This window comes from Simiaoa sp., from assembly GCF_051972595.1.
GTDB lineage: Bacteria > Bacillota > Clostridia > Lachnospirales > Lachnospiraceae > Acetatifactor > Acetatifactor hominis.
Genome location: NZ_JBOKRY010000024.1, coordinates 1 through 44,852, shown reverse-complemented (window position 1 = coordinate 44,852; position 44,852 = coordinate 1). Strand labels below are relative to the sequence as shown.

Sequence of the window (44,852 nt, the reverse complement as noted above, 5' to 3'; positions counted from 1 at the left end):
GGTCTGCGTCCGTAAGCGAATCGTGCTAAAGCACGCGCGGGTCTGCGGTTCTTAGTCCCAATGCGGGCTACGGGGATTCGATAGCATTTCTTAATTAACTCTCAATTTAGTATAGAAAAGAGGGACCGGTATGAGTGATGCAATACCTGTGAACAGAATAAAGGGCGTGGGAGAGAAGACAGCAGCACTGTTCGGTAAGATCAATGTCTTTACCGTGGAGGATCTGATCGGGCATTATCCCAGAGATTATGAAACTTACGATGCTCCGGTATCCATCCGGGAGGCATCCCCCGGCAGTGTCCAGGCTATCTATGGTCAGATTACCGCCATCCCCAACGTGAAGAAAGTCCGCAATCTCTCCATCCTTAACGCCATTCTGAAAGATGGCAGCAATGATTCCATCCAGCTTACCTTCTTCAATATGCCTTTTTTAAAAAAGGTATTAAAGCCAGGCGGTTTTTACCTCTTCCGCGGTCTCGTACAGCAGCGCGGTACGCATAAGATCATGGAGCAGCCCCGGATGTTCACATGGGATGAATATAAGCAGAAATCCGGACGGCTCCTGCCAAGATACGCCCTGACCAAAGGCCTGACCAATCAAACGGTGCAGAAATCTGTGGCACAGGCGCTGGAATACTATCCACCGGAAAAAGAATATCTGCCACAGATGATATTGCAGAAATATCCCATGCTTTCCCATAGGGAAGCAGTCTACGCCCTGCATTTTCCGGAGAACAGAGATGAGCTGTTGGCTGCCAGAAACCGTATGGTATTTGAAGAATTTTTTTCTTTTTTGCTGGTTCTTCGTAAGAATAAGGAGCTTGCTGCGAAGACAGAGAATCATTTCCCCATGTATGAGACTGCCGATACCGTAAGATTTTTAGAACAGCTGCCGTTCCCTCTGACCAAAGCTCAAAAAAAAGTCTGGGGAGAGCTCAGGGAGGATATGGGAAGTCCTTATGCCATGAACCGTCTGATTCAGGGAGATGTAGGCTCCGGTAAGACGATCCTGGCGGTACTGGCACTTCTCATGTGCGCGGCTAACGGCTATCAGGGAGCAATGATGGCCCCTACGGAGGTATTGGCTGTACAGCATTTTGAGACCATTTCAGGCTATGTAAAAAAATATGGCATTGCTTTTCGTCCGGTGCTTCTGACAGGCTCTATGACGGCGAAGGAGAAGCGGGAGGCTTATGCGAAAATTGCTTCCGGAGAAGCTAACCTGATCATTGGAACCCATGCCCTGATCCAGGAAAAGGTGGAATATTCTTCCCTGGCACTGGTAGTGACGGATGAACAGCACCGCTTCGGGGTGAGACAGCGGGAAACATTAGCTGCCAAAGGGTGTGAGCCTCACGTGTTAGTTATGAGTGCAACGCCGATTCCCAGGACGCTGGCCATTATCCTATATGGGGATCTGAAGGTCTCCGTCATTGATGAACTTCCTGCTAACCGTCTGCCCATCAAGAACTGTGTAGTAGGCACATCTTATCGCCCCAAAGCCTATGAATTTATTGCAAAAGAGGTGTCAGCGGGAAGACAGGCCTATGTCATCTGTCCCATGGTGGAAGAGGGCGAATCGGAAGACCTGGAGAATGTAGTAGATTATACGGAGAAACTCCGGGCAGCTCTGCCACCTTCCGTTCAAGTGGCTTATCTCCATGGGAAAATGCGCCCGGCGGACAAAAACCGTATCATGGAAGAATTTGCTGATAAGAAGATCGATGTTCTGGTTTCCACCACGGTTATTGAAGTCGGTATCAATGTTCCCAATGCCACGGTGATGATGGTGGAGAATGCAGAGCGCTTCGGGCTGGCACAGCTGCACCAGCTGCGTGGGCGTGTGGGACGCGGGGAATTCCAAAGCTATTGCATTTTTATCAGCACATCAGAAGCCAAAGAGACCATGGAACGTTTGCAGATCCTGAACCATTCCAACGACGGTTTCCATATTGCTTCCGAGGATCTGAAGCTGCGAGGTCCGGGAGATATCTTCGGTATCCGGCAGAGCGGTGAATTTGCATTTGTGCTGGGTGATATATATACAGATGCAAATATTTTAAAAGAAGCTTCCGATGCCGTGGAACAGTTGCTTGTATCCGATCCGGACCTGACAGATGACGACAGCCAAGCATTGGTGAACTATTTCAAAGAACATACCGCAGTAAATGTTGTTGACTTTCGGACCATCTGACAGTAAAATTACTTTTAGGTTCAAAGCTTTATGCTTAGGATCAGATAATTTATGTTAATTTATGCAAAGGGAAGGTTTAGATACCAGAATGTCAAAAATCGCAATCGTAACCGACAGTAACAGCGGCATTACACAGACAGAAGGAGCCCGTCGCGGAATCCATGTTCTGCCCATGCCTTTTATGATCGATGAAGTCACATACTATGAAGATATTGACCTGACACAGGAGCAGTTCTATGAAAAGTTAAAATCAGGTGCGAATATTGCCACCAGCCAGCCGTCTCCTGACAGTGTCACCAGCCTGTGGGACAAGCTTTTACAGGAATATGACGAGATCGTACACATACCTATGAGCAGCGGTCTGTCCGGTTCCTGTCAGAGTGCCATGGCCTTTGCGGCAGATTATGATGGCAGAGTTCAGGTCGTGAACAACCAGAGAATCTCCGTAACCCAGCGTCAGTCTGCACTGGATGCCCTGCAGCTTGCGGCAGCCGGTAAAGACGCGGCCCAGATCAAAGAATTCCTGGAAAATGATAAATTCAACAGCAGTATCTATATTATGCTGGACACCCTGTATTATCTGAAAAAAGGCGGACGGATCACTCCGGCGGCCGCAGCCATCGGTACCATGCTTCGCCTGAAACCGGTGCTGACCATTCAGGGTGAAAAGCTGGATGCCTTTGCAAAGGCAAGAACCACCTCACAGGGCAAAACCATGATGATCAATGCTATTAAGAAGGACATCAACGAGCGTTTCGGCGGCATGACAGAGGATAAGCACATCTGGCTGCAGATCGCTTATACCCACGACAGAGCCGCAGCAGAGCAGTTTCGCACCGAGGTAGAAGCGGAATTCCCCGGCTACGATATTCATATCGATCCACTGTCCTTAAGTGTTGCCTGCCACATCGGTCCCGGTGCCCTGGCACTGGCCTGCTGTAAGAAGATCACGGTATAATTTAAGAATTTCAAAGCATAAAAATTTCCAATGCGAAAGAAGCTCCTGCTAAGCCATAAAGGTGCCGGGAGCTTCTCTGTCACTGTGACAAAAAGGTACTTCTTATCTTTTTCAGATATTTTTTTCCAACAGGGAGTTCCTCTTTGCCATTGAGAACTACCCAGTTGTCCGTGAGACAGGTTACCTTTTTCATATTGATGATTATAGTTCTATGGCATTGCTGAAAATACGCAGGTAAATGAGAAAGGACTTCCCGTAGACTAATCATCTGGCGAAATTTTTCTTTTTCCGTAATAATCTCGATAGAGTGATTGCTGCTGGAAATATATAAAATTTCTTTGTAAGGTATCTTATACATTTCAGATCTGGTTCTTACCATATAATTTTGATCGCTGAGTTCTTCTGCTATCATCTCCAAATCCCGGTCTAATTTTACAGGGTCAATGGGCTTTAGAAGATAGTCCAACGCCCGGACAGAATACCCTTCAAAAACATACTCTTGAAATCCGGTCAGAAAAATGATATGTCCCTTGTAGTTATGTGCCCGGAGTTTTTTTGCAATATCGACACCATTTTCTTCTTTTAACGAGATATCCAGAAAATATACATCGGTTGCAAGGTAACTGCTGGTGAAAAAAATATGATGAGATGAGGGATACCATTTCACCGCAACTTCCAGATGATGGGCATGAAACCAGTTTCTTATTTTTTCTGTTAAATCCTGTGCAAAGCGTTCTTCATCCTCAATAATGGTAACATGTATGTTCATAGGTTATTCCTTTCTACCTCTAAAGAAACAGGAAGTGCTATTGTTATAGTAAACTTATCAGCAGAAGGTGTTACCTGATAAAATCCCCCACAAGCTTCCGTTACCCTGGCAACCTGACGCAATCCGTAACCATGTTCTTTCCCGTCTTTGGTTGACAGCAAATTACCTTTTTTATTATACCTGTAATTAGCGGCACTGGAATTGCTCAAAGTGATCAGCAGCATATCGCCCTTGGGCTTTATGTCCAGATGGATCCAGGGAACGGCAGGGCAGGACTGGCAGGCCTCGATGGCATTGTCCAAAATATTGGTAAACAGCGTCGAAGTATCCAGTGGAGACAGGGGAAATGCTGTGGGGAGGTACACCGAATTTTCAAAGCGTATTCCTTTGTGCTCCATGGTGTAATATTTCAACGACAACACTGCGTCCAGAATCGGATTGCCCGAGGAAAAGACCGGTTTGATCATATCGGAACTGCTTAAAAGCTCATTCACATATAGTAACGACTCGTCATACTGTTTTTGTTGCAGCATGGTGGAAAGTACCTGCAACTGGTTCTTATAATCATGTTTCCAGCCCCGGATAAAAGCGGAAGATTCTTTCAGATTAATCAGTTCCTGTTCCTCAATCTGATATAGATTATTACGCTGCTGTAACTCATTATTTTTGCTGTAATAGATTCCAAGAAGTTCTACGATCATCAATAGCAGCAGGAGAACTCCAAGAAAAATATAGTTGACCGTTGCAAGAGAGATTCTGGACAGCACGATCTCATTGCGTTCGAAATAAAACACATATTTCAAAAGAATATCAGAGGCAAAAACTCCCAGTCCGCAAGTCAAAAAAATTACACCTTCAAAATATCCCGGGAATTTCAAATCCTGCGGGAAGAATTGAATGACTGCCCAGATTAGGAGGCAATAGGTGAGTATGTATATGACCAGAGCCTGACTGCGAATGGCAGAATTGACCGTAAGTGCCTCCGAAGTATCCTGAAACAGAATTCCCAGTACAGAGAAAGTTACACTGTCCGAAACAACTGCCAGCAAAGCGGGAATACCACCGATCAACAATCTGGCTCCCCGGGAGCCTTCCGCAAACACCATAGTATATAAAATCTGGCAGATCAGACCGGATACGCAGGTAATGGTGGGGGCAATATTCATAAGATTCAGCAATGTGATCAGGACAAAGAGAAGCATCAATCCGATGCCCCTGCAGATCCAGTGGAACCGCCGGAGTGTGAACGTTCTGGAAATAAAAAAATAGAATAATAAAACGGTTATCACGTTGACAAGCAATTCTCCAATATTCATAACTTTTCTCCATTTTAGTTATATAGTATTTCCTCTGAATGTAATTATAAGATGCATTATTTAAAAGGTCAAAAATCATTTGTGCTCAAAAATAAGACTTTCTCATTTAAATTCATTCAAGCATACGAAAGCAATTATATTCTCCATTCTGATTATAGGCATCAACAATTATATAACAATAAAAAGTATATGCTAAAAAAATTCGCGCTTGTAAAATAGCTGTTCACGCCGATTATATTGAAAAAGAAAAGAGAAGTGTTAAGATGATACTCTAAAGAATGTGTCAGCACATAATAAGCATAATAAATAATTAACTAAAACTTCCATATTATACTATATATACTGCGGATGGCACAGAAGTACAGAAATATTTGTATGCGAAATAAAAGGAGCATAGTATGAGGAAATTATTTTTCGTAATTTCGGTCGTAGGGAGTGTATTTTTTATGACGGCATGCGGATTAAACGAAGAAGAAAATATCACACCTTCTATAGATGAGATGGTGTTGGCACCGACAGCAACGGATAGCCCCTCCCCCCTCGCAACTACGCAGGAAGGGACGCTCGAAAATGTCCCTGCACCAACACCGTATTGCCACGGAAGATACGATGAAATAGGTTCCTTTTGTGTGTATATTGAGAATTTCAGTACAAACAACGACTATATTGTAGTACGCCCTGTGGAATGGATCATCCCGGAGGATGAGAAGCGGATTAAAGAATTAGGTCTGGATGTGGAAAGAGATTTGGTATCCGGTTATTACATAAAGGATTGGGGATTCAGAGAAATGAAGATACCCATCACAGAGAATACGGAATATCATTTCATAGACTATTGGCACGACTTTTCGGAATTACAAAAGCAGGGGCTTTGTACCATTACAAAAGAGGAAGAAGTATTCATAAGTTGTTGGGAAAAGTATACTTCTATGATGCATGAATATCCTTTCTTCGTTGAACTGAATGAAGATGGAACATTAAAGCTGATTTCTGAAAAGGTGATTCCTTAAATTCTTTAGGAGGAGGTACCACATGATAAATCAAATGCAGTTCAGCCTATTGGAAAATATTTTAACAGTCCTGTTTTTGATAGCGGTCGTTCTCTGGATCTGTTACCCAGACGGTTTACCTCCAGAACACCAATGCGGCGACGGGACTGGTAGAAACAGAAGCGGTGCATCAGATTACTTTTCAGGACATGGAGCATCCGAAAAAATGCGTCACCTTGGAAACAGATGATACTGTTTTTTCAACGTTAAAAGAGGGAGAGCAGGGGAAATTAGTGTTCCGTGGCAGCCGGCTGATGTCCTTTGGGGCATTGCAATCGCAAAATCATAAGGATTATAAATTCAAAGGGATTTCTTAACAGACCATTTTGACCACCAGTTCCGGATTAGGGAACCGGTGGTTTTTTATTTCCGGCAAAGCCCTATCCCTTGTATTTTTTGCTTTTCCAAACACAAAATCTATGATATACTTAAGACAATAATGTGTTGAGAAGGAGTTCCAGTTCATGGCAAAAGACAATAATTATGACGCCTCGAGTATTACCGTCCTGGAAGGCTTAGAAGCGGTAAGAAAGAGACCCGGAATGTATATCGGCAGTGTCTCCACCAAAGGTCTGAATCACTTAATCTATGAGATTGTAGATAACTCTGTGGACGAGCATCTGGCCGGATACTGCGATACGATAAAAGTAACATTAGAAGCGGATGGCTCCGCCACGGTAGAAGACAACGGACGTGGTATTCCCGTTGGAATGCACGAAAAAGGAATCAGCGCGGAGCGCCTGGTATTCACGACTCTGCATGCCGGCGGTAAGTTCGATAATTCCGCATATAAGACCAGCGGTGGTCTGCACGGCGTAGGTTCCTCTGTGGTAAATGCCCTTTCCACAAAGCTGACCGTCAGAGTCAAGAGTGGCGGCTGCATTTATGAGGATCGTTATGAGCGAGGTATTCCCGCGATGGATCTGGTAGACGGTCTGCTCCCTGTGGTGGGCAAGACAAGAGAGACCGGTACGACTATTAACTTCCTGCCGGATGACACCATCTTTGACAAGACCCGTTTCAAGGAAGATGAGGTTAAGAGCCGCCTTCATGAGACCGCTTATCTGAACCCGAAGCTTACGATCATTTTCGAAGATAAGAGAAAAGAAGAACCTGAGAAGGTTACCTACCATGAGCCGGAAGGCATTATTGGCTTCATAAAAGACATGAACCGTTCCAAAGAGACTGTCCATGATGTCATTTTCTTTTCCGGCGAGAGCGAAGGCATCTCCGTGGAAGTAGCCTTCCAGTATGTGAATGAATTCCATGAAAATGTACTGGGCTTCTGTAATAACATTTATAACTCCGAGGGAGGTACCCATCTCACCGGTTTCAAGACCCAGTTCACAAATGTTATTAATACTTACGCCAGAGAATTAAATATTCTGAAGGAAAAGGATGCGAACTTTACCGGTGCCGATGTCCGGAACGGAATGACCGCCGTCGTATCTATCAAGCATCCGGATCCCCGTTTTGAAGGACAGACCAAGACAAAGTTAGATAATCAGGATGCTGCCAAGGCTGTGGCCAAGGTGACAGGTGAAGAGATCGTAAGATTTTTTGACCGTAATCTGGAGACTTTAAAGAGCATCATCGGCTGTGCGGAAAAGGCGGCCAAGATCCGTAAGACCGAGGAAAAAGCGAAGACCAATATGCTGACCAAGCAGAAGTTCTCCTTTGATTCCAACGGAAAACTGGCGAACTGCGAGTCCAGAGATCCCTCCAAATGTGAAATCTTCATCGTAGAGGGTGACTCTGCGGGAGGAAGCGCCAAGACAGCGAGAAACCGTATGTATCAGGCAATCCTGCCTATCCGCGGTAAGATCCTGAACGTTGAGAAAGCCAGTATCGATAAAGTGCTTGCGAATGCGGAGATCAAGACCATGATCAATGCCTTCGGCTGCGGATTTTCCGAGGGCTACGGCAACGATTTCGATATTACAAAGTTACGCTATGACAAGATCATCATCATGGCGGATGCCGATGTGGACGGTGCACACATTTCCACACTGTTACTGACCTTATTCTACCGCTTCATGCCGGATCTGATCTTTGAAGGTCACGTGTACATAGCCATGCCTCCCTTATACAAGGCAATGCCCTCCAAGGGAGAAGAAAAATATCTGTACGATGACAAGGCACTGGAAAAATACCGTAAGACCCACAAGGGTCCCTTTACCTTACAGCGATACAAAGGTCTGGGTGAGATGGATGCCGAACAGCTGTGGGAGACCACACTGGATCCGGAACGCAGACTGTTAAAATTAGTGGAGATCGAGGATGCACGCATGGCTTCCGAGATGACTGAGCTTCTCATGGGTACGGATGTACCGCCCAGAAGATCTTTTATTTACGATCATGCAACGGATGCGGAATTGGATATCTAGTGCAGATCCTGAAATGTAATGTCAGAAAGACGAGGACCAGAAATGGATGACAGCAGAATCATAAAAACAGAATACTCCGAGGAGATGCAGAAATCGTTCATCGACTATGCCATGAGCGTTATCATTGCCAGAGCCCTGCCGGATGTCAGAGACGGTCTGAAGCCGGTACAGAGAAGAACTCTCTACGATATGCACGAACTGGGGATCCGCTATGACCGTCCCTACCGTAAAAGTGCCCGTATCGTAGGTGATACCATGGGTAAATATCATCCCCACGGTGACAGTTCCATCTATGAGGCACTGGTAGTCATGAGCCAGGATTTCAAAAAAGGCATGCCTCTGATCGACGGTCACGGCAACTTCGGCAACATCGAAGGAGACGGTGCCGCTGCCATGCGTTATACCGAGGCAAGACTCCAGAAAGTGACCCAGGAAGCTTTCCTGGCGGATCTGGATAAGGACGTGGTAGACTTCGTACCGAATTTCGATGAGACGGAAAAGGAACCTTCCGTACTACCGGTAAAAATCCCGAACCTCTTAGTCAACGGATCGGAGGGTATCGCCGTAGGTATGGCTACCAGCATACCACCTCACAACCTTGGAGAAGTTATTGATGCCGTTAAAGCCTATATGCTGAATAACGAGATTACCACAAAAGAACTGATGCGTTACCTGAAGGGGCCGGATTTCCCTACCGGCGGCATCGTTATTAATAAGGATGAACTGGAAGAAATCTACGAGACCGGGGCCGGTAAGATCAAGCTGCGTGGCAAGGTAGAATTCCAGAAAGGAAAAGCCGGCAAGACCAATGTGGTGATCACCGAGATTCCTTATACCATGATCGGTGCCAATATTGCAAAATTTTTATCCGATGTAGCAGCCCTTTCCGAGACAAAGAAGACCCAGGATATCGTGGATATATCCAACCAGTCCTCCAAGGAGGGCATCCGTATCGTGATCGAACTGCGCAAGGATGCCGATCCGGAGAACTTTGTAAATATGCTTTATAAGAAGACCCGCCTGGAAGATACCTTCGGTGTCAATATGCTCGCCATTGCAAACGGCAGACCGGAGACCATGGGCTTAAAGCAGATCATCAAGGCGAATGTGGATTTCCAGTTTGAAGTAGCCACCAGAAAATATACCAATCTGCTTGCCAAAGAAATGGAGCGTAAGGAGATTCAGGAGGGTCTGATCAAGGCCTGCAATGTGATCGATCTTGTCATTGAAATTTTACGTGGTTCCAAAGATCGAGCCATGGCAAAGGCCTGCCTCGTAGAAGGCAAGGTGGACGGGATCAAGTTCAAGTCCAAAGAATCAAAGATCATGGCAGCCCAGCTGATGTTCACCGAGAAACAGGCAAACGCTATCTTAGAGATGCGTCTGTATAAGCTGATCGGTCTGGAACTGGAAGCATTGATCAACGAGCACGAAGAGACCATGGCGAATATCTATCGCTACGAAGACATACTGGACCGCAGAGATTCCATGGCACAGGTCATCATGAATGAACTGGATGGATTTAAAAAGGAATACAGCCATCCCCGTAAGACTGTCATCGAGAACGGTCAGGAAGCGGTCTACAAGGAAAAAGAGCTGGAAGAGATGGATGTGGTATTTCTCATGGATCGATTCGGCTATGCCAAGACTGTGGATGTCTCCACCTACGAGCGGAATAAAGAAGCTGCAGATGCAGAAAATAAATACGTCTTCACCTGTAAAAATACCGGAAGGATCTGCCTGTTCACCAACACCGGACAGATGCATACCATCAAGGTGCTGGATCTGCCTTACGGCAAGTTCCGTGAGAAGGGCACGCCCATTGACAATGTAAGTAACTTCAGTCAGAAGAACGAGGAGATCATATACATCACCAGCCAGAAGGAGCTGAATCTGTGCCGGGTAATCTTCGCCACCGCCCAGTCCATGTTAAAAGTGGTAGACGGTGGGGAATTCGATGTGACCAAACGTACCGTTGCCGCTACGAAGCTGGCGGAGGGTGACTGCGTGGTCAGCGTTGCCGCCCTGACTGACCAGCGGAACATCGTATTGCAGACCAGGGGAGGATTTTTCCTGCGCTTCTCCATCGATGAGATCCCCGAGAAAAAGAAAGGTGCCATCGGTGTCCGCGGTATGAAACTGGCTGACAAGGATGTAGTGGAAAATGTATATTATACAAAAAATGCCGTAGAGACCACCATTGAATATAAGGGCAAGGAGCTTATCCTGAATAATCTGAAGCTCGGCAAACGTGACAGCAAGGGCACCAAAGTCAGAGTGTAACTTTTCAACAGAAGAATTCAGAAAAACATTTATAGAGAAAACGGAGAGTGATCATATGAGAGTCATTGCGGGAACTGCAAGAAGTCTGCCCCTTAAGACTCCGGAAGGAATGGATACCAGACCCACCACCGACCGGATCAAGGAAACCCTTTTTAATATGCTGCAGACCTATATTCCGGACTGTGTGTTCGTGGATATTTTCAGTGGCAGCGGCGGTATCGGTATTGAGGCATTGAGCCGCGGTGCCAGAAAAGCTTATTTTATCGAGAATGCCCCGAAGGCATTAGCATGTATTGAGGACAATCTGGCATTTACGAAAATGAAGGACCGTGCTATAGTATTAAAGCAGGATGCCTGTGCAGGACTGACAGGTATCTATGAAAAGCACGTAGATGTCATCTTCATGGATCCTCCCTACGATCAGGAGCAGGAGCGCAGAGTGTTAGAGCAGCTGCGTTATGCAAAATATGTCTCCGAAGAGACCCTGATCCTCGTAGAGGCTTCTCTGCATACCGATTTTTCCTATGCAGAAGATCTGGGCTTTGAAGTGATCCGCGAGAAAAAATACAAAACCAACAAGCATGTGTTCCTTCGCAGGAAGTAACACTGAAAGGTGTGATTTTTATGAAAAGAGCTGTTTACACCGGAAGCTTTGATCCTGTCACCAACGGGCATATGGATATCATAAGACGGGCAGCCGAAATATTTGATGTTCTGATCGTCAGTGTTTTGAATAATAAAGAAAAGACCCCGTTGTTTTCTGTAGAAGAACGTGTTAAGATACTTAAAGAAGCTACAAAAGATCTGCCCAATGTGCAGATTGACAGTTTCAGCGGTCTTTTGGTAGATTATGCCAGAGAAAAGGATCTGCATGTCATCGTCAGAGGCTTGCGGGCCATTACGGATTTTGAGTATGAACTGCAGATGGCGCAGACGAACCGAATGTTATCCCATGAGAAAATAGACACGGTATTTCTGACCACCAGCCTGGAATACGCATATCTCAGTTCTTCCGCGATCAAACAGATCGCCAGCTTTGACGGAGATATTACCCCTTGTGTTCCGGATTTTGTGGCGGATCTGATTTATGACAAATATCGTCAGAAAAAACTTTCAGAGAATAGTGATGTGTAAATAAGGAGAGTTTCATGAGCAGCAGAATCGAACAGGTAATTGATGAAATAGAAGAATACATTGAAGGTTGTAAGCCGAAGTTCATGTCCAGCACAGAGATCATCGTCAACAAGGATGAGATTGATGAGTTACTGCGGGAGCTGCGCATGAAGACTCCGGATGAGATCAAGCGTTATCAGAAGATCATCAGCAATAAGGAAGCAATCTTAAACGATGCCAAAGCCAAAGCAGAAGCTCTGATCAACGAAGCCACGGTTCATACCAATGAGCTGATCAACGAGCATGAGATCATGCAGCAGGCATATGCCCAGGCGAATGAGGTCGTCACAATGGCAAGCAAGCAGGCACAGGAGATCTTAGATAATGCGACGATTGAGGCCAACAATGTAAAATCCGCTGCCATGCAGTACATGGATGATATGCTGGCCCATCTGGAAAATATTATTGCTTCCTCTACCCAGCAGGCAAGTGCAAATTACGATGCCCTGATCGGCAACCTGAACCAGTATCGTGATATTATCCAATCTAACCGCAGTGAACTTCATCCGGCAGATGAGGATCTGGAGGATGTGGATGTTCCCGCAGGCGGAACTGACAATCTCGATGTCATGTAATCATATAATAATGATGCCAGGGTCAAAAGGTCTAAGCCCACATGAGCTTGCTCATAGGTGGGTGAAAGACCTTAGGACCCGCCCCGATATGAGCATAAAAGTGGGATGATAATCCCACGATATGCGAATATTGGGTGGGATTGTGGGAGTGCGTAGCACGGAACAATCCGCAGGCATCAAAGTCGGGGGCTTTTGACCCCGACATCATATTAATCATAAGAAACCAGTTTTCTGTAGAAAGCTGGTTTTTTAAAAATAAAGGAATCAAGAGAATGAAAGTAAGCAATATACAAAAAGGGCTGTTAGTCAGGACAATGATCTGTGCGGTCAGTCTTGCTGCAGCCTGTTTTTTTGAAGCTTCCCTGAACGTTCAGGCAGCGCCAAGAGCACAGGAGACGGGAGAGAGGGTCACTGTTGTCATCGATCCCGGACACGGCGGCGACAACGAAGGAACCCTGGAGGGAATTACCAAAGAGAAGGAAATGACCATGGTGACTGCCCTGGCCATGTATGAGGAACTGACAAAATACGACAATGTGGATGTCTACCTGACCCATACCGACGATGTATCCATGTCGTTGGCAGACCGCGCACAGTTTGCTGCGGAGCGGAATGCGGATTTTCTGTTCAGCATTCATTATAACGCTTCCGTAGATCATGATCTGTTCGGTTCCGAGGTATGGATCTCTTCCGTACAGCCCTACAATGCCTACGGTTACCAGTTCGGCTGGGAACAGATGCAGCAGATGAAAGAAATGGGACTGTTTTTACGCGGTGTGAAGACGAAGCTTAAGGATAACGGAGATGATTATTACGGAATCATAAGAGAAAGTACTGCCAGAGGGATTCCGTCCGCCATCATTGAACACTGCCATGTAGATGAGGGCAGGGATATTCCGTATTGCCAGACGGAAGAGGACTGGAAACGGTTCGGCAGAGAGGATGCGTTGTCCGTTGCAAAATACTTCGGATTGTCCGATGCAGACACGGGTGTCGATTACAGTGCTGAGGCAGATGCGCTTCCCGAAGTCTCCCTGCAGTCCATTCTGCCCGCCACCATACGAGATAAGACGGAACCGGATATTTGTCTGCTGTCACTGCTCAGTGCAGATTATGACACCGGTGAGGTGACTTTGGAAGTCACGGGAACAGATTATGACTGTCCCATGATGTACTATGATTACAGTACAGACGGTGGCAGGACATATTCCGAGCTACAGCCCTGGCCGGATCTGGATATTATGTCAGGAACCTATCCCGACACCTTTACCTTTTCACTTAACTTTACGAAGGGCGAGCAGCCGGTGATCACCGTCAGAGGATACAATCAGGCGGATCTGTTTACCGAGAGTGCTTCCATCACCTTTGATAAGCCGTTTGTGGATCAGGAAAAGGCAGCCAAGGAAGCCTTGGAAGCAAGCCTTGCGGCAGAAGAAGCCGCTTCCCTGGAGAATGCCTCCAAAGACAGTACTTCCGATTCCATAATTACCATGGCGGATGCCGCTGGAAATAATGGCATATTCCAGGTGTTGAATGATAAAAAGCAAGTGAATTTCGGTGTGTTTCTGATCATTTGCGGAATTTTGGCTGCTCTGCTTCTCGTGATATTTCTGCTATATCAGATCCAGCTTAGCAGACATAAGAAACGCAGACGTAGAAATCATAATAAAAATCAGAATAGAAATCAGAGCAGAAATGTATCCGGAGACAGAAGCCGCCATCCCAGGTAATAAAATGCGGTAAGCAGTGTCAGAACAAGCTTATGAATAATGTATTTTTTCAGAGAAAGCCCCGTATTCCGGATACAGGCGGCGGTTTGGGCAATACCGCTTAAGCCCCCAAACGGAAGTAACAGTAAAGTATATAACGGATAGCGGTCCGCCAACATCTGCAGCCCTCCGGTAATCTCCAAAAGTGGTGCAAGGAGATGACTTTGGTGCAGGAAAAGCCCGGGCAACAGATTCAGCAGATTGAAAAAGATCATATATCCACCAAGACGCAAAATACTTAAGCCTGCGGCATTCACGGCATCGTCCAGGGCATCCGGCAGGGATGTCCTGACAGAGGACTTGGTTACAGGCTGTGAAACCATAGAAGTGTCCTGCAGACGCATGCGATAGACTGTGTATCTTAAAAATAATCCGTAGATAACAGGAATGCCGTACATTCCCATAAGATAGGGCAGCTTAAGCGTCCGGTGTAGCAAAGGCAGCACAAATCCCAAAAAATAAACCGGTCCGAAATTATTGCAAAAGGCCAAAAGGAATTGTCCCTCCGCTACAGAAAGCTCCTGCCTGTTACGAAACTCAGCCGTCGTACGTGCACCCATGGGAAAGCCACATAAAAAGCCCATAAGGATCGTATAAACCGCAGGATCGGATATCCGGAACAGTTTACCGAAAAAAGGTCTTATGGGACGGATAAGACTTTCCACCAGCCCCATGCGGATCAGCGTTCCGGACAGAACCATAAACGGGAAAAGCACCGGAACCATTTTTTCATACCAGAGTCTCAACCCCAGGGCTGCATAGGCAAGACTTAAGGACGAATTCGTCAGCATGCAGAATGTCAAAAATACAAAGAAAAAAACGTCCATTATTTTTTTCATGGAGGTTCCTGTTAAGCGATTTGTATACTATATGCCAAAATGAAATAAATAGAAATGATAGAAAGTGAAAAGTTCATGCGTTTGGATAAATTTTTATGTGAAAATAATATAGGAACCAGAAGCCAGGTAAAGGATGCCATCCGAAAAGGGATGGTAACGATCAACGGCACGGTTGCCAAAAAACCGGAAGAAAAAATAGAGGAAACCAAAGACATCATCGCCTTTCAGGGGCAGGAACTGCGGTATCAAAAATATGTCTATTATATGCTGAATAAGCCGGAGGGAGTTGTCTCTGCCACCAATGACAATACGGCACCTACCGTGTTAGAGCTGCTTCCCGCACAGGGCAGAAAGGATCTGTTCCCGGTGGGAAGACTGGATAAGGATACCACGGGGCTTTTGCTCTTAACCAACGACGGTGCCCTGGCACACGATCTGCTGTCACCAAAAAAACATGTGGATAAAACTTATCTGGTGCAGCCAGATCATCCTCTCTCCGAGGAAGATATCCACCGTCTGGAAGAGGGGCTTGATATTGGAGATGACAAACCGACTGCCCCCGCAAAAGCGGTGATCACTCCGGACGGCGATCTGCTGCTTACAATTCACGAAGGCAGATTTCATCAGGTCAAAAGAATGTTACAGGCAGTGGGAAATCAGGTATGTGCACTGGAGAGAGTATCCTTCGGACCGTTGTCCCTGGATCCCTCCCTTCCACGAGGAGCGCATCGTGCATTGACAGAAGAAGAAATCTGCGCACTGGCTAACACACAGAATCAGAAGAAATAAGCTACAAAAGGAGATAACTTTATATGCAATTGAAAAGAATGTTTTCCACAGATGATGTGAAAGGAACCAGAGGGTATCTTCGTACCCAGAAAAATTATGAGATTATAAGAACCGTGCTTTATTTTGCCATCTCTATTGCACTGTTTATCACCGGCTGGGTCAGCACCGGAAGCAGAGAGAACCTGTTAACCATCGTGGCGGTGCTGGGATGTCTTCCGGCATGTAAAAGCCTGGTGGAAATGTTCATGTATTTACGCTACAAGGGCTGTGATGAGCGGGATGCCGCTTTGATCGCGGCACATACACAAGGACTTACCGGACTCTACGACTGTGTATTTACTTCTTATGAGAAGAATTTCTGTATTCATCATCTGACAGTCTGTGGCAATACGATCTGTGGATACACTGCGGACCCGAAGTTCGAGGAGCAGGCTTTTAACAAACACATTCAGGCTATTCTGAAAAAAGACAATTACAGAGAGACTTCTGTGAAAATATTTAACGATCTGGATAAATACGTAAAACGCTGCGAACAGTTAAAGGAACTGCCCACACAGCCGGAACTGACGTCGGGAATCTGCCAGACCTTAAAGAGTGTGTCTCTGTAACCTATTTTCTTTATATACTTTTCAAGGAGTGGTGTCTTATGCAGTTACTTACCATCGGCAAAAATCAGGCAGGACAGCGCCTGGATAAATATTTGAAAAAAGCTCTGCCCGGCGCAGGCACCGGATTTTTATATAAAATGCTGCGCAAGAAAAACATTACATTAAATGGGAAAAAGGCAGAGGGAAAAGAAATTCTTACCGAAGGGGATGAAGTAAAATGCTTTTTCTCCGAGGAGACATTTGCTTCCCTGTCCGGTACTAAGAGTGCGGAAGATACTTCCGATTACCGAAAGGCGTACCATTTGCTAAGGGATGTCTGTGTCATTTACGAGGATGATGATATCTTATTATTGGACAAGCCTGCCGGTGTTCTGACGCAGAAGGCAAAACCGGAAGATCTTTCCCTGAATGAATGGCTGATTGGGCATCTATTGGAGACCGGAGCTATAAAAGAAGCGGATCTTGCCACGTTCCATCCTTCCGTCTGCAACCGTCTTGACCGCAATACCAGTGGCATCGTATTATGCGGCAAGACGTTAGCGGGATCCCAGGACTTAAGCCGCATCATTAAGGACCGAACGGTTCGAAAATACTATCAGACGATCTGCAAAGGTAAGATTTTACAGGAAAGCACGTTAGAAGGCTACCTGTCCAAGGATGAGCACACCAATACTGTAAAGGTGTACGCCAAGAAACCGGAAAGAACGGAAGAGGCTTCTTATATTCAGACGATCTATACTCCGGAAGCCGTGGCGGGAGACTATACCCTGTTAACTGTGGAGCTGGTCACCGGTAAAACCCATCAGATCCGTGCCCATCTGGCGAGCACCGGGCATCCGTTACTCGGCGATACGAAATACGGAGATCCCAGGCTGAACCGTAAAATGCAATCCGAATTTTCCCTGCGCCATCAGCTTCTGCATGCTGGGAAGGTCTGCTTCCCGGAGGGAGAAAAAGGAGCTCTTGCAAAAGTAAGCGGCAGGACATTTACAGCCCCGCTTCCCAGTAAATTTGCTATGATCTTACAGGCACTGAATCTGATACCGGATACTGCCTGCTAGAAAGGATACACGAAAATGGCTACATGGAACACCCGCGGACTCCGCGGATCCACACTGGAGGATATGGTTAACCGTACCAATGAAAAATATGCGGAAGCCGGGCTTGCCCTGATCCAGAAAATCCCCACACCCATCACTCCGATAAAAATGGATAAGGAGAGCCGCCAGATCACGCTGGCTTTTTTCGAGCAGAAGAGTACTGTTGATTATATCGGTGCAGTACAGGGTATCCCTGTATGCTTTGATGCCAAGGAATGTGCGGTGGATACCTTTTCCCTGCAGAATATCCATCCCCATCAGGTAGAATTCATGCGGCAGTTCGAAAAGCAGGGCGGCATCGCTTTTTTCCTGATCTTTTACAGCCACAAGGATCTGTTGTATTATCTGCCTTATGAGATGCTTCGGTTTTTCTGGGACAGGGCAAATGACGGCGGCAGGAAAAGCTTCCGGTTCGAAGAATTAAATCCGGAATATATTCTTCCGAAACATCAGGGAATTCTGGTGCCTTATCTGGATATTCTGAAAAAAGATCTGGAAGACAGAGAAGAATAATTTAATGAAGAAGCGCTTGACATAGCGAAAGTCTCCGCTTATACTACAAATAGTTTCGTATGCTATCATGATAATGAGGTAGCACGTTAATATAGTAAAGTATATGAATTGAGGATGCATTATGAATAACAGATTATTACATACGCCGGAAGGTGTCCGGGATATTTACGGCAAAGAATATGCCAGGAAACTGGCAGTGGAACAGAAGCTGCAGAAAGCGATCCATTGCTTCGGATATGAGGATATTCAGACACCCTCCATTGAATTTTTCGATGTATTTTCCAAGGAGATCGGAACCACACCCAGCAAGGAGCTTTATAAGTTTTTTGACAAGGAAGGAAATACATTGGTGCTGAGACCGGACTTTACCCCTTCCATTGCCCGTTGTGCAGCCAAATATTTCATGGAAGAGAAGGTTCCTCTTCGCTTCAGTTATAACGGCAATACTTTCACCAACACCTCCAATCTGCAGGGTAAATTAAAAGAAGTGACACAGATGGGTGCGGAACTCATTGGCGATCCTTCCGTAGAAGCAGATGCGGAAGTCATCAGTATGGTCATCGAGGCACTGAAGAGTGCGGGACTTACCAGATTCCAGGTAACCATCGGTGAGGTAGACTATTTCCGTGGGCTCTGTGAGGAAGCCGGTCTTGATGAGGATACCGAGAGAGAACTCCGTTCCTGCATCTCGGGCAAGAACTTTTTCGCCGCCCAGGAACTGTTAGAGCAGAAACAGATCCCGGAGCCCTATCACAGTATTTTATTAAAGCTTGCCGATATGTTCGAGGATATGGAATCCTTAGAGGCTGCCAAGGCATTAGCGAAAAATGACCGTTCCTTACAGGCAATTGCCCGACTGGAAAAATTAAAGGAGCGTTTAGAGCAGTACAAAGTAGCGGAATATATTTCCTTTGATCTCGGAATGCTCAGCAAATACCAGTATTATACCGGCGTGGTCTTCAAGGCATATACTTACGGCATCGGTGATGCAGTAGTAAAGGGTGGCCGTTATGACAATCTCCTTCGTAAATTCGGCAAGGATGCCGCAGCAATCGGCTTCGTCATCGTCATTGATGATCTGTTGGAGGCACTGTCCCGTCAGAAAGTCGATATTGCGATTCCCGCTTCCGGCAAGGTATTGTATTACAATGTGGAAGATGAAGCAGACTATCAGGTAAAGCTTACCGAAGCCATGAAGTTAAGAAAAGAAGGAATTCCCACCGTGCTTTCTCCGGAGAATAAAAAAGCTGAGGAGGTAGGGCAGTAATGAGTGAAGAAAGATATCTTACCTTTGCCCTGGGTAAGGGCAGACTTGCGAAGAAAACGCTGGAACTTTTTGAGAAGATCGGCATTACCTGTGAAGAGATGAAAGACAAGGATACCAGAAAGCTGATCTTCGTCAACGAAGAATATAAGCTTCGCTTTTTCCTGGCAAAGGGTCCCGATGTTCCCACTTATGTGGAGTACGGTGCCGCCGATATCGGTGTGGTCGGTAAGGACACGATCTTAGAAGAGAACCGTAACGTCTACGAGGTACTGGATCTTGGATTTGGCAAATGCCGGATGTGTGTCTGTGGTCCCGCCTCCGCCAGAGAGCTGTTAAAGCACCATGAGCGGATCCGTGTGGCAAGCAAATATCCCAATATCGCCAGAGAATATTTTTACAATAAAAAGCATCAGACCGTGGACATCATCAAATTAAACGGTTCCGTGGAGTTAGGACCTCTGGTGGAATTATCTGATGTAATAGTAGATATTGTGGAGACCGGTTCCACCTTAAAAGAAAACGGACTGGAAGTTTTAGAAGAGGTGTGCCCTCTGTCCGCACGCATGATCGTCAATCCGGTGAGCATGCAGATGGAGGCCGACCGGATCCGTAAACTGGTAGGTGCCATCCGCGAGCAGTTAAAAGCACAGCCGTAACCAGACAAATCAGAAAATAGAGCAGATAAATCACAGCATATTTATTAGGAGAGTACCGTTATGAGAATCGTAGCATTGGATAAAGAATCAAAACAGAGTATTTTGAACGACCTCTTAAAGAGAAGTCCGAATAACTACTCTCAGTACGAAAGCACCGTGAATCAGATCATAGACAGAGTTCGTGCCGAGGGTGATCAGGCTTTATTCGATTATACTTTACAGTTTGACAAGTTTGCATTAAGCGCAGAGAATATCCGCGTGACCAAAGAAGAAATTGCAGAAGCTTACGCGCAGATGGATGAGAATCTGGTGGATGTGATCCGTCTGTCCGCAGAGAACATCCGCGCTTTTCATCAGAAGCAGCTTCGTAACAGCTGGTTCGATGCAAAGCCGGACGGTACGATCTTAGGCATGAAGATCACGGCTATCGAAAGAGCCGGTGTCTATGTTCCCGGTGGAAAGGCAGCTTATCCTTCCAGCGTATTGATGAATGTAATCCCTGCGAAGGTAGCCGGTGTAGATAAGATCATTATGACCACTCCTCCCGGAAAAGACGGTAAAGTCAATCCCGGTACCTTAGTAGCTGCTGATATTGCCGGTGTAGACACCATTTATAAAGTGGGCGGGGCGCAGGCTATCGCTGCTATGGCATTCGGAACCGAGTCCGTACCTAAGGTCGACAAGATCACCGGCCCCGGCAACATCTTTGTAGCCCTTGCCAAAAAGGCAATCTATGGCTATGTGAGCATTGATTCCATTGCCGGCCCCAGCGAGATCCTGGTATTGGCGGATGAGACTGCTACCCCCAGATACGTTGCGGCAGATCTTCTGTCCCAGGCAGAGCATGACGAGCTTGCAAGTGCTATTCTGATCACGACTTCCAAGGAGCTTGCCGAGAAGGTATCTGAGGAAGTGGACGGTTTTGTCAAAGTCTTAGAGCGTGCTCCCATTATTCAGAAGTCGTTGGACAATTACGGCTACATTCTGCTGGCTGACAATATGGAAGATGCGATCGATGCAGCTAACGCTATTGCCTCTGAGCACTTGGAGATCATTACAAAGAATCCATTCGACACCATGACCCGTATCCGCAATGCCGGTGCGATTTTCTTAGGAGAGTATGCTTCCGAACCTCTGGGAGATTATTTTGCAGGTCCGAACCACATTCTGCCTACCAACGGTACCGCAAGATTTTTCTCTCCGGTAAATGTAGATGATTTCATCAAGAAGACCAGTATCATTTCTTATTCCAGACAGGCACTGGAAAAGGTACATACACAGATCGAGACTTTTGCGAAGAGCGAAGGCTTGACCGCACACGCAAACAGTATTAAAGTGAGATTTGAAGACTAGGAGACATTATGGAACGAAAAGCATCTGTGACCCGAACAACAAAGGAGACCGATATCGCCATCACCTTGAATCTGGACGGCAGCGGAAAAGCTGATCTGTCTACCGGCATCGGATTTTTTGATCATATGCTGGACGGCTTTGCCAGACACGGCTTTTTTGATCTGGACTGCACGGTAAAGGGAGACTTACAGGTGGACGGCCACCATACGGTGGAGGACACCGGTATCGTCTTAGGCGAGGCCATTAAAAAAGCAGTGGGAGACAAGAAGGGCATCAACCGTTACGGTTATTTTATCCTGCCCATGGATGAAGTGCTTGCTTTATGTGCCGTTGACTTAAGCGGTCGGCCTTACCTTAATTTTGAATGTGAATTCACCGTACCGAAGGTAGGGGAACTGGATACTGAACTGGTGAAGGAATTTTTCTATGCCGTATCCTACAGTGCCGGTATGAACTTACATATTAAGATGCTGTCTGCGGGCAACAATCACCATATGATCGAAGCCATGTTCAAGGCATTTGCCAGGGCTCTGGATCAGGCCGTTTCCTATAATCCGAAGGTAACGGATGTCTTAAGTACCAAAGGAAGTCTGTAAAAAATACGTGCCTGAGGTCCGTACCATGCAGGCATAGAAAAACGCGAGGATTACTATGATCATCAAGAAATTTGTTCCCTGTATTTATTTATATCATGAGCATGCAGTGAGAAACCTTACGGATACTACCATCGTAGATACGGATCCTGTCCGTCTGGCAGATTATTACTGTGAGCACAACGCAGATGAACTGATCGTGTTCGATATGTCCGAGCAAGATGCAGAGCATGACGCGGCTCTGGATATCATCAAGGATATCTGTGCCAAAGCAGAAGTAGATGTCATCGGTGCCGGCAATGTAAAGCGCATGGAGGACATTAAGAAATTACTTTATGCCGGATGTAAAAAGGCGGTTCTCGACTATGAGAAAGAGAGTAATATTGAGATCACGGAGGAAGTCTCCCTGAAATTCGGCAAGGAGAAGATACTGATCTCCTATAATGATCCCGCCGTTTTGGAATTACATAAAGAGAAAATTGAAAAGTATGTCTCTGCCATGATCCTGATGAATCCTCACCAGATCCGGGAGACGCAGAGTATTCTGTCCCTTCCCTTTTTCGTCCAGATCAATCAGGTAGCACTGAACAAGCTGTTAGAGATCTTCGCATATGAAAATGTATGCGGCATCACCGGCAATACCATCAACGATAATGTAAAAGAGATCGTTGCCCTGAAGGATCTGTGCCGGGAAAATGATATTCCCATTGAATCCTTCCAGGCTGCTTACAAGTGGGAAGATTTTAAGAAAAACAGTGACGGCATGGTACCTGTTGTCGTGCAGGATTATCGTACCCGGGAAGTTCTGATGATGGCTTATATGAATGAGGAAGCCTATGAACAGACACTGAAGCTGGGCAAGATGACTTACTACAGCAGAAGCAGACAGGAATTGTGGCTGAAGGGCCTCACCAGCGGACACTACCAGTATGTGAAGGAGCTGGTGGCCGACTGCGATATGGATACGATCCTTGCAAAAGTATCCCAGATCGGTGCAGCCTGCCACACCGGCAGCAAGAGCTGTTTCTTTAATGAGATCACAAAAAAAGATTACGAAGAAAGCAGCAACCCCTTACAGGTGTTCGAGGAAGTCTTCGATGTGATCAAGGACCGTAAGGTACACCCCAAGGAGGGTTCTTATACCAATTATTTATTTGACAAGGGTATTGATAAGATCCTTAAGAAATTGGGCGAAGAGGCGACAGAGATCGTGATTGCCGCTAAAAATCCCAATCCCAATGAAGTCAAATACGAGATCAGTGATTTCCTGTATCATATGATGGTACTGATGGCAGAAAAAGACGTCACCTGGGAAGAGATCACCACAGAACTTGCAAACCGTTAACAACTGTCTCCACCCAGTTCTTCAGACCGACACCATAATCGACTCCGGTCACATACTGAAAGATCTGATCCATGGAGATGCCCACCAAACATTTCTTATTTTGATCCAATAACAGAATTGTCAGAAACAATACTCCGGCCAGAGCAAGACGAATCCGGAAGGTACCGCCGCCATGCGATGCGGTTTCCGAAGGAGCCTCCTGCTCCGGCTTTATTTCTGTCTGTCTGCGCATTTGCTGCAAAAGTTGTGCTGTATTCTTATTATCCAATGGTTCCAAAAATCTTCCTCCCTATATGACCATGCTTTGCAGTTCATATTTATGTACCTTTTGGTACTGGCAGAACTTATTTTTATAAGGTATAATAAAATAATAATGAAATCATTCCGGGAGAGATCATGACAGAACAAACAGGAAAAGAATTAGCAGATAAAATACAAAAGAATATTCAAAAGGTTCTGGTAGGCAGGGAAAAAGTAACAGAGCTTCTGCTTACCGCATTGATTGCCGACGGACATGTGCTGTTAGAAGATGTTCCCGGTACCGGCAAGACCAAGCTCGCCAAGGCACTGGCAAAGTCTCTGGATGTGCAGTTCTCCCGGGTGCAGTTCACCCCGGATCTGTTGCCAGGCGACATCACGGGCATCAATGTCTATGACCGACAGAAGAATGAATTCACCCTGCGAAAAGGTCCGGTATTTACCAATATTCTGCTGGCGGACGAATTGAATCGTGCCACACCCAGGACTCAGGCGGGGCTGTTAGAGTGCATGGAAGAGCGGCAGGTGACCATCGATGGCGTGTCCTATACGCCTGGAGAGCCGTTTTTCGTCATTGCCACAGAGAACCCCATAGAAAGTGCGGGAGTATTCCCCTTACCAGAGGCGCAGTTAGACCGTTTTCTTATGAAACTGTCCATGAATCTTCCGGACAGGGAAGAGGAACTGCGGATTCTGGAATTATACATGGAAGAAGATCCCTTACAGAGCTTAGTATCTGTTGTTAGCCCAAAAGAGTTGTTGGAAGCCCGTAGGGAAGCAGCAAAAGTATTTGTTCATCCCTGCATCCGGGAATATATGGTACAGATCGTGGAAGCCACGCGAAGTGCGGAAGGGATTCTTGCCGGTGTCAGCCCCAGAGGTACCCTCGGTCTGTTACGCTGTGTGAAAGCCTATGCTTACTTACAGGGACGGAAGTATTGTCTGCCGGATGATGTCCGTATTCTTGCGGTTCCGGTACTGGCTCACAGACTGGTATGCGGTATGGGGGCTTTTGCCGGCACGAACGCCGGAAGGATAGAGGCAATTCTATCCTCCATTCCCGTGCCCACAGAAAGGTTTGAGCCATGATACAACTGCTGGGAATTCTCGTAGTTGCCCTGCTTTTGTATCTGGGACAGAAAACAATCTATCAGAAAGTATGGCATAAGAACTTAAGGGTTCGCCTGTCTTTTCAGGAAGAAGGCATCTGGGAAGGACAGGAAAGTACCCTGTCAGAGATCATAGAGAATCAGAAAAAGCTTCCTCTTACTATGCTGAAAGTCAAATTTCAGACCGACAGACATCTGTTGTTTGCAGACACCAAAGGTTCCCGTACCACAGATAAGTTTTACCGAAATGATATTTTCCAGATCGGCGCTTTAGAAAAGGTGACCAGAGTGTTACGCTTCACCGCCGGCAGGAGAGGCTATTACACCATCGCAGAAGCGGATCTTGTGGCATCGGATCTGTTCCTGACCGCGCAGTACACCGCAACGGCCGATATCGGTCACAGTAGTCTCTATGTCTATCCGAAGCCTTTTTCCCACCCAGAGTTTCGACAGTCTCTGAAGCAGCTGAGCGGACAAGTCCTTACGAAGAGACATCTGCAGGAGGATCCTTTTGAATACCGGGGCATCCGGGAATATCAGCCCCAGGATGATTTAAAAAGTATCAACTGGAAAGCCACCGCCCGCACCGGAGAATTCAAGGTCAATCAGAAGAATTACACCGCGGAGAAATCTGTCCGTATTTTTATCAATCTGGAAGATACCGGAATCCTGAAAAAAGAGGACTGTGTAGAGGCAAGCTTACAGATTGCCACAGCGCTGTTGCTTTTATTTTTAGAACAGGGGATGCAGGTAGCGGTATATTGTAACGGCGTGGATGTGCTTCATAACGAACCCTGTATTTTAGAAGCCGGTGGCGGTATCAGACAGCGGGAGGCGGTACTTCGAGCATTTGCTCTGATCGATACTTCTAAGCCCGTGCGGTCTTTTACGGAATTGTTCAGTTCCCGGTTATCAGAGTCTTCCGGTGCGCTCATGACCTGCATTGTATCCCCCAACGCGTACGACGATTTTGCATCATTGATCCTGCAGTATCACACGCGCCATCCGGATATGAAATGGTTCCTTCCTTATTCCGGGACAGTACCTCCGGAGATGGAAGAGGAGTTGAGATCATTGATCACATTTATTTCCCTACGGGAAGAAAGTGTCTGAATGTGAAAGAATTATTAACGGATTTATTCAATCAATTATGTTTTTATCCCTTTGCTATGGCATCGGCGAGCCTTCTTGCAGCATTATCCCCACAAAAGCGTCCTTCCATGGTTTTGTGGATGTTAGCGGCATTTCCGTTGTTTTTCCTGTACTATGTGAGAAAACGCAGTAAACATCTACCGATGCTTCTTTTGTTACACGGTCTTGTCGTAGTGCTTTTGTATGTACTGCCTGCGGCAAACGGTGTGAACAGAGGCGTAAGACTGCTTGTTGGATGCGGCTTTGTGATCTATTCTCTGTGGCTGCGGTTTCGGACACAGGATTTCAAGTCAGAACCGCTTTCCCTGCCGCTAGCATTCGGTATATCTTTTTTATGCCTGTTTTTACAGCATTATCAAGGGGATGATACATGGGATCTCTATTATCGCATGAGCCTGATCCTGGTCTTTTTGCTGTATGCCGTGATCCTGTTTTTGCAATCCTATGAGGATTTTCTTACCGTGAACCGCTTAAGCACCGGCAAGATCCCATTTCAGGAGATTTTCCGTTCGGGAATCCGCAGTACGACTACCTTTGTGCTGCTTTCCGGAATGGTGCTTTTTCTAATTTCACAGTTTGCCTGGCTGAAACCGTTTTTACAGGTCCTGCGAAGAGGACTTCTTATGGTGTTGCGTTTCCTGTTCAGACTGCTTCCCGCGGACACCACAGAACCGGAAGTTATCATCGAGCAGAACGCAGGCAGCGGCGAAATGCCGCTCTTAGAGAGCGAAGATCCTTTTATTCTGTGGGTAATCCTGGAATATATTGCCATTATTGCACTTTTAATCGTTGCTGTTTCTATTCTGTACCGCGGTATTCGGAAGCTCATCGCATTTTTGCAGGACAGAATGCATTTTCTGCCGGAATCCGAAAAAGAAGCTATGACGGAGAACAGTGACATAAGAGAACACCTGGAGGGAATATCCGGCAGGTCCGTTTCCGATGATAAAAAAAGGTTCTCTTTTCTTTTCCCGGACGCTGCGCAGAAGATCCGGCACATGTATCAGAAAAAAATAAACACCTGTGGACTTGCAAAGATGAGCATCCCATTTTATACTGCTAGAGATGCACAAAAAGCTCTCGGTATTACGGGAATGGCGGAAATCTATGAGAAAGCCAGATATTCCGGGATTCCCTGCACGGAGGAAGATGTCCGGCAGATGAAAAATAAATTGAGGTAAATATTGATTATGAACGAAAAATTAGCATTAAGCGATGATATTCTGATGAAGATTGAGAAACCTGCCCGTTACATCGGCAACGAAGTGAACGCGGTGGTGAAGGACCTAAATAACATTGATGTCCGTTTTTGTATGTGCTTTCCCGATGTCTACGAGATCGGCATGTCTCATCTGGGCATTCAGATCCTGTACGGCATGCTCAACTCCTGGGACGATGTCTGGTGTGAGAGAGTCTATTCTCCCTGGGTGGATTTAGATGCCATCATGCGTAAGGAAAATATCCCTCTGTTTGCCCTGGAGAGCCAGGATCCTGTCAAGGATTTTGATTTCCTGGGAATCACCATTCAGTACGAGATGTGTTATACGAATATATTGCAGGTCCTGGATCTGGCACAGATCCCGCTGCTTGCAAAGGAACGTGGGGATGATTGTCCCATTGTCATTGGTGGCGGTCCCTGCACCTATAATCCGGAACCCATTGCAGACTTTTTCGATATCTTTTATATCGGTGAAGGCGAGACCCAGTATCGCCCGCTGATCGATCTATATAAAAAATGTAAGGAAGAGAAGACGGGTAGAGAAGAATTCTTACGCCGTGCTGCGAAGCTGCCCGGTATGTATGTTCCCAGATTCTATGAGACCACCTATCACGAGGACGGCACCATTGCTTCCTTCCGGCCTACGGAAGAAGGGCTTCCCGCTACGATCCGCAAGGAACTGGTGACGGATATGACCGACAGCTTTTATCCCATGAAGCCCGTGGTACCTTATATTAAGGTCACGCAGGACAGAGTGGTCCTGGAGATTCAGAGAGGCTGTATCCGCGGATGCCGTTTCTGCCAGGCGGGGCAGCTGTATCGTCCGGTCAGAGAGCGTGATGTGGAAGTATTGAAAAAATACGCCATGGAGATGCTGAAAAATACCGGTCATGAGGAGATCTCTTTGAGCTCCTTGAGTTCCAGTGATTACAGCAAGCTGCCGGAGCTGATCGATTTCCTGATGGAAGAATGCAACAAGAGACATATCAATATCTCCCTGCCGTCCTTACGTATCGATGCCTTTTCCCTGGATGTCATGAGTAAGGTGCAGGATGTGAAAAAATCCAGTCTGACCTTTGCTCCGGAGGCCGGCAGCCAGAGACTGCGGGATGTCATCAATAAAGGATTGACGGAAGAAGTGATCCTGCATGGTTCCGCGCTGGCTTTCGAGGGCGGCTGGACCAGAGTCAAGCTGTATTTCATGCTGGGACATCCCACCGAGACCGAGGAGGATATCCGCGGCATCGCCGAGCTGTCCAATAAGATCGCAGCCACTTTCTTCGATACGGTGCCAAAGGAGAAACGTGTCAACGGCAGAGTACAGATTGTCACCAGTACCTCCTTCTTTGTACCGAAGCCCTTTACTCCATTCCAGTGGGCACCCCAGTGTACCAAGGAAGAATTCGTGGAAAAGGCATATCTGACCAGAAAAGCCATCTCCGAACAGTTGAATCAGAAGAGTATCAAGTACAACTGGCACGAAGCGGATGTCAGCGTCTTAGAGGGTGTGCTGGCAAGAGGCGACAGGAGATTGTCCCAGGTGCTTTTATATGTTTATAACAAGGGCTGCTTCTACGATGCCTGGAGCGAATATTTCCACAATGATGTCTGGATGGAAGCCTTTGATTCCTGTGGTCTGGATCCGGATTTCTATTCCCACAGAGAACGACCCTTGGACGAGATCCTGCCATGGGATTTCCTGGACTGCGGTGTCTCCCGTTCTTTCCTGGAGAGAGAATGGCAGAAGGCGAAAAACGAGACGATCTCACCGAACTGCAAACAGGCATGTCAGGGCTGCGGTGCCGCCAGATTCGGCTGCGGTATCTGCGTAGAGCCCAGAGACTGATCGTACGAGACACACCCTTATGGCACGTTATTGAATGTTGAAGAATAAGAGGAAAGGGAATTGCAGGTCTTTCAAGAAAGACCGCATAGAAATCTGCAGAAATTATGAAATTAAGAATTAAATTCAAAAAATACGGACCGGTACGTTTTATCGGCCATCTGGATGTAATGCGTTTTTTCCAGAAAGCCAACCGCAGAGCAGAACTGGACGTAGCCTATACCGGAGGCTTCAGCCCCCATCAGATCATGTCCTTCGCAGCACCTTTGGGCGTGGGACTGACCAGTAACGGAGAATATATGGATCTGGAGGTGCATTCCCTGACTTCCTGCGAGGATGTTAAGACACGGCTCAATGCCGCATCTGTACCCGGCATTGAGATCACTTCCGTGAAGATCCTGCCGGATAAGGCAGGAAATGCCATGGCAAGCGTGGCTGCCGCCGGATATACCATAACCTTCCGGGAGAGCAGAGGTCCTCATTTTGATCTGGCAGCTGCTGTGGAACGCTTCCTTAAAAAGGACGAGATCCTGATCACCAAGGAGACCAAAAAAGGCAGCCGGGAAATCAATTTAAAAGAAGGCATCTATGAGATGAAAGCCGTGGATAGTAACAGCCTGTATCTGTTGGTAGATGCATCCAGCGCCGGTAATGTCAAACCGATTCAGGTAGTGGAGGCATTATTTGCGGAAAATGGAGAATCCCTCCCGGAGAATGCCCTTATGGTCAACAGAGAAGAGACCTATTTAAGAAGCGATACCTTAGAACTGCTTCCCTTAGATGCCATCGGTTATGACAGCGAAGAAGCTTACAAGGCAGCTTCCGGAGATGCCGAATGAGCCGCAGTCTCACCGGCGGCAGACCGGCAAGAGAAAAAGAAGTGAATGAGATCCGTAAGAGCACGGACTGTACCACTGGGAAAATGATCTTTACGAAGCTTCTGGATAAAAATGTGGCATTACTTGTGAACTCCGGTGGAATTGCCGCTGTGCGGGTGCTGCGTTCGAATGCCAGTAAGATTGGCGGAATCTACCTGGGGAAAATACAGAATGTGGCGAAAAACATCGATGCCTGTTTCGTGGAGATTGCGCCCGGGGAACTGTGCTTTCTGCCACTACGGGAAGCAGGCACGGCACATCTTACCAACAGACAGCCGGACGGAAGCTTAAAAGCCGGGGATGAACTGGTGGTCATGGTCACCAGAGATGCCCAGAAGACAAAGCGGGCTTCCGTTACCACAGATCCTTCCCGGATGAAGCAGCAGCTTGTCAAAAACGGATCTACCCCTGAGAACGCGTCTGAAGCCCTTCAGAGCCTTTTGAGACAGGCGAACCATAAAGTATGCCTCACCTGTCTTCTTGCGCCTTCTGAAGTCATCTACGAGGTGTTGGAGCAGTTGGCAGATCCATCGGAATACAGTGAAGTCCTTACGGATGACCCGGAGATCTTCCACAAGCTATCCGAAAGCAGTCATCCGCTTTTACAGCAGAAGAGCCTCCGGTTGTATGATGATCCTGCCATTTCCCTGCGTCTTTTATATTCTCTCGAACGGGGAATGGATGAGGCACTGGATACAAGAGTCTGGCTGAAATGCGGCGGATATCTGGTCATTGAGCCCACGGAAGCCATGACAGTCATCGATGTCAATTCCGGCAAAAATGAATCTAAGAAGATAGGAGAAGAGACCTATTATCAGGTCAATGCCGAAGCGGCAGAAGAGGTTGCAAGGCAGTTACGTCTTCGGAATCTGTCCGGTATCATTATCGTAGATTTTATCAATATGGCAGAAAAGGAAAATCGTCAGAAACTGCTGGAATACCTGAAAACGCTGACCGCCGGGGATCCTCAGCATCCCCGGATCGTGGATATGACACCACTTGGTCTGGTGGAGATCACCCGTAAAAAGTCCCATCCAACTCTGGCAGAACAATGGAAAAAAATATAAAAACTGCTTATAAACCAGTCAACACTCGTTTGGCTGGTTTTTTGTTATATTTCACAATTTTAGGAAACTCTTTTTAGTAAAAACGTTTCTTGAATATTCCCTGTTAAAATGCTACTCTTGTATCAAAGGAAACTAAATTTAATATTTGAGTTTCCAGAGAAACCTATGAAAGTATTCTATTCTAAAGACGGAGGAACACCTATGGATACCACAGATGCTCTGCAAAAAAATATTTTGGATGCCACCCTTCGTGTCTTCGATCGGAAAGGGCTGAAGTTCACGATGGATGACCTGGCAAAGGAACTTTCCATCAGTAAAAAGACCATCTATACGGTCTATGACGACAAAGAAGCTCTGTTCCTGGCCATGGTAGATTATATTTTTGACTCCATCAAGGAAAGCGAGCAGATGATCCTGACGGATCCTGCGCTGGGAACCATCGAAAAGCTGCAGCGCATCTTAGGTGTCCTGCCGGAAGGCTATCAGAATATTGACCTCAGAAAGCTGTATTCCCTACGCGACAAATATCCTAAGATCTACCATAAAGTGGAGCTTCGTTTAGAGACCGGCTGGGAGCCTACGATCCAGCTGACCGAGATGGGCATGGCAGAGGGCAGTATCCGCCCGGTTCCCATCTGCCTGGTGAAAATGATGCTGGAAGCCTCCATTGAGCAGTTTTTCCAGAGAGATATCCTCGCGCAGAACCATCTGACTTACGTGGACGCCTTAAATGAGGTTGTAAATATTCTCATGTACGGAATCACACAGAGGAAGTAAATACGCAGGCAAAAAAGGAGAAGAACTTATGACACATAGATTTTACTTAAACGACGACTGGCTGTTCACTGAACAGTTTGAGGACAGTTTAGCGGCACCGGAATATCCGGAAAACACGCTGCAGCCGGTACGTCTGCCGCATACCTGTAAGGAGACCCCGTTTCATTATTTTGACGAATCCCTCTACCAGATGGTCAGCGGATACAGGCGCCATCTCCTGATTCCAAAGGACTGGCAGGGGAAACAGATCCTGCTTACTTTTGAGGGAGCTGCCCATGACAGTACTGTATTTTGCAACGGGAAAAAGGTGGGAGAGCATCACTGCGGTTACACTGCATTTACCGTAGATTTAACGGACAATGTCCTCTATGGACAGGATAATCTGCTCTGTGTCCGCTTAGACAGCAGAGAGAATTTAAACGTTCCGCCCTTTGGCTATGTGATCGATTATATGACCTATGGCGGTATCTACCGGGATGTCCGGCTGGAGGTGAAGGAAAAAGTCTCCCTTTCGGATATCTTCGTCCATACAGCGATAGATTTCAGATCGTCTCCCGTGACAGCGCAGATCACCTCTGAGATCACGCTTACGGAAAGTAATGAGAACGTGACCATCCAACAGTACTACATGCCGAAAAATACCGCAGACGCGCAGGAATCCTGGAATCTTTTGTGCGAACAGACCATTTCTGCAGATACTGCCTGTGACAAGGTGATCACTCTTACGGCAGCAATTACCGAGCCTCTGTTATGGGACACTGAAGAAGCCAATCTCTATATTTTAAAGACACAGCTATATCAGGACAATACACTCCTGGATGAGACTAAGACCACGTTTGGTATCCGGGAAGCAGTATTTAAAAAGGACGGCTTTTACCTCAATGGCAGGAAGGTGCGGATCCGCGGTTTAAACCGCCACCAGAGCTTCCCTTATGTGGGATATGCCATGCCTAAGAGCATGCAGCGGCTGGATGCGGATCTTCTGAAAAAGGAGTTGGGTTTAAATGCCGTAAGGACTTCCCATTATCCCCAGAGCCATTATTTTTTAGAGCGCTGTGATGAGCTGGGACTTTTAGTATTTACGGAATTTCCCGGCTGGCAGCATATCGGTGACGATGCCTGGAAAGCACAGGCTGTGGCAAATGCCGAAGACATGATCCGACAGTACCGTAATCATCCCTCCATCATTTTATGGGGAATACGCATCAATGAGTCACCGGATGACGATGCCTTTTACGAAAAAACCAATGCCGTAGCACATAAGCTGGATCCCACGAGACCTACCGGTGGTGTCCGTGCCATGAAAAAAAGTCATCTGTTAGAAGATGTCTATACGTATAATGATTTTCTGCACGACGGGGAGATGCCCGGCTGTGATCCTAAGAAAAAGGTCACCTCAGACATGGAGAAGCCTTATCTGATCAGCGAATACAACGGACATATGTATCCCACCAAGGCATTCGATAACGAAGAACGTCGAAGTGAGCATGCGATCCGCCATGCCAATGTACTGGATGCTGTGGCAGGTCAGTCCGATATCGCCGGAAGCTTCGGCTGGTGCATGTTCGACTACAACACCCACAAAGACTTCGGAAGCGGTGACCGGATCTGCTATCACGGGGTCATGGATATGTTCCGCAACCCGAAGCTGGCAGCGAGTATCTATGCCTGTGAGCAGGAGCAGACTCCTGTGCTGGAGATCACTTCCTCCATGGATATCGGAGAGCATCCCGGCTGTAACCGCGGGAACATTTATATTCTATCCAATGCAGACAGCGTGAAAATGTACAAAAATGACCGGTTTATCAAGGAATATCTGCCGGGAATGTCACCTTATAAGCACTTAAAGCACGGTCCCATCCTGATCGATGATTTTATCGGAGATTCTTTTGCACAGAACGAAAGATTCCGTCCGAAACATGCAAAGGAGATCACGGATGCCATGAATCTCGTAGCGCGAGGAAGCCTGAACCACATTCCGAAGAGATTATATCTTACGGCTTTAAAACTGCTTCTGATCTATCATATCGATTTTACGGAAGTGACCAGGCTGTATACGAAGTACATCGGTGACTGGGGCGGCACAGCTACCGTATACCGTTTTGATGCTATCAAAGACGGCAAAGTCGTAAAATCCGTCACCAAAGAACCGGTTCGTGAAATCCGGCTGGAAGCAGAAGCGGATCATACCATTCTGACAGAACAGCACAGCTATGATGTGGCACTGGTACGGATCCGTGCAGTGGATGACCATGGAAATGTGCTTCCCTTTTATCAGGAGCCTGTTCGTCTGATTGCGGAAGGTGACATCTCCATCATCGGACCTGACACCATCGCCCTGCAGGGAGGCATGGGTGGAACTTATGTTAAGAGTCTTGGAAGATCCGGTCAGGGAACTTTGCTGTTGCAGTCACGAACGGCAGGAGAAGTACGGATACCTTTTCAGATTAAGACTTAATTGATTTAATGGTTTCATTTGAGAAAAAGATTTCAAGGGATTTCAAAAGAAAGGATCAGGGTTAATCATGAGTTTAAGCGGAAAAGAAAAATTTTCTTATGGACTGGGTGCGGTAGGCAAGGATATGGTATACATGCTGTCTGCCAGCTATATTTTGTATTATTATCAGGATATTTTAGGCGTGAACGCCGTAGCCATGGGTATCATTCTGCTGGTTGCAAGAGTGTTCGATGCGTTTAACGATCCCTTCATGGGCGTCATCGTGGCAAAGACCAGGACCAGGTGGGGGAAGTTCCGCCCCTGGCTGATGATCGGCACAGTAACCAATGCTGTTGTTCTGTATCTGATGTTCTCGGCACCGCCTGCACTGAATGGCAATGGACTGGTAGCATATGCGGCAGTCACCTATATTCTTTGGGGCGTGACCTATACCATGATGGATATTCCCTTCTGGTCCATGATACCGGCATTTACTCACAGTGGAAAAGAGCGTGAAGGATTGTCTACGCTGGGACGTTCCTGCGCCGGTGTAGGCTCTGCCATTATCACCGTGATCACCATGCTCTGCGTCAATGCCCTGGGTGGAGGAGAAGAGAGGATCGGATTTTCCCGGTTTACCCTGATCATTGCCGTGCTGTTCGTGATATTTATCGCTATTACCTGTATTAATATCAAAGAAAAATCTACAGTAGATGTGGATGCTCCTTCCATCGGTCAGATGTTCAAGGCACTGATTCAGAACGATCAGGCGATGGCAGTAGTCATTACCATCGTACTGATCAACTGCGCGGTCTATACCACCTCTAACCTGGTAATTTATTTCTTTAAATATGATTTTGGCGGAGATACCTGGTACAATTCCTATACCCTGTTCAATACCTTCGGCGGGGCAGTACAGATTCTCGCCATGATGCTTTTGTTCCCGTTACTTCGTAAGTTTATGAGTACCATCCGGATCTTCTATGTCAGCTTCCTGATGGCAATTGTCGGATATGCTGTATTGCTTCTTTTATGCTTTACGAATATGAGTACTGTATTTTTACTGTTCATTCCCGGCTTCCTGATCTTTGCCGCCAATGGTATGCTGACAGTACTGACTACCGTATTTTTAGCCAATACCGTAGATTACGGTCAATGGAAAAATCATCGCCGAGACGAGAGTGTCCTTTTCTCCATGCAGACCTTCGTGGTAAAACTGGCTTCCGGTATTGCTGCGTTAGTGGCATCCCTGTGCCTGAACCTCTGCAACTTAAGCTCTGATACCAGCGATGCTGCGGCAGCGACAGGGGCTTCCGGAAGCTCTGTGGTAGGGCTTCGCATGACGATGGCGTTATTCCCCATTCTGCTCCTTGTCATCGGTGTCATTTTCTTTCATAAGAAATATCAGCTGACCGAGGAACGATTAAAAGAGATTCAGGAGGCTTAAAGCATGATTCAGATTGTAAAAGATTCCGATACAAGACCATGGTTCTTTTTACAAACAGCCCACACAACCTACGGAATACGTGTCATGAATACCGGACATTTAGAACATCTGTATTACGGGGAGCGGATCACTGTGGATTCACAGGATCCTTCCTCCTGTGCGCCCCTTGTCATACAGAGAGCCTTCGCTCCGGGAAATACCTGTACCTATGACAAAGAACATCCGCAGATCTCCATGGAAGATGTCTGCTTGGAGGTTGGTACGTTGGGAAAGGGAGATATCAGAGAACCTTTTCTGGAAGTCAGATTTGCCGACGGAAGTGTCACCTCTGACTTTACTTTTGATTCCTATGAAATTGTTACTTTAAAGGAAAGAGAGCAGTGCCTGCAGGATTCCGGACTTCCTCACAGCTATTCGGAAGTGGGAACTGATTCCGCGGAATGCCTTCAGATTGTTTTGCAGGATGTTACGAATCATTTGGAGTTGCAGCTGTTTTATACCGTATTCGAAGAATGTGATGTCATTACCAGAAGCGCACGGTTGATCAATCACAGTGACACATCTGTCACCTTGGAGCGATGTCTCAGTGCACAGTTAGATCTGACAGAGGATTATTCCGTGATCACTCATTTCAGCGGTGCCTGGGCAAGAGAGATGCACAGAGAACAGATTTCCTTACGTTCCGGCAAATTTATAAATGCGTCTTATACGGGAACCTCTTCGAACCGCTCGAGTCCTTTTATGATCCTGGGACATAAGAACACCTGTGAGACTTTTGGCTCCTGTATCGGCTGCAATCTGATCTACAGTGGAAATCATTATGAAGCCCTTGAGAAAGACTCTTATGGAAAACTACGCTTTGTAAGTGGGATCAATCCACAGAGCTTTTCCTGGAAGCTGATTTCGGAAGCGCACTTTGATACACCGGAGGCTGTTTTAAGCTATTCTTCGAATGGGTATGGCGGACTCAGCCGACAGTTACATTCCTTTATCAGAGAGCATATTGTGCGGGGAGTGTGGAAGAGAAGACCTCGTCCGGTTCTGTTAAACAGCTGGGAAGCATGTTATTTTAAGATTGATGAGAGAAAGCTGTTGCAGCTGGCAAAAGCGGGAGCAGATGTCGGCATCGAACTGTTCGTCATGGATGACGGGTGGTTTTCCGGGCGGAATGACGATACTTCCTCCCTGGGAGACTGGGAACCGGATCCGAAGAAGCTGCCCGGAGGAATTGCTTCCCTCAGTAAAAAAATCAAAGCCCTGGGGGTGGATTTCGGTCTCTGGGTAGAACCGGAGATGATCAGTGAAAACAGCCGTCTCTATCAAGAGCATCCCGACTGGGCAATGACGATTCCTGGACATCCCCACTCCGAAGGGCGCAATCAGCGCCTTTTGGATCTGTGCAATCCCAAAGTACAGCAATATGTAATAGATTCCATGACGAAGGTATTTTCCTCCGGAGACATCCGTTATGTAAAGTGGGATATGAACCGTAATTTCAGTGATATTTATTCCCCTTATCTGCCGGCTGCGAAACAGGGAGAGACGGCACATCGTTATGTACTGGGGCTGTATCACATTATGGATGAGCTGACCACACGTTTCCCTGAAATTTTGTTTGAAGGCTGCAGTTCAGGTGGAAATCGTTTTGATCTGGGAATATTAAGTTATTTCCCGCAGATCTGGGCGAGCGATAATACTGACGCACTGTGCCGTACCGGAATTCAGAACAGTTACAGCTATGGATATCCCTTATCAGTATTTACAGCACATGTGTCATCTTGTCCAAATCATCAGACCTTAAGGATCACGCCCCTTGAGACCCGTTTTCAGGTGGCTTCCTTCGGTGTCTTAGGATATGAATGTAATTTAAAGGATCTGTCCGGAAGTGACCTAAGCGCTATCCGGGAACAGATTGCACTTTATAAAAAATGGCGGGATGTTTTCCAGTTTGGAACCTTTTACCGTGGAACAGAAAACGAAGCTTCCGACTTGGAAACCTTATCATGGACCTGCGTGTCCACGGATGGCAGAAGAGCAGTGGGGCTGTTCTTCCGGCGCCTGGCAGTTCCAAACCAGTCCCATGACTGGTATCGCCCGGTGGGGTTACTTCCGGATGTGAAATATCATTTCTACGGCAGGAATATCAAATACAATCTGAAAGACTTCGGAGACCTTGTGAACACCGTTTCTCCGGTTCATATCAAGCAGGGATCTATATTGCAGGAGATTCTTTCACGATTTGTGAATATGAATGGCGAAAAAGAAGAACTGACTGCTTACGGAGATACCCTGATGCGTGCAGGAATCGCTCTGAAGCCTGCTTTCGCCGGAACCGGATATAATTCCGACACCAGACTGTTCCCGGATTTTTCCTCCCGGATTTACTTTATGGAAGCAGTGGAATAAAAATAATAATGCTTTTTTATGTACCGACCACCTTCGTTAGACCTGAAAACTAACGAGGGCGGTCGGTATTGTAATAATCAGAGAGAGATGATATTGTATATTATATAGATAGCTTAACAAATCGGAATTTGGCGGTGAATATTCTATGTTTTATAATGCAAAAGAAAAACTGTTAGAAATACAGGACATACAGATGAATTATATTACTTTTGGAAAAGGTGAGAAGCCTTTGATTTTGATTCAAGGTCTTAGTACCCGTAGCATAAAAGGGGCAGCATTTTCAGTGGCTTATATGTATCGAATGTTTGCAAGAGATTATAAAGTTTATCTGTTTGATCGCAGAGAAAATATTAGCGATAGCATAACAGTAAGAAACTTAGCGACAGATATAGCAATGGCGATGGATACATTAAAGATTACAAATGCTGATATCTTTGGTGTATCACAAGGTGGTATGATTGCTCAATATCTTGCAATAGACAGACCAGATTTAGTAAATCAGTTAGTCCTCGCAGTAACACTTTCGAAAAATAATGAAACAGTCGAAAGGACAGTCAATGATTGGATTCATATTACGGAACAGAATAATATGAAAAGGCTGATTACAGATATGGCTGAAAAGATGTATTCTGACATTTATGTGAAACGATACAAACCGTTTATGTCATTATTAGCGGTTTTGCAGAAACCAAAGAATGTACCAAGATTTATCGCGTTGGCAAAAGCTTGCCTTAGTTGTAAAGCTTATGACGAATTAGATAAAATTCAATGCCCGGTGTTTGTAATTGGAGGCATGCAGGATAAAGTGGTAAGTGGAGAGGCTTCTTTGGAAATTGCAAAAAAACTCGGTTGTGAAATCTTTATGTATGATGATTTAGGACATGCTGCTTACGAAGAAGCTAAGGATTTCAATCAAAGAGTTTATAATTTTTTACAGCATAAGTAATTTCTATAAAGCAAAACTTTCAGGTTTCGTTCCATTCTGTAAAGAAAAATGAATAAATGTCGATAAATATTATGAGCTAAGGATGGCGTCTGTTTGGATTGGAGGTTATATTATGAGAATACAAGCGGCAAATACATTTTATACAGGTACTTACTCTGTTTTGAATACGAAGTCATCATTTCCATATGCTGTGAAAGTTGAAGGTTACGGAAATACAAGAAACCAAAGGAGTTTATTTCAGTTTGCACATGTGACAATAACAGAACATATGGTAAACGCAAAATATGGTACAAAGATTACAAACGGTCCGAGAGTGCAGATGCAGACCGCAGGTAGTAAGAAAAAAGAAGATTGGACTGAGGTTTCCAAAGAACAGTTGGCAGAAGTAAAACTACCGGCATCATTTGATAAATTGAAAGAACAAAATTCTTATTTTTATCATGGAGAAAACATATCGGATTATGAACTAGTGCAAACTGCAGTAGCATTGGGGAAAATGGAATTACCAACAGATGAGAAAAAGTGTATCCCAGACAGAGTTGCAATGGATGCATTTGAAGTGCTTGTCAGAGACCAGGCGGCTCCAAAAAACTCATGGTCAAATACATTGTATTCGGAAGATGGAAAATATACCTTTACAAAGACTGAAAGCGGAAGATGGCAGATGCATTTGATTGATGATGCTGCCATAGGTGCATCTTTGGAAGATATAGCAAATTGGATGATGAGCGGCACGCCCAATAGAAATATTGAGACACGCTACCTAAATCATCTTCATACTGTTGATCCGGATTTATATAATGTGGCGATGCGAATAGGTACCGAGGTTCGTTCTTATGGTTTTATGGAGGATTTACATCAGCAGGGAGTATTAAGTGATAGTCAAAATCAGTATGATATGAGTCTGTTGGGTATGTTATTCGGTAAAGATGTGGATAGTATGCGTATGATATTGCATGGGTGTAAGGAGTCTGGTAATTTTTTGGAATTATTGGATTTGTATAGCCCGGATGGAGCAAAATCGTTGGATAAGCTTCGGGAACAGCAATATAAGCACGGTGGAATTGTTTAATATAGCGAGTTTTATGACAGGATATGAAAAAGCAATTAATTCTCGAAGTAGAAGAGTGTGAAACACTATTCGTTTGAAAATTTCAGTTTGTAGAATTCAAAATTTAATATGAAATGTGAGATAGAGCGTATGGAAATAAACTATACGTTCTATTTTTTGCCTTTTTGAGAAAAATGATTAAAAAACTATTGACATTTTGTTACTGGCAAGACCGCAAAATTCATACTGGTTTCCTGTGGTGCAAGACTTGCACCTTTTGACATCAAGGAACTGCGGGATATTACAGCTTATGATGAACTGGAACTGGATACCCTGGGAGATGAAAAGACTGCCCTGTTTCTGATCATGTCAGATACGGATGCGACATTTAACTTCCTGATTTCCATGATCTATACGCAGATGTTCAATCTGTTGTGTGAAAAGGCAGATGATGTGTATGGCGAAAGGCTTCCGGTACATGTGAGGTGCCTTATTGATGAGGCGGCCAATATTGGGCAGATCCCCAATCTGGAAAAGCTGGTTGCAACCATCCGAAGCCGTGAAATTTCGGCATGTCTGGTGTTGCAGGCAAAGTCACAGCTGAAAGCAATCTATAAGGATAATGCGGATACGATTATCGGAAACATGGATTCCCAGATATTCCTTGGAGGTACGTAACTGTAAACAGCCTCCCTGGTCGGGGCAAAGGAAATATATCACGAAAAACAAATAGTAAAAGGAGATTAACATTATGGCATTTTTTCAGAGCGCAGTAGGAACATTACAGACACTTGTACCTTTGCTTTCCGGTCTTTTCTAAAGTCGGGAATAAATGGTTCTCATTGACAAATACTAAAGCTGAGTATATTATAATATTAGGTGGGATATCCCACTTGATATTATGGAGGTGAGAATCATGACGGCAGTGAAGGATTACACAGTTCATATTGATAGCAAAAAGAGAATAACACTCAGGGGTGCATTATACCAGTATTATAATGTCAAGGAATATGACAACGGATGCATTATGTTAGAGCCAAGAGAGCTGACAGTTCCGGACAGTATATCTGCACGAACCTTAGAAGATATGGATAGAGCAATCAGCAATTTCAAAAAGGGAGAGGTATCTCCTGTTGTTGATCTGTCTGATTTCTAAGAAGCTGGTGGAGAGTACGAATGGCATATAATATACGAATGGGTATCCCGGAGATGGCTGAATTATGGAGCAGACTGCAAACAAGCTATCGAGATGGAACGATAAACAAAAAGGATGCAGAACTCTATAAGAAATGGGGTGCTGCATTAAAGAAATTAGCACAGGATCCGCATTATCCGGGTCTTAATACACATGATATTGAGCCTTTATCAAAAAGATATGGCTTAAGGGTGTGGGAATCCTATTTGGAAAACAGGAAAAGCGGAGCCAGAAGGATGTTCTGGGTATATGGACCAGATAAGATGGAAATAACCATTATTGGCCTAGAGCCACATCCGGAGGATGCTAAAAATGGAGCATACGACAGGATTACCCTGTCAGATTTATGCTAAAAACTGAATATGAAACATGGCATAAGGCCGCTCGTTAGAGAAATCTAATGAACGGCCTTGACCGCCGTTGACAGAACAACTTGTTTGTGGAGGTAAAGTTCTATGAAAAAGATAATGGCAATTTGTATTGGCTTTATAATATTTTTATCTGGGTGTAGCAAAGCGACAACCGAAAATGATGAGCTTATTACAGATGGCACTGTAACAGATGTACCCAAGATATATTCCGAAAATGATAACACAGAGGATGTTTCACATGAGCACACTGATACAGAAGTGAAAATAAGTATAGATGACATTTTGAAGGAGCTTGAAAACAATGGTTATACTGTTATTTGTGAAAGCGTTGAGCCACAAATACTAACAGGAAAAAGGCATCTTCTAACCTTTAGTGGAGTATCTGATGGTCGTATCACGATATATGAATACGATAATTCCGCACAAGCTCAAGTAGATGTTTATTCTATAGATGATAGTGGAACCGAGGTGGTTTTAGAAAATGAAACTCATTATGTTGAATGGAAGAGTATTCCACATTTCTATTTGTATAATAATCTAATTATACAGTACATAGGGACAGATAGGGATATTCTGAATTTACTAACAAACTTATGCGGAAATCAGTTTGCAGGTGGAGATAAGTAATGCGCTGCCCGATTCCGAATGGACTATGTGCATTCAAATGTATACCGTCTGTGATGAAACAAAGGCAATCATAAAAAAGTTCTTCAAAGATATCTTTTTGGGATACGCAGAGACTAATACCGAACCATGTGTACCCGCCAAACAAATCGTTTGAACAGTCTATTCTCCCTTTAGGCGAGTGGGAGTATCTAGAATACAAAGCGCCTATTCTGTTGTAGTTGAAATTGCCAAGTGTAGAACTTACACCTATGACAAATAGCACAACCGTTCGGAGCAGTCAACGGTCAAGATGATACCAATGCTGATACGAAAAAACAGAATTTAATTGAGAGCATTTTTAAGTTTCAGTTTGACCGTCGGCATAGATTTTCGTACCGAAACATGATAGAATAAAGCCAGTTACAAATGCGAATTTTGGAGTACATACCGATATGGAAATTATAGAAATCAAAGAGAATAAAAAACAATTTCTCCCCTTATTACTGTTAGCCGATGAACAAGAGAGCATGATAGACCGATATATTGATAGAGGAACGATGTATGTATTAGTCGATAATGGGGTTAAATGCGAGTGTGTAGTAACCGACGAGGGCAAAGGCATTCTTGAAATTAAAAATATTGCAACTGCGCCAGAATATCAGGGCAAAGGTTACGGCAAGGCACTAATTGACTTTGTTGCTGCGAAATATAAAGGGAAGTATTCGATACTACAAGTTGGTACAGGGGATAGCCCGTTGACCGTTCCTTTTTATGAAAAATTTGGTTTTGCCCGCTCACACAGCATTGAAAATTTTTTTATTGATAACTATGACCACCCTATTTTTGAAGGTGGGGTTCAACTAACAGATATGATTTATTTACAAAAAAAAATATAAATTTGAAGTTGTCAAACAGAAAATTTATGTGGGAGGTATAGAGTATGCATCGAATTTATGCGGCACTTATTGAGATTGCAGCCGCTTTAGTTTTTATAATTCCTCTATTCGGTTTATACGGAAAGTATATTCTCCATGACTTAAAAAAAACACTTATCTATATAGTGCTTGGCTCTTATTTTGTTTCGGTTCTATCGCTTGTTGGTTTTCCGAGCATAGACTCTATGAAAATAGACTTTACAATTAATGTGATTCCATTTGTGGATATGATATCAGACTTTGTAAACGCTTGCTTAAATGTACTTCTGTTTGTTCCATTGGGAATTTTCTTGCCTGTTTTGTGGGATAAATATAGGAATATCAAGAAAACAATGTTCGTTGCATTATGCATTACTGTAGGAATCGAGCTGTCACAGATTTTTACTTTTAGGACAACGGATATAAACGATGTTATTACAAATGCTACAGGAACATTAATTGGATATTTGATTGCAAAAGGTGTGACTCAAAATTTCAACAAGTATGTAAAATCAAATGCGAACAGCAAAGAGTTTTATATTATCTTTGGAATGGTAGTAATAATAATGTTTTTATTGCAACCGTTTGTTTCATCATTATTATGGGAAACGGTTTTGTAAATTCAAGTTTATCGGGGAGCAAATAGAACAAAAATCGGGATTTGACAAAGGAGTTGAGCTGATATGAAAAAGAAAATCATCATATTGCTGTCTGTTGTGATAATTCTTTTGATGGGCATTGTTGTATGGTTTAATATTCCACTCGACTTGATGGACTTAGACCCTAATGAGGTCATGGAAATAGTTGTTTTCAATGGCAATAGCGGAAACGCAACACATATTACCGACAAAGAGCAGATTCAGCATATTGTCGAAAATTTGAATGGTGTCGAAGTAAAGCGGTCAAAGCCATCTTTGGGTTATATGGGATATAGTTTTAAAGTTACTATTTATTTGTCTGATGGCAACGAGGCAGGCGATTGGAATAATTTTATTATCAATTCAGATGATACAATTAGAAAAGATCCATTTTTCTATTCTGTTACAAAGGGAAATATTGATTACAGCTATATTGAAGGTATCGTAGAATAACAAAAATCCCAGTTTGTTAAGGTGAAAAAAGTTTAAGTAAAATTAGAAGTTATAAGAAGTGGAAAAGGAGGACAAGTTAATGATAAAAAAAATAGCCGTTGTACCCTATGTAACTAATGGGAGAAATTCACAGGTTGGACCTGATGGACATTTTAATATTTTTAAAAAAAAGAGAAGTACTGTATTAAAAGAAAATTTACAGTCTGTAATTAAAGCAAAAAATTGGGAAGCGGAAGTAATTGTTGATGTCAATCACGGAGATTTACAATCGCTGAAACGAGAAGGAGTAAACTTGTTTTTAATTCCAGAAGATATTGCTATGTATATAGACTACAGCAGTGTTAGTAAGGATGAGTGTTTCAAATTAACACATGATGAATATGAAAGCGGAAATATAGATAGAGTAGTGAAATTCATAGAAGAAAATTGAAACATAATCTCTGAGAGGAGCTTATCAAATTCAGGTTTAATGAGCTGGAAAATCGGAAGTTGGAGGATACACGCATGAAAATTGTAATCATTAATGGAAGTGCCAGAAAAGGAAACACG

The 44,852-nt window shown here is 45.1% G+C and carries 42 protein-coding genes and 1 pseudogene; 39 read left to right on the top strand and 4 right to left on the bottom strand.

The window, feature by feature from the left end:
- Nucleotides 1-130 precede the first annotated feature (130 nt).
- Nucleotides 131-2,194 carry an ATP-dependent DNA helicase RecG gene (recG, locus tag ACTRDR_RS09755; protein ID WP_440527231.1) on the top strand — a complete coding sequence of 688 codons (2,064 nt, stop codon included), beginning with the start codon at nt 131-133 and terminating at the stop codon, nt 2,192-2,194.
- 88 nt (nt 2,195-2,282) lie between these two features.
- The gene (locus ACTRDR_RS09750; protein ID WP_440527230.1) at nt 2,283-3,152 is read left to right on the top strand and encodes a DegV family protein; all 870 of its coding nucleotides are present in this window, start codon (nt 2,283-2,285) and stop codon (nt 3,150-3,152) included.
- A 79-nt stretch (nt 3,153-3,231) separates the two neighbouring features.
- Here ACTRDR_RS09750 and ACTRDR_RS09745 read toward each other — a convergent pair whose 3' ends face one another.
- Both ACTRDR_RS09745 and ACTRDR_RS09740 read right to left on the bottom strand, forming a co-directional pair.
- The gene (locus tag ACTRDR_RS09745) at nt 3,232-3,921 is read right to left on the bottom strand and encodes a LytR/AlgR family response regulator transcription factor (RefSeq protein ID WP_440527229.1); all 690 of its coding nucleotides are present in this window, start codon (nt 3,919-3,921) and stop codon (nt 3,232-3,234) included.
- Nucleotides 3,918-5,237: a sensor histidine kinase gene (locus tag ACTRDR_RS09740; RefSeq protein WP_440527227.1), complete on the bottom strand. Its 1,320-nt coding sequence runs from the start codon at nt 5,235-5,237 to the stop codon at nt 3,918-3,920. The genes ACTRDR_RS09745 and ACTRDR_RS09740 overlap by 4 nt, the downstream gene beginning before the upstream one ends.
- 398 nt (nt 5,238-5,635) lie before the next feature.
- On the opposite strand from ACTRDR_RS09740, the gene ACTRDR_RS09735 reads away from it, so the two are divergent.
- From ACTRDR_RS09735 to ACTRDR_RS09700, 8 genes are all read left to right on the top strand, one after another.
- The gene (locus tag ACTRDR_RS09735) at nt 5,636-6,247 is read left to right on the top strand and encodes a hypothetical protein (RefSeq protein WP_440527226.1); all 612 of its coding nucleotides are present in this window, start codon (nt 5,636-5,638) and stop codon (nt 6,245-6,247) included.
- 22 nt (nt 6,248-6,269) lie between these two features.
- Nucleotides 6,270-6,476, top strand: coding sequence for a hypothetical protein (locus ACTRDR_RS09730; RefSeq protein ID WP_440527224.1), 207 nt, complete (start codon nt 6,270-6,272; stop codon nt 6,474-6,476).
- Between the two features lie 274 nt (nt 6,477-6,750).
- Nucleotides 6,751-8,673: a DNA gyrase subunit B gene (locus ACTRDR_RS09725; protein ID WP_176864939.1), complete on the top strand. Its 1,923-nt coding sequence runs from the start codon at nt 6,751-6,753 to the stop codon at nt 8,671-8,673.
- Between the two features lie 42 nt (nt 8,674-8,715).
- Nucleotides 8,716-10,956 carry a DNA gyrase/topoisomerase IV subunit A gene (locus ACTRDR_RS09720; RefSeq protein WP_440527223.1) on the top strand — a complete coding sequence of 747 codons (2,241 nt, stop codon included), beginning with the start codon at nt 8,716-8,718 and terminating at the stop codon, nt 10,954-10,956.
- Nucleotides 10,957-11,011: 55 nt separating this feature from the next.
- A complete protein-coding gene (gene rsmD / locus ACTRDR_RS09715; RefSeq protein ID WP_176864934.1) occupies nt 11,012-11,560 on the top strand; it encodes a 16S rRNA (guanine(966)-N(2))-methyltransferase RsmD in 549 nt (182 codons plus the stop codon).
- Nucleotides 11,561-11,580: 20 nt separating this feature from the next.
- Nucleotides 11,581-12,090, top strand: a complete 510-nt coding sequence (gene coaD / locus ACTRDR_RS09710; RefSeq protein WP_176864932.1) for a pantetheine-phosphate adenylyltransferase — start codon at nt 11,581-11,583, stop codon at nt 12,088-12,090.
- A 14-nt stretch (nt 12,091-12,104) separates the two neighbouring features.
- Nucleotides 12,105-12,704: a vacuolar family H+-ATPase subunit H gene (locus tag ACTRDR_RS09705; RefSeq protein ID WP_176864930.1), complete on the top strand. Its 600-nt coding sequence runs from the start codon at nt 12,105-12,107 to the stop codon at nt 12,702-12,704.
- A 272-nt stretch (nt 12,705-12,976) separates the two neighbouring features.
- Nucleotides 12,977-14,434: an N-acetylmuramoyl-L-alanine amidase family protein gene (locus ACTRDR_RS09700; protein WP_440527221.1), complete on the top strand. Its 1,458-nt coding sequence runs from the start codon at nt 12,977-12,979 to the stop codon at nt 14,432-14,434.
- Here ACTRDR_RS09700 and ACTRDR_RS09695 read toward each other — a convergent pair.
- The gene (locus ACTRDR_RS09695; RefSeq protein WP_440527219.1) at nt 14,389-15,312 is read right to left on the bottom strand and encodes a nucleoside recognition domain-containing protein; all 924 of its coding nucleotides are present in this window, start codon (nt 15,310-15,312) and stop codon (nt 14,389-14,391) included. The genes ACTRDR_RS09700 and ACTRDR_RS09695 overlap by 46 nt on opposite strands.
- 54 nt (nt 15,313-15,366) lie before the next feature.
- On the opposite strand from ACTRDR_RS09695, the gene ACTRDR_RS09690 reads away from it, so the two are divergent.
- The 9 genes from ACTRDR_RS09690 to hisIE all read left to right on the top strand — a co-directional run bounded on the left by ACTRDR_RS09690 (nt 15,367) and on the right by hisIE (nt 23,536).
- Complete coding sequence (locus ACTRDR_RS09690; protein ID WP_440527217.1) at nt 15,367-16,101, top strand: pseudouridine synthase; 735 nt, start codon at nt 15,367-15,369, stop codon at nt 16,099-16,101.
- Between the two features lie 23 nt (nt 16,102-16,124).
- Nucleotides 16,125-16,709, top strand: a complete 585-nt coding sequence (locus ACTRDR_RS09685) for a hypothetical protein (protein ID WP_440527216.1) — start codon at nt 16,125-16,127, stop codon at nt 16,707-16,709.
- Nucleotides 16,710-16,747: 38 nt separating this feature from the next.
- Nucleotides 16,748-17,770, top strand: coding sequence for an RluA family pseudouridine synthase (locus tag ACTRDR_RS09680; protein WP_440527214.1), 1,023 nt, complete (start codon nt 16,748-16,750; stop codon nt 17,768-17,770).
- A 15-nt stretch (nt 17,771-17,785) separates the two neighbouring features.
- Nucleotides 17,786-18,322, top strand: a complete 537-nt coding sequence (locus tag ACTRDR_RS09675) for a Holliday junction resolvase RecU (RefSeq protein ID WP_176864920.1) — start codon at nt 17,786-17,788, stop codon at nt 18,320-18,322.
- Between the two features lie 121 nt (nt 18,323-18,443).
- A complete protein-coding gene (gene hisZ, locus ACTRDR_RS09670; protein WP_440527212.1) occupies nt 18,444-19,589 on the top strand; it encodes an ATP phosphoribosyltransferase regulatory subunit in 1,146 nt (381 codons plus the stop codon).
- Complete coding sequence (gene hisG / locus ACTRDR_RS09665; protein ID WP_178773892.1) at nt 19,589-20,245, top strand: ATP phosphoribosyltransferase; 657 nt, start codon at nt 19,589-19,591, stop codon at nt 20,243-20,245. Before hisZ ends, hisG begins: the two co-directional genes overlap by 1 nt.
- A 60-nt stretch (nt 20,246-20,305) precedes the next feature.
- Nucleotides 20,306-21,598 (top strand): histidinol dehydrogenase, encoded by a 1,293-nt coding sequence (gene hisD / locus ACTRDR_RS09660; RefSeq protein ID WP_440527211.1) that lies wholly within the window; start codon nt 20,306-20,308, stop codon nt 21,596-21,598.
- Between the two features lie 8 nt (nt 21,599-21,606).
- Nucleotides 21,607-22,194: an imidazoleglycerol-phosphate dehydratase HisB gene (gene hisB / locus ACTRDR_RS09655; protein ID WP_440527209.1), complete on the top strand. Its 588-nt coding sequence runs from the start codon at nt 21,607-21,609 to the stop codon at nt 22,192-22,194.
- A 55-nt stretch (nt 22,195-22,249) separates the two neighbouring features.
- Entirely contained in the window at nt 22,250-23,536 is a 1,287-nt protein-coding gene (gene hisIE / locus ACTRDR_RS09650) for a bifunctional phosphoribosyl-AMP cyclohydrolase/phosphoribosyl-ATP diphosphatase HisIE (protein WP_440527208.1), read from the top strand.
- Here hisIE and ACTRDR_RS09645 read toward each other — a convergent pair.
- Nucleotides 23,511-23,813, bottom strand: coding sequence for a hypothetical protein (locus ACTRDR_RS09645; protein ID WP_440527206.1), 303 nt, complete (start codon nt 23,811-23,813; stop codon nt 23,511-23,513). The two genes, hisIE and ACTRDR_RS09645, sit on opposite strands and share 26 nt — an antisense overlap.
- A 119-nt stretch (nt 23,814-23,932) precedes the next feature.
- Here ACTRDR_RS09645 and ACTRDR_RS09640 point away from each other — a divergent pair, with 119 nt between their 5' ends.
- The 20 genes and pseudogenes from ACTRDR_RS09640 to ACTRDR_RS09545 all read left to right on the top strand — a co-directional run bounded on the left by ACTRDR_RS09640 (nt 23,933) and on the right by ACTRDR_RS09545 (nt 44,733).
- Entirely contained in the window at nt 23,933-24,883 is a 951-nt protein-coding gene (locus tag ACTRDR_RS09640; RefSeq protein ID WP_440527205.1) for an AAA family ATPase, read from the top strand.
- A complete protein-coding gene (locus ACTRDR_RS09635; protein WP_440527203.1) occupies nt 24,880-26,016 on the top strand; it encodes a DUF58 domain-containing protein in 1,137 nt (378 codons plus the stop codon). The genes ACTRDR_RS09640 and ACTRDR_RS09635 overlap by 4 nt, the downstream gene beginning before the upstream one ends.
- A gap of 2 nt (nt 26,017-26,018) precedes the next feature.
- Complete coding sequence (locus ACTRDR_RS09630) at nt 26,019-27,236, top strand: hypothetical protein (RefSeq protein ID WP_440527201.1); 1,218 nt, start codon at nt 26,019-26,021, stop codon at nt 27,234-27,236.
- A 9-nt stretch (nt 27,237-27,245) separates the two neighbouring features.
- A complete protein-coding gene (locus tag ACTRDR_RS09625) occupies nt 27,246-29,120 on the top strand; it encodes a TIGR03960 family B12-binding radical SAM protein (protein ID WP_440527199.1) in 1,875 nt (624 codons plus the stop codon).
- Between the two features lie 104 nt (nt 29,121-29,224).
- On the top strand, nt 29,225-29,956 hold the full coding sequence (locus tag ACTRDR_RS09620; protein ID WP_440527198.1) for a TIGR03936 family radical SAM-associated protein: 732 nt from the start codon (nt 29,225-29,227) through the stop codon (nt 29,954-29,956).
- Nucleotides 29,953-31,062, top strand: coding sequence for a ribonuclease E/G (locus ACTRDR_RS09615; protein WP_440527197.1), 1,110 nt, complete (start codon nt 29,953-29,955; stop codon nt 31,060-31,062). Before ACTRDR_RS09620 ends, ACTRDR_RS09615 begins: the two co-directional genes overlap by 4 nt.
- Nucleotides 31,063-31,263: 201 nt before the next feature.
- Nucleotides 31,264-31,839, top strand: a complete 576-nt coding sequence (locus ACTRDR_RS09610) for a TetR/AcrR family transcriptional regulator (RefSeq protein ID WP_440527195.1) — start codon at nt 31,264-31,266, stop codon at nt 31,837-31,839.
- A gap of 28 nt (nt 31,840-31,867) precedes the next feature.
- Nucleotides 31,868-34,297, top strand: a complete 2,430-nt coding sequence (locus ACTRDR_RS09605; RefSeq protein ID WP_440527193.1) for a glycoside hydrolase family 2 TIM barrel-domain containing protein — start codon at nt 31,868-31,870, stop codon at nt 34,295-34,297.
- 67 nt (nt 34,298-34,364) lie between these two features.
- Nucleotides 34,365-35,723: a glycoside-pentoside-hexuronide (GPH):cation symporter gene (locus ACTRDR_RS09600; protein WP_440527192.1), complete on the top strand. Its 1,359-nt coding sequence runs from the start codon at nt 34,365-34,367 to the stop codon at nt 35,721-35,723.
- Nucleotides 35,724-35,726: 3 nt separating this feature from the next.
- The gene (locus ACTRDR_RS09595; protein WP_440527190.1) at nt 35,727-38,129 is read left to right on the top strand and encodes an alpha-galactosidase; all 2,403 of its coding nucleotides are present in this window, start codon (nt 35,727-35,729) and stop codon (nt 38,127-38,129) included.
- 145 nt (nt 38,130-38,274) lie between these two features.
- Entirely contained in the window at nt 38,275-39,075 is an 801-nt protein-coding gene (locus tag ACTRDR_RS09590) for an alpha/beta fold hydrolase (RefSeq protein WP_118331551.1), read from the top strand.
- 112 nt (nt 39,076-39,187) lie between these two features.
- A complete protein-coding gene (locus tag ACTRDR_RS09585) occupies nt 39,188-40,147 on the top strand; it encodes a hypothetical protein (RefSeq protein ID WP_440286154.1) in 960 nt (319 codons plus the stop codon).
- 204 nt (nt 40,148-40,351) lie between these two features.
- Nucleotides 40,352-40,801: pseudogene (locus ACTRDR_RS09580) on the top strand (type IV secretory system conjugative DNA transfer family protein); the annotation flags it as partial.
- 241 nt (nt 40,802-41,042) lie between these two features.
- Nucleotides 41,043-41,282 carry a hypothetical protein gene (locus tag ACTRDR_RS09575; protein WP_440527187.1) on the top strand — a complete coding sequence of 80 codons (240 nt, stop codon included), beginning with the start codon at nt 41,043-41,045 and terminating at the stop codon, nt 41,280-41,282.
- A gap of 20 nt (nt 41,283-41,302) precedes the next feature.
- Nucleotides 41,303-41,674, top strand: coding sequence for a hypothetical protein (locus ACTRDR_RS09570; RefSeq protein ID WP_440527186.1), 372 nt, complete (start codon nt 41,303-41,305; stop codon nt 41,672-41,674).
- A gap of 102 nt (nt 41,675-41,776) precedes the next feature.
- A complete protein-coding gene (locus ACTRDR_RS09565) occupies nt 41,777-42,319 on the top strand; it encodes a hypothetical protein (protein WP_440527185.1) in 543 nt (180 codons plus the stop codon).
- A 431-nt stretch (nt 42,320-42,750) separates the two neighbouring features.
- Nucleotides 42,751-43,194, top strand: coding sequence for a GNAT family N-acetyltransferase (locus ACTRDR_RS09560; protein ID WP_440527184.1), 444 nt, complete (start codon nt 42,751-42,753; stop codon nt 43,192-43,194).
- Nucleotides 43,195-43,238: 44 nt separating this feature from the next.
- On the top strand, nt 43,239-43,832 hold the full coding sequence (locus tag ACTRDR_RS09555; protein ID WP_440527183.1) for a VanZ family protein: 594 nt from the start codon (nt 43,239-43,241) through the stop codon (nt 43,830-43,832).
- 63 nt (nt 43,833-43,895) lie between these two features.
- On the top strand, nt 43,896-44,303 hold the full coding sequence (locus ACTRDR_RS09550; RefSeq protein ID WP_055273063.1) for a hypothetical protein: 408 nt from the start codon (nt 43,896-43,898) through the stop codon (nt 44,301-44,303).
- Nucleotides 44,304-44,382: 79 nt separating this feature from the next.
- Nucleotides 44,383-44,733, top strand: a complete 351-nt coding sequence (locus ACTRDR_RS09545; RefSeq protein WP_440527181.1) for a hypothetical protein — start codon at nt 44,383-44,385, stop codon at nt 44,731-44,733.
- Nucleotides 44,734-44,852 lie beyond the last annotated feature (119 nt).

What these genes read in the sequence shown, in the direction of transcription:
- ACTRDR_RS09560 (WP_440527184.1), top strand. Translation starts at nt 42,751, where the DNA reads ATGGAAATTATAGAAATCAAAGAGAATAAAAAACAATTTCTCCCCTTA.
- ACTRDR_RS09685 (WP_440527216.1), top strand. Translation starts at nt 16,125, where the DNA reads ATGCAATTGAAAAGAATGTTTTCCACAGATGATGTGAAAGGAACCAGA.
- hisB (WP_440527209.1), top strand. Translation starts at nt 21,607, where the DNA reads ATGGAACGAAAAGCATCTGTGACCCGAACAACAAAGGAGACCGATATC.
- ACTRDR_RS09740 (WP_440527227.1), bottom strand. Translation starts at nt 5,237, where the DNA reads ATGAATATTGGAGAATTGCTTGTCAACGTGATAACCGTTTTATTATTC.
- ACTRDR_RS09675 (WP_176864920.1), top strand. Translation starts at nt 17,786, where the DNA reads ATGGCTACATGGAACACCCGCGGACTCCGCGGATCCACACTGGAGGAT.
- coaD (WP_176864932.1), top strand. Translation starts at nt 11,581, where the DNA reads ATGAAAAGAGCTGTTTACACCGGAAGCTTTGATCCTGTCACCAACGGG.
- hisZ (WP_440527212.1), top strand. Translation starts at nt 18,444, where the DNA reads ATGAATAACAGATTATTACATACGCCGGAAGGTGTCCGGGATATTTAC.
- ACTRDR_RS09585 (WP_440286154.1), top strand. Translation starts at nt 39,188, where the DNA reads ATGAGAATACAAGCGGCAAATACATTTTATACAGGTACTTACTCTGTT.
- hisD (WP_440527211.1), top strand. Translation starts at nt 20,306, where the DNA reads ATGAGAATCGTAGCATTGGATAAAGAATCAAAACAGAGTATTTTGAAC.
- ACTRDR_RS09600 (WP_440527192.1), top strand. Translation starts at nt 34,365, where the DNA reads ATGAGTTTAAGCGGAAAAGAAAAATTTTCTTATGGACTGGGTGCGGTA.
- ACTRDR_RS09605 (WP_440527193.1), top strand. Translation starts at nt 31,868, where the DNA reads ATGACACATAGATTTTACTTAAACGACGACTGGCTGTTCACTGAACAG.
- hisIE (WP_440527208.1), top strand. Translation starts at nt 22,250, where the DNA reads ATGATCATCAAGAAATTTGTTCCCTGTATTTATTTATATCATGAGCAT.
- ACTRDR_RS09550 (WP_055273063.1), top strand. Translation starts at nt 43,896, where the DNA reads ATGAAAAAGAAAATCATCATATTGCTGTCTGTTGTGATAATTCTTTTG.
- ACTRDR_RS09590 (WP_118331551.1), top strand. Translation starts at nt 38,275, where the DNA reads ATGTTTTATAATGCAAAAGAAAAACTGTTAGAAATACAGGACATACAG.
- ACTRDR_RS09750 (WP_440527230.1), top strand. Translation starts at nt 2,283, where the DNA reads ATGTCAAAAATCGCAATCGTAACCGACAGTAACAGCGGCATTACACAG.
- ACTRDR_RS09745 (WP_440527229.1), bottom strand. Translation starts at nt 3,921, where the DNA reads ATGAACATACATGTTACCATTATTGAGGATGAAGAACGCTTTGCACAG.
- rsmD (WP_176864934.1), top strand. Translation starts at nt 11,012, where the DNA reads ATGAGAGTCATTGCGGGAACTGCAAGAAGTCTGCCCCTTAAGACTCCG.
- ACTRDR_RS09700 (WP_440527221.1), top strand. Translation starts at nt 12,977, where the DNA reads ATGAAAGTAAGCAATATACAAAAAGGGCTGTTAGTCAGGACAATGATC.
- ACTRDR_RS09555 (WP_440527183.1), top strand. Translation starts at nt 43,239, where the DNA reads ATGCATCGAATTTATGCGGCACTTATTGAGATTGCAGCCGCTTTAGTT.
- ACTRDR_RS09575 (WP_440527187.1), top strand. Translation starts at nt 41,043, where the DNA reads ATGACGGCAGTGAAGGATTACACAGTTCATATTGATAGCAAAAAGAGA.
- ACTRDR_RS09635 (WP_440527203.1), top strand. Translation starts at nt 24,880, where the DNA reads ATGATACAACTGCTGGGAATTCTCGTAGTTGCCCTGCTTTTGTATCTG.
- ACTRDR_RS09690 (WP_440527217.1), top strand. Translation starts at nt 15,367, where the DNA reads ATGATAGAAAGTGAAAAGTTCATGCGTTTGGATAAATTTTTATGTGAA.
- ACTRDR_RS09695 (WP_440527219.1), bottom strand. Translation starts at nt 15,312, where the DNA reads ATGAAAAAAATAATGGACGTTTTTTTCTTTGTATTTTTGACATTCTGC.
- ACTRDR_RS09625 (WP_440527199.1), top strand. Translation starts at nt 27,246, where the DNA reads ATGAACGAAAAATTAGCATTAAGCGATGATATTCTGATGAAGATTGAG.
- ACTRDR_RS09725 (WP_176864939.1), top strand. Translation starts at nt 6,751, where the DNA reads ATGGCAAAAGACAATAATTATGACGCCTCGAGTATTACCGTCCTGGAA.
- ACTRDR_RS09565 (WP_440527185.1), top strand. Translation starts at nt 41,777, where the DNA reads ATGAAAAAGATAATGGCAATTTGTATTGGCTTTATAATATTTTTATCT.
- ACTRDR_RS09705 (WP_176864930.1), top strand. Translation starts at nt 12,105, where the DNA reads ATGAGCAGCAGAATCGAACAGGTAATTGATGAAATAGAAGAATACATT.
- ACTRDR_RS09615 (WP_440527197.1), top strand. Translation starts at nt 29,953, where the DNA reads ATGAGCCGCAGTCTCACCGGCGGCAGACCGGCAAGAGAAAAAGAAGTG.
- ACTRDR_RS09620 (WP_440527198.1), top strand. Translation starts at nt 29,225, where the DNA reads ATGAAATTAAGAATTAAATTCAAAAAATACGGACCGGTACGTTTTATC.
- ACTRDR_RS09610 (WP_440527195.1), top strand. Translation starts at nt 31,264, where the DNA reads ATGGATACCACAGATGCTCTGCAAAAAAATATTTTGGATGCCACCCTT.
- ACTRDR_RS09640 (WP_440527205.1), top strand. Translation starts at nt 23,933, where the DNA reads ATGACAGAACAAACAGGAAAAGAATTAGCAGATAAAATACAAAAGAAT.
- ACTRDR_RS09595 (WP_440527190.1), top strand. Translation starts at nt 35,727, where the DNA reads ATGATTCAGATTGTAAAAGATTCCGATACAAGACCATGGTTCTTTTTA.
- ACTRDR_RS09730 (WP_440527224.1), top strand. Translation starts at nt 6,270, where the DNA reads ATGATAAATCAAATGCAGTTCAGCCTATTGGAAAATATTTTAACAGTC.
- ACTRDR_RS09570 (WP_440527186.1), top strand. Translation starts at nt 41,303, where the DNA reads ATGGCATATAATATACGAATGGGTATCCCGGAGATGGCTGAATTATGG.
- hisG (WP_178773892.1), top strand. Translation starts at nt 19,589, where the DNA reads ATGAGTGAAGAAAGATATCTTACCTTTGCCCTGGGTAAGGGCAGACTT.
- recG (WP_440527231.1), top strand. Translation starts at nt 131, where the DNA reads ATGAGTGATGCAATACCTGTGAACAGAATAAAGGGCGTGGGAGAGAAG.
- ACTRDR_RS09545 (WP_440527181.1), top strand. Translation starts at nt 44,383, where the DNA reads ATGATAAAAAAAATAGCCGTTGTACCCTATGTAACTAATGGGAGAAAT.
- ACTRDR_RS09720 (WP_440527223.1), top strand. Translation starts at nt 8,716, where the DNA reads ATGGATGACAGCAGAATCATAAAAACAGAATACTCCGAGGAGATGCAG.
- ACTRDR_RS09735 (WP_440527226.1), top strand. Translation starts at nt 5,636, where the DNA reads ATGAGGAAATTATTTTTCGTAATTTCGGTCGTAGGGAGTGTATTTTTT.
- ACTRDR_RS09680 (WP_440527214.1), top strand. Translation starts at nt 16,748, where the DNA reads ATGCAGTTACTTACCATCGGCAAAAATCAGGCAGGACAGCGCCTGGAT.